The 57671-nt window shown below is 55.4% G+C and carries 51 protein-coding genes (2 of these 51 only partly in view); 26 read left to right on the forward strand and 25 right to left on the reverse strand.

All coding sequences use genetic code 11. From position 1 onward, the window contains the following. The 5 genes in view from FCL47_RS02075 to rd are tightly spaced (at most 50 nt apart) and all read left to right on the forward strand, a layout consistent with a single transcriptional unit that may run on beyond the window. A protein-coding gene (locus FCL47_RS02075; protein ID WP_136811795.1) for an ExeA family protein crosses the window boundary here: on the forward strand, positions 1 to 168 show its final stretch. 897 nt of this gene lie to the left of the window's left edge; 168 of the gene's 1065 nt are visible here — the last part of the coding sequence; its start codon lies off the left edge, out of view; it ends in the stop codon at positions 166 to 168. A gap of 4 nt (positions 169 to 172) precedes the next feature. Continuing rightward, positions 173 to 844, forward strand: coding sequence for a general secretion pathway protein GspB (locus tag FCL47_RS02080; RefSeq protein WP_167496327.1), 672 nt, complete (start codon positions 173 to 175; stop codon positions 842 to 844). 41 nt (positions 845 to 885) lie between these two features. Then, on the forward strand, positions 886 to 1695 hold the full coding sequence (gene larE / locus FCL47_RS02085) for an ATP-dependent sacrificial sulfur transferase LarE (RefSeq protein WP_136811797.1): 810 nt from the start codon (positions 886 to 888) through the stop codon (positions 1693 to 1695). After that, positions 1688 to 2434 (forward strand): nickel pincer cofactor biosynthesis protein LarB, encoded by a 747-nt coding sequence (gene larB, locus FCL47_RS02090; protein ID WP_136811798.1) that lies wholly within the window; start codon positions 1688 to 1690, stop codon positions 2432 to 2434. Before larE ends, larB begins: the two co-directional genes overlap by 8 nt. 50 nt (positions 2435 to 2484) lie before the next feature. Beyond that, on the forward strand, positions 2485 to 2646 hold the full coding sequence (gene rd, locus FCL47_RS02095) for a rubredoxin (protein ID WP_136811799.1): 162 nt from the start codon (positions 2485 to 2487) through the stop codon (positions 2644 to 2646). Positions 2647 to 2661: 15 nt separating this feature from the next. Here the strand turns inward: rd and FCL47_RS02100 are convergent, their stop codons facing one another. Beyond that, positions 2662 to 4590, reverse strand: coding sequence for a pyruvate kinase (locus FCL47_RS02100; RefSeq protein ID WP_136811800.1), 1929 nt, complete (start codon positions 4588 to 4590; stop codon positions 2662 to 2664). Between the two features lie 298 nt (positions 4591 to 4888). Here FCL47_RS02100 and FCL47_RS02105 point away from each other — a divergent pair, with 298 nt between their 5' ends. Then, a complete protein-coding gene (locus FCL47_RS02105; protein WP_205747173.1) occupies positions 4889 to 5563 on the forward strand; it encodes a DUF3047 domain-containing protein in 675 nt (224 codons plus the stop codon). A gap of 74 nt (positions 5564 to 5637) precedes the next feature. On the opposite strand, the gene treY is transcribed toward FCL47_RS02105, so the two are convergent. The 7 genes from treY to FCL47_RS02140 all read right to left on the reverse strand — a co-directional run bounded on the left by treY (position 5638) and on the right by FCL47_RS02140 (position 22196). Then, positions 5638 to 10812 carry a malto-oligosyltrehalose synthase gene (gene treY, locus FCL47_RS02110; protein WP_136811802.1) on the reverse strand — a complete coding sequence of 1725 codons (5175 nt, stop codon included), beginning with the start codon at positions 10810 to 10812 and terminating at the stop codon, positions 5638 to 5640. Continuing rightward, positions 10809 to 12689 (reverse strand): malto-oligosyltrehalose trehalohydrolase, encoded by a 1881-nt coding sequence (gene treZ, locus FCL47_RS02115; protein ID WP_205747174.1) that lies wholly within the window; start codon positions 12687 to 12689, stop codon positions 10809 to 10811. Before treZ ends, treY begins: the two co-directional genes overlap by 4 nt. Before the next feature lie 48 nt (positions 12690 to 12737). Beyond that, complete coding sequence (locus FCL47_RS02120) at positions 12738 to 12968, reverse strand: hypothetical protein (RefSeq protein WP_136811803.1); 231 nt, start codon at positions 12966 to 12968, stop codon at positions 12738 to 12740. A gap of 207 nt (positions 12969 to 13175) precedes the next feature. Continuing rightward, positions 13176 to 15125, reverse strand: coding sequence for a 4-alpha-glucanotransferase (locus tag FCL47_RS02125; RefSeq protein WP_205747175.1), 1950 nt, complete (start codon positions 15123 to 15125; stop codon positions 13176 to 13178). 5 nt (positions 15126 to 15130) lie between these two features. Beyond that, positions 15131 to 17038 (reverse strand): 1,4-alpha-glucan branching protein GlgB, encoded by a 1908-nt coding sequence (gene glgB, locus FCL47_RS02130; protein WP_136811805.1) that lies wholly within the window; start codon positions 17036 to 17038, stop codon positions 15131 to 15133. 35 nt (positions 17039 to 17073) lie between these two features. Next, a complete protein-coding gene (treS, locus tag FCL47_RS02135; RefSeq protein ID WP_167496328.1) occupies positions 17074 to 20439 on the reverse strand; it encodes a maltose alpha-D-glucosyltransferase in 3366 nt (1121 codons plus the stop codon). Positions 20440 to 20750: 311 nt separating this feature from the next. Continuing rightward, the gene (locus tag FCL47_RS02140; RefSeq protein WP_136811806.1) at positions 20751 to 22196 is read right to left on the reverse strand and encodes a sigma-54 dependent transcriptional regulator; all 1446 of its coding nucleotides are present in this window, start codon (positions 22194 to 22196) and stop codon (positions 20751 to 20753) included. Positions 22197 to 22464: 268 nt separating this feature from the next. On the opposite strand from FCL47_RS02140, the gene FCL47_RS02145 reads away from it, so the two are divergent. From FCL47_RS02145 to FCL47_RS02210, 14 genes are all read left to right on the forward strand, one after another. Beyond that, on the forward strand, positions 22465 to 23079 hold the full coding sequence (locus FCL47_RS02145; protein ID WP_136811807.1) for a response regulator: 615 nt from the start codon (positions 22465 to 22467) through the stop codon (positions 23077 to 23079). Positions 23080 to 23252: 173 nt separating this feature from the next. Continuing rightward, entirely contained in the window at positions 23253 to 23492 is a 240-nt protein-coding gene (locus FCL47_RS02150) for a hypothetical protein (protein ID WP_205747176.1), read from the forward strand. Positions 23493 to 23810: 318 nt separating this feature from the next. Further along, complete coding sequence (locus FCL47_RS02155) at positions 23811 to 25001, forward strand: hypothetical protein (protein WP_136811808.1); 1191 nt, start codon at positions 23811 to 23813, stop codon at positions 24999 to 25001. Positions 25002 to 25432: 431 nt separating this feature from the next. Further along, positions 25433 to 25942 (forward strand): Na+/H+ antiporter subunit E, encoded by a 510-nt coding sequence (locus FCL47_RS02160; RefSeq protein ID WP_136811809.1) that lies wholly within the window; start codon positions 25433 to 25435, stop codon positions 25940 to 25942. A gap of 1 nt (position 25943) precedes the next feature. Continuing rightward, entirely contained in the window at positions 25944 to 26924 is a 981-nt protein-coding gene (locus tag FCL47_RS02165) for a universal stress protein (RefSeq protein WP_136811810.1), read from the forward strand. A 6-nt stretch (positions 26925 to 26930) separates the two neighbouring features. After that, on the forward strand, positions 26931 to 27209 hold the full coding sequence (locus FCL47_RS02170) for a monovalent cation/H+ antiporter complex subunit F (protein ID WP_370459539.1): 279 nt from the start codon (positions 26931 to 26933) through the stop codon (positions 27207 to 27209). Then, entirely contained in the window at positions 27196 to 27495 is a 300-nt protein-coding gene (gene mnhG, locus FCL47_RS02175) for a monovalent cation/H(+) antiporter subunit G (RefSeq protein ID WP_136811811.1), read from the forward strand. Before FCL47_RS02170 ends, mnhG begins: the two co-directional genes overlap by 14 nt. Continuing rightward, positions 27483 to 27830: a DUF4040 domain-containing protein gene (locus tag FCL47_RS02180; RefSeq protein ID WP_136811812.1), complete on the forward strand. Its 348-nt coding sequence runs from the start codon at positions 27483 to 27485 to the stop codon at positions 27828 to 27830. Before mnhG ends, FCL47_RS02180 begins: the two co-directional genes overlap by 13 nt. Beyond that, positions 27823 to 28266 carry a phosphate-starvation-inducible PsiE family protein gene (locus FCL47_RS02185; protein ID WP_136811813.1) on the forward strand — a complete coding sequence of 148 codons (444 nt, stop codon included), beginning with the start codon at positions 27823 to 27825 and terminating at the stop codon, positions 28264 to 28266. Before FCL47_RS02180 ends, FCL47_RS02185 begins: the two co-directional genes overlap by 8 nt. 1 nt (position 28267) lies before the next feature. After that, on the forward strand, positions 28268 to 28930 hold the full coding sequence (locus tag FCL47_RS02190) for an MnhB domain-containing protein (protein ID WP_136811814.1): 663 nt from the start codon (positions 28268 to 28270) through the stop codon (positions 28928 to 28930). Further along, on the forward strand, positions 28927 to 29241 hold the full coding sequence (locus FCL47_RS02195; protein ID WP_136811815.1) for a sodium:proton antiporter: 315 nt from the start codon (positions 28927 to 28929) through the stop codon (positions 29239 to 29241). Before FCL47_RS02190 ends, FCL47_RS02195 begins: the two co-directional genes overlap by 4 nt. Next, positions 29241 to 30701: a complex I subunit 5 family protein gene (locus FCL47_RS02200; RefSeq protein WP_136811816.1), complete on the forward strand. Its 1461-nt coding sequence runs from the start codon at positions 29241 to 29243 to the stop codon at positions 30699 to 30701. Before FCL47_RS02195 ends, FCL47_RS02200 begins: the two co-directional genes overlap by 1 nt. Then, entirely contained in the window at positions 30698 to 32197 is a 1500-nt protein-coding gene (locus FCL47_RS02205) for a complex I subunit 5 family protein (RefSeq protein ID WP_136811817.1), read from the forward strand. Before FCL47_RS02200 ends, FCL47_RS02205 begins: the two co-directional genes overlap by 4 nt. Further along, positions 32194 to 33978 (forward strand): complex I subunit 5 family protein, encoded by a 1785-nt coding sequence (locus FCL47_RS02210; protein WP_136811818.1) that lies wholly within the window; start codon positions 32194 to 32196, stop codon positions 33976 to 33978. The genes FCL47_RS02205 and FCL47_RS02210 overlap by 4 nt, the downstream gene beginning before the upstream one ends. A 9-nt stretch (positions 33979 to 33987) precedes the next feature. Here FCL47_RS02210 and FCL47_RS02215 read toward each other — a convergent pair whose 3' ends face one another. The 12 genes from FCL47_RS02215 to FCL47_RS02270 form a co-directional block, all read right to left on the reverse strand. Next, the gene (locus tag FCL47_RS02215; protein ID WP_136812153.1) at positions 33988 to 35397 is read right to left on the reverse strand and encodes an NADH-quinone oxidoreductase subunit N; all 1410 of its coding nucleotides are present in this window, start codon (positions 35395 to 35397) and stop codon (positions 33988 to 33990) included. Then, positions 35397 to 36881, reverse strand: a complete 1485-nt coding sequence (locus tag FCL47_RS02220; protein ID WP_136811819.1) for a NuoM family protein — start codon at positions 36879 to 36881, stop codon at positions 35397 to 35399. The genes FCL47_RS02215 and FCL47_RS02220 overlap by 1 nt, the downstream gene beginning before the upstream one ends. Next, complete coding sequence (gene nuoL, locus FCL47_RS02225) at positions 36878 to 38782, reverse strand: NADH-quinone oxidoreductase subunit L (protein ID WP_136811820.1); 1905 nt, start codon at positions 38780 to 38782, stop codon at positions 36878 to 36880. Before nuoL ends, FCL47_RS02220 begins: the two co-directional genes overlap by 4 nt. Continuing rightward, complete coding sequence (gene nuoK / locus FCL47_RS02230) at positions 38779 to 39090, reverse strand: NADH-quinone oxidoreductase subunit NuoK (RefSeq protein ID WP_136811821.1); 312 nt, start codon at positions 39088 to 39090, stop codon at positions 38779 to 38781. The genes nuoL and nuoK overlap by 4 nt, the downstream gene beginning before the upstream one ends. After that, a complete protein-coding gene (locus FCL47_RS02235) occupies positions 39087 to 39593 on the reverse strand; it encodes an NADH-quinone oxidoreductase subunit J (protein ID WP_136811822.1) in 507 nt (168 codons plus the stop codon). Before FCL47_RS02235 ends, nuoK begins: the two co-directional genes overlap by 4 nt. A gap of 67 nt (positions 39594 to 39660) precedes the next feature. Next, positions 39661 to 40191, reverse strand: coding sequence for an NADH-quinone oxidoreductase subunit NuoI (gene nuoI, locus FCL47_RS02240; RefSeq protein ID WP_136811823.1), 531 nt, complete (start codon positions 40189 to 40191; stop codon positions 39661 to 39663). Between the two features lie 11 nt (positions 40192 to 40202). Continuing rightward, positions 40203 to 41195, reverse strand: a complete 993-nt coding sequence (nuoH, locus tag FCL47_RS02245) for an NADH-quinone oxidoreductase subunit NuoH (protein WP_136811824.1) — start codon at positions 41193 to 41195, stop codon at positions 40203 to 40205. Next, entirely contained in the window at positions 41192 to 43132 is a 1941-nt protein-coding gene (gene nuoG, locus FCL47_RS02250; RefSeq protein WP_136811825.1) for an NADH-quinone oxidoreductase subunit NuoG, read from the reverse strand. The genes nuoH and nuoG overlap by 4 nt, the downstream gene beginning before the upstream one ends. A gap of 14 nt (positions 43133 to 43146) precedes the next feature. Beyond that, positions 43147 to 44418 (reverse strand): NADH-quinone oxidoreductase subunit NuoF, encoded by a 1272-nt coding sequence (gene nuoF, locus FCL47_RS02255; protein WP_136812154.1) that lies wholly within the window; start codon positions 44416 to 44418, stop codon positions 43147 to 43149. Between the two features lie 44 nt (positions 44419 to 44462). After that, on the reverse strand, positions 44463 to 44945 hold the full coding sequence (nuoE, locus tag FCL47_RS02260; RefSeq protein ID WP_136811826.1) for an NADH-quinone oxidoreductase subunit NuoE: 483 nt from the start codon (positions 44943 to 44945) through the stop codon (positions 44463 to 44465). Between the two features lie 29 nt (positions 44946 to 44974). Next, positions 44975 to 47347 carry an NADH-quinone oxidoreductase subunit B/C/D gene (locus tag FCL47_RS02265; protein WP_136811827.1) on the reverse strand — a complete coding sequence of 791 codons (2373 nt, stop codon included), beginning with the start codon at positions 47345 to 47347 and terminating at the stop codon, positions 44975 to 44977. Next, a complete protein-coding gene (locus FCL47_RS02270) occupies positions 47344 to 47739 on the reverse strand; it encodes an NADH-quinone oxidoreductase subunit A (RefSeq protein ID WP_136811828.1) in 396 nt (131 codons plus the stop codon). The genes FCL47_RS02265 and FCL47_RS02270 overlap by 4 nt, the downstream gene beginning before the upstream one ends. A 633-nt stretch (positions 47740 to 48372) precedes the next feature. On the opposite strand from FCL47_RS02270, the gene FCL47_RS02275 reads away from it, so the two are divergent. Beyond that, complete coding sequence (locus FCL47_RS02275) at positions 48373 to 48534, forward strand: DUF3096 domain-containing protein (protein WP_136811829.1); 162 nt, start codon at positions 48373 to 48375, stop codon at positions 48532 to 48534. Here the strand turns inward: FCL47_RS02275 and FCL47_RS02280 are convergent. Continuing rightward, positions 48531 to 48866, reverse strand: coding sequence for a hypothetical protein (locus FCL47_RS02280; protein WP_136811830.1), 336 nt, complete (start codon positions 48864 to 48866; stop codon positions 48531 to 48533). The genes FCL47_RS02275 and FCL47_RS02280 overlap by 4 nt on opposite strands. A gap of 29 nt (positions 48867 to 48895) precedes the next feature. Here FCL47_RS02280 and FCL47_RS02285 point away from each other — a divergent pair, with 29 nt between their 5' ends. The 5 genes from FCL47_RS02285 to cyoD all read left to right on the forward strand — a co-directional run bounded on the left by FCL47_RS02285 (position 48896) and on the right by cyoD (position 54025). Beyond that, positions 48896 to 49825 carry a UbiA family prenyltransferase gene (locus FCL47_RS02285; protein WP_136811831.1) on the forward strand — a complete coding sequence of 310 codons (930 nt, stop codon included), beginning with the start codon at positions 48896 to 48898 and terminating at the stop codon, positions 49823 to 49825. Positions 49826 to 50029: 204 nt separating this feature from the next. Further along, positions 50030 to 51031: a ubiquinol oxidase subunit II gene (gene cyoA / locus FCL47_RS02290; RefSeq protein ID WP_205747179.1), complete on the forward strand. Its 1002-nt coding sequence runs from the start codon at positions 50030 to 50032 to the stop codon at positions 51029 to 51031. Between the two features lies 1 nt (position 51032). Then, on the forward strand, positions 51033 to 53018 hold the full coding sequence (cyoB, locus tag FCL47_RS02295) for a cytochrome o ubiquinol oxidase subunit I (RefSeq protein WP_136811832.1): 1986 nt from the start codon (positions 51033 to 51035) through the stop codon (positions 53016 to 53018). A gap of 50 nt (positions 53019 to 53068) precedes the next feature. Continuing rightward, complete coding sequence (gene cyoC / locus FCL47_RS02300; RefSeq protein ID WP_136811833.1) at positions 53069 to 53683, forward strand: cytochrome o ubiquinol oxidase subunit III; 615 nt, start codon at positions 53069 to 53071, stop codon at positions 53681 to 53683. Between the two features lie 15 nt (positions 53684 to 53698). After that, a complete protein-coding gene (gene cyoD / locus FCL47_RS02305; protein WP_136811834.1) occupies positions 53699 to 54025 on the forward strand; it encodes a cytochrome o ubiquinol oxidase subunit IV in 327 nt (108 codons plus the stop codon). Positions 54026 to 54246: 221 nt separating this feature from the next. Here cyoD and cydB read toward each other — a convergent pair whose 3' ends face one another. The 4 genes from cydB to ubiE all read right to left on the reverse strand — a co-directional run. Continuing rightward, positions 54247 to 55275, reverse strand: a complete 1029-nt coding sequence (gene cydB / locus FCL47_RS02310; RefSeq protein WP_136811835.1) for a cytochrome d ubiquinol oxidase subunit II — start codon at positions 55273 to 55275, stop codon at positions 54247 to 54249. Positions 55276 to 55342: 67 nt separating this feature from the next. Continuing rightward, complete coding sequence (locus tag FCL47_RS02315; RefSeq protein ID WP_136811836.1) at positions 55343 to 56695, reverse strand: cytochrome ubiquinol oxidase subunit I; 1353 nt, start codon at positions 56693 to 56695, stop codon at positions 55343 to 55345. A gap of 76 nt (positions 56696 to 56771) precedes the next feature. Beyond that, a complete protein-coding gene (locus FCL47_RS02320) occupies positions 56772 to 57380 on the reverse strand; it encodes a class I SAM-dependent methyltransferase (protein ID WP_136811837.1) in 609 nt (202 codons plus the stop codon). After that, positions 57377 to 57671, reverse strand: the final stretch of a protein-coding gene (gene ubiE / locus FCL47_RS02325) for a bifunctional demethylmenaquinone methyltransferase/2-methoxy-6-polyprenyl-1,4-benzoquinol methylase UbiE (RefSeq protein WP_136811838.1). The gene runs 407 nt beyond the window's last position; the window shows 295 of its 702 coding nt (coding positions 408-702); its start codon lies beyond the right edge, outside the window; its stop codon occupies positions 57377 to 57379. Before ubiE ends, FCL47_RS02320 begins: the two co-directional genes overlap by 4 nt.

Here is a 57671-nt window from a genome sequence, read left to right on the forward strand (position 1 = left end):
TATTTTGTTGACCACCGGGACAACATGGCCTTACTCAAACACAACGTGCTGCTGTTGAAAGATACCGTTTTGCCCAAGACCGTGCCGGCTTCCCCAGATGAAACATCGGACCAGATCCAGGGACAACCAGCGACAAACAGACCCAACAGTCCAGCCGACAAGGATTGATCTTATGTCGTATATACTCGATGCACTAAAAAAATCGGACAAGGAACGGCAGCAGGGAACCTCCCCGCACCTGTATTCTATTCATAGCTCTGCACCGGTCGGCAGAAAACTCGCCCCGTTGCACCTGCACCTTGGCCTCTGGCTGTTTATAGGCGGGATCCTGCTGTTTATTGTCAGCCTTGGAATACTTTTTTTCCTGAACCGGCAAAGTGCTCCTCCCTCTGTGGCCGCGCTTGATGCAAACCGCACTGCAACCCTGGAACAACCTGCCGGACAGGCGGCCAATCAGGGTGCAAAACAGGCACCTGACCAGCTTGCCGGGAAAAATCCCCAAACGGTTCCCCAGGTGATTATCAAGGAAAAGAATATCGTCCTGCGATCTGTCGCCGTCAAAGATCAAGCCCTGCCGAGCTCAAGGAGAACGGTATCGGAGACAGCGCCCGGCTCTGTTCCATTGTTTCAGGACCTTTCCGCCGATATTCGGGCAGAAGTACCTGAGCTGAAATTTGCCGGACACACCTACTCGGATGATCCGGCCCAGCGAATGATCATCGTCAATGGCCAGATAGTAAGAGAAGGCGACACCATTGCACCTTCCACCCATCTATCGGAAATCACCTGGGAAGGAGTCATCATCGACTTCAATGGTACTCGCTTTCTGATAAGGACCAATTGACAGAATCAGCGCAGTCACCTGCCAACAATAGAAATCCGGATATGAGAAGCTCCCCCTATCAGCAGTTAGTCCTGCACATCAAAGCATTGCGCCGGGTTGCGGTGGCCTTTTCGGGCGGTGTGGACAGCTCTCTGTTAGTGTATGCAGCACATGAAGCTTTAGGCAACAATGTGACGGCAATCACCGTGCACACGCCGTATATTCCGGATTGGGAGATTGACGAGGCGCGATTTTTTACTGCTCAATACCATATTGCCCATGAAGTAATCGAACTGGCAATCCCGGCCGTCATTACCCACAACCCGCCGGACAGGTGTTACCTTTGTAAAAAAGAGCTTTTTACAGCCATACAGCGCCGGGCTGCAGAGCTTGGCGCCACCACTGTCATCGAGGGCTCAAACAAGGATGACCTGTACGATTACCGGCCTGGAATGCGGGCACTCAAAGAACTCGGTATCGCCAGTCCGATGCTCGCAGAAGGCATGGGTAAAGCAACCATCAGGGCGATCTCACGGCAGGTGGGCCTCACAACCTGGGATAAACCGGCTTATGCATGTCTGCTGTCGCGCATCCCCTACCATACCGAAATTACTGCAGCGGAACTGGATCGGATTGCCAAGGCGGAGATGGTCCTGCGCGATTTAAGTATCGCCGGTGCCAGGGTGCGCAGCCACGGCGATATCGCCCGTATTGAAGTGCCTGCGACCCTCTTTCCCGCCCTGCTGCAGACTGAGCTGCGAACAACATTAATTGAAAAGATAAAAAGTTGCGGCTATGTCTACATTACTCTCGATCTGGAAGGGTATAAGACGGGAAGCCTGAATAAACTACTGCCGGGGAACCATGAATAAAACTGCCATCCAACGCATTTTAGAGGCGATCGAAAAAGGAGAAATGAAAGCGGAGGATGCTCTGAGGAGCCTGCAGGATCTGCCGTTCACCGACATCGGTCATACTAAAATTGACAACCACCGATCGCTGCGCAACGGGTATCCCGAAGTGATTTATGGGGAATATAAAAGCCTCCAGCAGGTGGTGGATATCTTCCAGGCCATGCTGAACAAACAAAGCAATATTCTCGCAACTCGGATCAGCGCCGAGATGGCCGCCGGGATCACGGCGATTTGCCCCACGGCAAGACATAACCCCATTGCCCGAACCCTCTTCTATGAGCATGAACCGCTGCCGGAAACCGAATCGACTATAGTCATTGTCACCGCCGGCACAGCTGATCTGCCGGTGGCCGAGGAAGCAAAAGTGACCGCCCTGGCCCTGGGCAATAAGGTCAGCCTTATTTCTGATGTGGGGGTGGCCGGAATTCACCGGCTGTTTGCCTGTATCGACACCATTCGCCAGGCACGGGTGGTGATTGTGATCGCCGGCATGGAGGGAGCCCTGGCTTCAGTCATTGCCGGACTGGTCGAGATTCCGGTGATTGCCGTTCCCACCAGTGTCGGCTATGGGGCCAGCTTTGGTGGCCTGTCGGCGCTGCTGGCCATGCTCACCTCATGCGCCAACGGAGTGACCGTTGTCAATATCGACAATGGCTTTGGGGCTGCCTTTGCCGCCAGTCAGATTAATCATTTGTAACATAATCCAATAGAGGCAATTTCAGTAAAACATCTGCAGGAGGAAGGCTTATGAAAAAATACGTCTGTGCGCTTTGTGGTTATATCTACGATCCTGCCAAGGGTGATCCCGATGCAGGTATTGCTCCGGGAACGCCGTTTGAAGAACTTCCCGATGACTGGACCTGTCCGGTATGCGGCACAACAAAGGAAAACTTTTCAATAAAGAATTGAATGCAGCCGATACGCTCAATTGTTTTTTACCAATGCAGAGGGATGCTGTAAATCTTCCGCAGCAAAAAATTTTTCCGCCAGATGCAGCTTTCTGAGCAGTGACCGTTTCTTCGTCTGGTGATCCTGCATGCGGTGAAGAATATCGGAGAGGGCTTGAGTCGCTTCCACGATATGCTCGCCCTTGTTCAGCATGATACATTCGGCCCGCTCGCCCATGGCAGCATCGGTTACCTCCGCGCGGGTGGGAATCCCCTGTTTGGCCATCCCCTCCAGCACCTGCGTGGCCCAGATAACCGGCACATGGGCCGCTTCGCAAATCCATAAGATCTCTTCCTGTACTTCGGCCAACCGACCGAAACCACATTCGATCGCCAGGTCACCGCGGGCGATCATAACCCCGCAAAGGGGGGTTTCCATTGCCTTCAGGATCATCGCCGGAAGATTATCGAAGCCTCTTGGGGTTTCGATCTTCAGAATAATACCGGGCATGTTTTGCCCCATTTCTCTCAGGTGCACGATGAGGTCGTCCACGTCTTTTGGGCAATTGGCAAATGACAGGCCGACCATGTCGGCGTGTTGCACTACAAATTTCAAGCTCTCCAGATCTTCATCGGAAATGGCGGGCAGACGCAGGTGACTGTCCGGCAGGTTGATACCTTTTTCACCCCGCAGCGCTTTCCCGCCAGTGCGGGTGTGGGTGATCCGCACCTGCAGCTGTTCCGGCTCTTTTCCCACAATAATGCCGCAGATACTGCCATCGTCAAAACAAATAGATTCACCCACCTGAACATCATCGAGGACTTGAGGGAGAGAGCAGCCGATGGCGGCAGGATGGAAGTTTCCTGCTTCATCAACACAGGCATCATATCCGGGTGCGCCACTTTTTCGTAAAAGCAGCACATCATTTTTTTGCAGAGTGATCGCGCCAGGCTTCCTGGGAAGCTCACCTACCAGCAGGGGAGTGTTTTTGTTCTTTTTCCCGCCTGCACTGCGAAGCTGCAATTTCATCCCCGGGGCAAAATAGATTGTTTTCACGGCGGTTGCCATACACCCCTCGGAACTGACATGAACTATTGTCAATGCCCGCTTTGAGCCCCTGGCGTCTCTGCCGGTGATACGATCACTCTCCTGGCAATCTTCGAGCCACCTCACCGGTGCGGGCAGGCACAGGTCGGCTCCCGGAACCGTGCCAGGTGACGACCGTTCCGGATAAAACCAGATGTGACTTGGCCGCAGCACCGCACCGAGAGCGGAGCGTTTAGGCCGCACTTTCAGTACAGGAGAACCACCCGGGAGAGGGCCTGTGCGGAGTTTCGGACCGCATAAATCCATGAGGATACGGCATTCGCCGGCGATTTCCTTTTGTGCCCGACGAATATTAGCCACCATGCGCAACCAGATCTGAGGGTCGTCATGGGCGCAGTTGATGCGGGCACAGTTCATGCCGCTCTGCATGAGTTTTCTCACCAGGTCGTAATTGTCGGCAGCCTCGCTGGGCATTGTGACCATTATCCTGACCCGGCGGCCCGGTGTCGGTTCCCCCAAAAGCGCAACCACATTATCTTCCAGCAATTGACGGCCTTCTTGAAAACAAAAATGTGGCTTTTCCCTGGGCTTCCACTCTTTGCCAGCCATATTATGCAGATGCGTCAATACAGTATCAATAGTGGCGTGCACTTTCCGTTCCGCGCGCCCCATGGACGACAGCCCCAGATCGGAAAGCATTACCTGGAGTTCCCTCACATCATGGAGACGAAAAGCAAGATATTGCAGGAGATTAACGGCACTTTTCTGATAGTTGGGATGTATTGTGTCGAGGTCTTTGTAGAATGCTTCTTTTGCTAAAATATCTTTTCGAATAGCGAGCAGCCGGCTGATAATTAAATTAAGGCCAGGCGATGGACAGGGAAGAAGTTCCTGTATATAACTCTCTCGTCTTGTCATTGCTTTCTCACTCCTCCTACATACATCGATATGTTTGCAAGAGGAGTCCCCCTTGTCTTTACCCGGATACCTTCTATAGTTTTTCTGTCAAACGAGGCTTGACCAATAGACCAACCAGAGTTCCTGTGGCCGCTTTTATCAGCCGTCGACGGATCATCACTCTGATTTTACCAGGGAATCGTTAGATTATTATTAAAAATCCGACTATAGAAATAATTGTTCGAAACATTTTTCCAATCACAGCAGGTCATGTACTATGGAACGAATCCACCCCTCTCTACAGACAGGACAGCGAATCATGTGCAAAATCAATTGGCCGCAACAGAGCCGGCATAAAATTTTATCCAATATAATCGCCATTATATTTCTGCTCACGTGGGTACCTGCCATGGCCGACGAACTGGCTGTAGGCCGTTTTTCTACCGAGGGGCTCACCGGGTGGGACACAAAAAGCTTCCACGGCTGGACAAAATATACCCTGACCCGGGAGAAAAAGTACGTGGTCGTGCAGGCGGTCAGCCAGGCGGCGGCATCAGGCCTTGTCAAAAAAATAAATTTTGACCCAAAAAAATATCGTTTTCTGCACTGGTCATGGAAAATTGACCATACGATATCGACGGGCGATGAGACGACTAAAGCCGGCGACGACTATGCCGCCCGCATTTATGTCGTTTTTAGCGGCAGGTTCTTCTGGCAGACCAAGGCGATTAACTATATCTGGGCCAACAAGCTCAACCAGGGGGATTCTATCGCCAACGCCTATACTTCCAGCGCCATGATGGTGGCTGTGCAATCAGGACCGAAAAACGCCGGGGAATGGCTTTCCGAGCAAAGAGATATCCTGGCTGACTACGAGATGCTGTTTGGCTCCAGGCCGGGCGAGGCAAGTGCAATCGCCATCATGACCGATACCGACGACACCGGTGAAAAGGCCACGGCCTGGTACGGCGACATCACCCTGACAACCGAATAGATGTAGCGATGAGGCGGGAAAAGGCCGCCATCAGTCAGCTTGTTAGCCGAAGAACCTATCGCCCTGCCGCGGGGTTACACCTCTCCCTGCAGCAGGGCAACCGGCCAGGATTGCAGCAGGCGACCGACTTGCACGGATCGCGCAGCTTTCTCCGGTTGATCGACATGTGCGGGAGTATCGGCAAAAATATTGTGCAGCTGTATCCCGGTGCAGTTCTCCGGCAGTCTGAGCTGCGTATCACCCCAGACTGAATCGCCCAGCGGGAGCGACCTTCTGCCCTCCAGCAGAGTTGCATACAGCCTTGGGGCTACGGCGATCAGGAACTGCCCGCCTTTCACCCTGGCAAAAGCGCAGACATGCTGACTTCTGTCCCCCGACACCTGGAGCGGCAGATAGGAGCCGCTGGTGAACACATCGTGCAGGGCCTTTCTCAATTGCAAGGTTTTCATGATGATATACATCTTTGCCCGGCCATCGGCCAGATTGGCAAGCATGCTGTGATGCAGATTTTTCAGCCGATTTTCTGCGGCGCCAATGTCATCGAGCAGGGTAAACAACAGTGCCTGTCGCCGGGCAAAATCGACCGGTCGCCGGTTATCGGGGTCCACCAGACAGAAACGCCAGATCTCATTGCCCTGGTAGATATCGGGAATACCGGGACACACCAGTTTCAAAAAGACCTGGGAGAGACTGTTCAGCATGCCGAACCAGCTGACTTCGTCCCAAAACATTTGAAAATCCTGCAAAAAAGTCCTGTTTTGCGGCTGGAGGATTCCTGCGACAAAATGCTTCAGCGCTTTTTCATAGTCAGGACTCGGATTGGTCCAGCTGGTAAGTACCTTTGATTCCCGACTGGATTTCAGAAGATTCTCCTGCATGCGCGCAATAAAGCTGCCGCGGCTCTGGTCGTCCAGGGATTCGGCGGGCCATGCCCCGAGCAGGTTTTGATAGAAGGAATATTCATCGTTTCTGGAGGGGGCCGGGGTCTCGTCAATCCTCGTTTTGTGCACCCGGTTCTGCATGCTCCACAACCTGATCCGCCGCTGCCATGTATCGGCCATTTCGGTGAGCACATTGATTCGGGCCCGCACATCCTCACTGCGTTTAGAGTCATGGGTTGAGGTGTTCAACATGGCGTGCGGCCAATGCTGGAGACGGCTTTGATTGGTCTGGTGGAAGGCGGCGACCGAGATCCCGAAACATTTTGGATTGCCGCCGACCTCGTTGAGGGAAAGCAGGCGATTGTACCTGTAGAAGAAGGTATCCTCTACTCCCTTCGCCATGACCGGCCCGGTATACTGCTGAAATTTCCTGACAAAATCACGGCACTTCTTCCTCTGGCTGTCTTTTTCCTCTGTTGCAAGCAGTAACACCGATTTAATAAAACCGAAGACATTGGCATCGGCCAGATTATGCCTGGCTTCCGCCTGTGCCAGGGACCATTCAATAAACCGGGCATCCTGCGGCGCAATTGCGTCCCGGCAGGTATAGGTTCTGTACACGGGGAAAAAACAGATCACTTCAATCAGGCCATCACGCAGATTATTGAAGGTGAAATCCCGGGTGCGGCGGTTCGCTCTGGCCAGCTGGTATAACAGGCTGGTCAGGACATTTAATTCTCCCGCCATGGAAAAGCGGATAATCAATTTTTTACAGGCATACATCAGCTGGTCATAGTCGGCTCTGTTGCCAACAAACCGATTATACCCCGAGGTGAAGGTCTTCTCGGCTGCGCTCTTGACAAAAAGGCCATTGAGATGATGTGAAAAATCATACCCGGTGGTGCCGCTGACAGGCCAGTTGTGCGGCAGAGATTCAAAATCCGCGAGTATTTTTTCAATCACGATATACAGAGGCTTATCGCTCCGCCCCTCGCCATCGTGCGCCCCGTGGTTCGGCTCCGTATATTCTTCTCCAGCAGCAAAGTCCTGGAGACGGCAAAAATAGGCAAGAGGATCATAAAGCCCGTCCGGGTGATCTATCCGCAGACCGTCGAGCCTGCCGGTGGCAACCAGATCGAGAATCAGGCTGTGGGTCTGGTTGAAGACCTCGGTTTGTTCCATGCGCAGGCCGGCCAGATCGTTGATATCAAAAAAACGGCGGTAGTTGATTTCATCGACGGCGACCCGCCAGAAAGCCAGGCGATATGGCTGCGCCTCCAGCAGCAGGTGGAGCAGATCAAAACTTTCCGGCCTGCCCGGCATCCCGTTGAACAGCATCACATTTTCCTCTACAAACTGTTTTATTTCTGCATGCTTTTCGCAGAGCCGGGCAAGCGTTCTCTTGCTCACTTCTTTATTGCGATGACGAACCTGCATCATTGCCGCTGCGGTTTCGCCATGCCCGGACAAGTTGCCGAATGCCTGAATGAGGTGCTGGAATTCCTGGTAACTATGGTGCTCTTCGCCCAGCCGCTTGCCGAGACGCTCGATGCCATAGCTCAGCAGTGGCGGACACGTCCAGGGGCTGATGGGAAATCGATGGTCGTAGTATTTTATGAAAAATGTCCCTGAGATATGGTCAAAAAAGAGAGTCAGCTGGCCATTTTCCAGGACTTTGCCATAGTAATCGCCAAGAACAGGCAGAAGCAGGCGTCCGGCCAGATCCGCCTGCTGAGGTCGCCAGTTGATATCAAAAAACCGGGCATATTTCGAGGCTTCACCGTTTTCCAGAACATCCATCCACCACTGGTTGTCAGAGCCGATGCCCATATGGTTGGGGACGATGTCCAGAACCAGGGCCATGCCGTGCTCCTCGACGACCGACAGAAACCTTTCAAACTCCTCCCGACTGCCGATTTCCGGATTTATTTTCCCATGATCGATGATATCATAGCCGTGGCTGCTGCCCGGCCGGGCCGTCAGGAATGGCGACAGATAACAATGTGAAATCCCAAGCTTACTCAGGTACGGGATGATTGCCGTGGCATGGTTAAAAGTAAAATCCTTATGCAGCTGCAGTCGATAAAAGGCGAGCGGCAACTGCTGGGCTGATCTTTTCTTCCGATCGGAGCTCCGCGCGGAAGGCCGGACATTGCCATAACCTCGTTCCCGGCAGAGTGCCTTGTACAGTGCAATCATCTCTTCTCTGCCCAGCATCTCCTCAATATCAACAGGGTAAGCCGTTTGCCAGAACTTCTGGCTGCGTATGGAAGGGGGTTCCGCCTGGAGTTCCAACCCGAGGAGATCGGCAACCGGCACCAGAAGAATTTTGGCCGGACTCCGGGCCAGAAAAATCTGTATCGCTGTCAACAGGGAAAGATCTAGTTGCTCCCGAATCCCTTCGTCAAGGTTATACCCTTCCGGCAGGAGCTGTTCGTGATCAAGCGTTATCAGCAACTGGACCCGATCGGCAGCCCTTTCAATAATGACCTTTTCCCTGGCCGCATCGTCTTCAAAGAGGCGCTCGGCCACCTGCAGACTAATGTCCCTGCCGTGCCAGAATCCATGCAGGGTGGCAAGAAACGGCGGCGAGGAACGTACCGCGCTCTCGGGTTGATACTCTGCAGCGCTTAACCACTGCTGCTGGTCGTTTCTCGCGTGGAGGAAGGCATCACTGACAAAAATATTTCTTTGCTGCAGCTGCCGCAGCTGCTCCTTGGGCAGGAATCGGCTGTTATCGGCAATAACCAGACAGCGATTCCTGCGGCTCTCCAGAGTGATGATTGCCAGTATCTCGGCAAAAGGATAAGAGACGAAGCTGTCTTTTTTTTCACCTTTACCGGCAAAATAAAAGCAGGACCGAAAATAGTTCGAAATCGAATTGATAATCAGCGCCCCGGCAGGACGCATGCTCTGCCGCAATCCTTCAATAAGGGGTCGATAGCGAATTTGCCTGAGACTTTGCGGCAGAAACACCGGCAGACCGACCGCAGGATTATGGCCGGGATCGTCGCCGGGGTGCTCCGCCACCATCGAACCGGCCAGCACCGCGTCCTTATAGCGCCAGGATTCAAAACCACCCCCGTGCACGCCAAACGGAAATTCTCCAAGAAGACCAACCTTCAGCCCCAGTTCCATGGAGCGACGCCCGATTGCCGCCAGTTGGATATTGGCCTGCCACTGGAGATACTGCTGAAATTCTATTTCATAGACCTCCTCCCGGGCGAACTGCCGGACCTGTTCCGAAGAAAAATCGGTAAACTCGATCGGCCAGTTCGACCAGCCGGCTTTGTGTCGATCTTCGACACCGAATTTTTTTTCAAGTGCGGCAAATACGGCAAAAGACAGAAGCGACTCCCCTCCTCTTTTCTGGAACAGGCGGAATTCCGTTCCTCTAGCAGTCTCCGGATGCAGATGATTGGTGTAAAAACAATCCCACAGTTTTCTCAGCTGCTCCTCTTTAATGGCCCAGACTTCCGCATAATCTCGTGGGGTACTGTCGCGCAGTCTGGTTAACCGCGCCTGGAGTTCTGATTGTTCAGCATCCTTATTGACGGCCTCGCATTCGCAATAATCGGCAATTGCCATGACATCGAGAAAAAGGGTATTCAAATGCGAACGGCAGGAAGGGCTGTAGGGATTGGGTCCCTCTCGGGGAGCATCAGGATCAACCGATGCCAGGTGATTCGTGACACAGCTCGAAAGGGGGCCGAGGTGCAGCGTTCCAGCCCCTCCCTCGGCGCTGCTGCCAAGTATTCTGGTTATATCGGAAAAATCGCCGATGCCCCAGTTGTCTCTCGAACGAATCGCATGCGGCTGAACACTCAGCCCCCAGACCCGGTTACTTTCCGCTAACCCTGGAGGGACATAGCCCTGACGCGGTGCGACAATCAACAGCTGGCTTGCCCGTTCCCCCTCCTCTGTCTGTTCTGCCTCATGAATCACCAGTTCATGGTACCCGCACTCCAGGGACACCCCAAGGGCAAGCGAGAGCCCTGGATGATCCCGATCCAGAGAGCCGGTGTCCGCCGCCATAACCAGCTCGCGCCGGGTGAAACTGCCCTGGTGCCGAATGCCGCGCTCCTCGGTCAGCGTCCAATGGTAGGTCCGGTCGTCACCGGACCGCAGCCGGACAGCAATCGTTGCCGGCATTGCGGCTTCTTCTATGACCTGAACAGGCTCAAGCATCCGCTGATCGAGCAGTTCTTCCAGCTGCTGCAGCAGAGCGTTTGCATCAGCGGCTCCGCTGATCGGCTGATGCGCAGCCTGCAGTAAAGAGACAAGATATTGCTCTGCCTCCGGTCCGGCTCTTGTCCCAACTGTTATCCCTAAAGCAGCAGCAATTGCCCGCAATGATTTTTCACTCATTTTTCTCCCCCGCTCCGGTCAATGAGCCAGACGATACTTTTGGGTAAAAGAGTACCAGATGACACGGCATCGCTGCCCCGCCTACAATATTGATACAGAACCTGCCCATGTTCATATTTTCCGGGGGCGGCCGCAGAGGATGCCGGCGCAATTCTGACCGCCTGATCCTGCAGGTTCAAAAGCACCACAAGGGTTTCATCATCGGTCAATGTCCACCAGGCCTGCAGTGCTTTCTCACCGAAAACCTGCATCCCGGCCTCATTTCTCTGTCTTTTTTTCAAACAGGGGATAATTGCCTGCCGACGAATATGTAACAGCTGCCGATACAACGGCAGGGTCGCATTGTCGCACGGCTTGTCAACGCTCTGCCAGTTCAGCTTTGCGCGCAAAAAAGTTGTCATGGCGGTGGGATCGGGGATACGCTCCAGATTCTCCGGCGAATTGAAGCGGGCAAACCGGGCAAACTCCTTCAGTCTTCCCGAGACGACATTTTTCGCCAGCTCAGGAGAAAAGTCACAAAAAAAGCAGAAGGGACTCCCGGCGCCAAACTCCTCCCCCATGAAGAGAAGCGGCGGCGATGGGGCGAGCAGAAAAAGGGCGGTGAGCACAGCAAGGTCAGATTGATCAGCCAGGACCGTCAGCCTCTCCCCCAGGGCGCGGTTGCCGATCTGATCATGATTCTGCAAAAACGAGACAAAGGCCAGCGGCGGCAGATGCGCACTCGGCTGCCCGCGCCTGGCATTGTCGCGAAATGGGGAGATTTCCCCCTGATAGGCAAAACCTTCGGTCAGACATCGCCCGAGATGGTGAATCGGTCGGTCAGCGTAATCCTGGTAATAGCCGTCAGTTTCCCCGGTAGCAAGAACATGACAGGCATGGTGAAAGTCATCGTTCCACTGCGCGCTGAAATAACGCGGCTGTCCATCCGGTTTCCGGGTCAGGTAGCCGGCACAATTGTCGTCGTTTTCCAGGATGAGGTGAATATGCCGCCGGCTGCCCGGCCCGGCATGAACCTTTTCGGCAATTTCTTCGAGAATATCGGGACGGCAATGATCGAAGATAGAGTGTACCGCATCGAACCGAAGACCGTCCATGTGGAATTCTTCAAGCCAATACAAGACATTGGCAATATAAAACTGCCGGACGGTTTTGCTCTGCTCGCCGCAATAATTAATGGCCATGCCCCAGGGGGTCTTGAAACGCTCGGTAAAAAAAGCATCGCGGGCATAGACATAGAGATAGTTCCCTTCCGGCCCGAAATGGTTGTATACCACATCGAGAAAGACCATAAGGCCCCGCTGGTGCGCCGCATCGACCAGCTCCTTCAGCTCTTCCGGCCTGCCGTAAACGCTGCAGGGGGCAAAGAGCAAAGCACCGTCGTAGCCCCAGTTAAAGTTGCCCGGAAACTGGGCGAGCGGCATGCACTCTATAGCCGTCACCCCAAGCTGCACAAGATAATCGAGTCGTTCGGTGACCTGTTTAAACGTTCCAGCCGCAGAAAAACAGCCCACATGCAGCTCGTAAATAACCGCTTCCTCCCACGGCCGTCCCCGCCATCCCACATCGTGCCAGAGATAGGCATCGGGGTCGCAGACGACGCTCGGGCCGTGAATATCGTCCGCCTGATAGCGGCTGGCTGGATCGGGAACCAGCAGCTCACCATTAATCATGAACTGATACCAATCGCCGGGACTTGCCGTCAGGTGATGTACGCCAAACCAGCCCTCCGGCTCCCTGGCCATCGGCACGAGATGTTTTTCCGTCGATCCACCCTGGAGGCACAGGTCAACCTGTCTGGCCTGCGGCGCCCACAGACGAAAACGCACCCCTCCGGCGGATTCGATGCTGGTGCCAAAATTCATTCTAAAATCGACCACCTTTCCTCCCGAATTTACTGGCACGTTCTTTTTTTGACCTGAACCGGGTCAGCCTTTTCCCCTCTCAGAAAGCCTGGACGTCAGGGCATCAAATCTGCTCGCCCCCTGGTGGCTGCCTGCAGACTCCGCATTGTTGGAAACACACATCATAATTTTGTTTTCAGGCCGATACGACAGGATGCCTGTTCCCTGGAACAATACAGCGAGGCGGGGGGCAATCCGGCTGCGGCAGAAACGTTCCAGATTTCCCCCGCTCTCCCGGGATGAAGTTTTCCACATCGACGACGGCATACAAATGCAACGCAAATTTAATGCCAGCTCTCGCTCAAAACCAAAACCAGATAGACAAAAGATTTGCCCGTAAAGTTCCGGCATACCTGCATCTCTTGTCTTCCCGCAGAGGATTTTGTCCAGCCGGACAGGAAAAGTACTTTTGCCTCTGGGTCAGGCATGCCGCTGCAGCTTCTCCGAGTTTTAAAAAACCGTTCAGCCGACACCGTAATCAGATGAGCAAGCTGGTTTGCCCCCTTCCAGCAAACGAATCAGCCGGCGGTGTTCCTCTGAGCTGGAATCGCCGGAATACTCTTTGGCCCGTAACGCCATGGCCAGTGCTCTGGGGATATTCAAGGCGTGATTGGCCGCTGCTTTGTCGCTATACCAGCTGCGGTAATCCGGCGGAACCCGCTGCGTCCAGTTGTCACTGCTGACAGTGCCCGGTCGATTATAGGTCTCTTTACTGCCGAGAAGATCGACAAAAAACACCATGATATTCCGGGCCGGGCCAAGAAAGAGCTCGGCGAATTTGGCCTGAACCAGCGCCGCCGTATCGAGTGCGTGATGGTCGATCCAGCCGCCCCGCGCCCCTTCAGGGATTGCCAGGCGGGTGGCCAGGTGCTCCGCCTGCCGGCGGATGCTGCCTTCTTTTGCCCACTTCTCGGCCACCAGCCAGATGGGAGGGGTGTCGTGGTTGCCGAGCATCAGCCAGTCTTCCGGCTGCGCATTCTCACTGCGGCAGACATCGCCATCATTGGCCAGATCAGCCTTCTGGGTCACCCGTTGACGGCCCAGGCCATATACCTGCAGCACTCGCTTGATCGGATACGGCTGGGTGCTGAGAATTTCGCAGACGACCTCCCCGGCACCATGCCACCGCCGGCTGACGGTATCCATTATCACCGCAAAGAGCTGCCCGTAGCGGTTGAGCTGTTCCGGCGCAAGAGATGTCACCCAGTCGTCGGCATATCGCGGCAGCCGTGTATTGAGCTGGTCCGGCCGGACTATGGCAAAGCCGGCCAGCGCCGGATGATCGGGCAGATTCGGCGAGGCGAAAAGACGGGCACCGTTTTGCACCGCATAGAAAGGATCGTCCTGATCTTCTTTATAGACCCATGGACAGATGAGACCGTGGGGGTGATCCAGCCGCAGGCCGTCAAACTCCTCGGCCATTTTTTCCAGCCGCTGCTGGACAAAACGCAGCGCGGCGCCCCGCTCGAACCGGCCGCTGCGGCCGGTCGTGCCATAATGCCGGGGGTCAAGAACCGGATAGTTCCACGGCTGCCCGAGCGGATTGGTGCGGCTGGGCGGCGCCCCCATGACATAGCCCGGCAGCAGGAAAGACTGCGCATACCAGGCGTCGCGGCGGGAAATTCCGATCTGGCAGTCGCCAAACAGCTGCAGACCGAGGTGGTGGCAGTGTTCCCGTAATCGCCGGTGCTGTTCGGCCAGCAGAAACTGGATTAGACAATAGTCCTCTATTTGTTCGCCATATTGGCGATACAGGGCTTGAAGGCGCAGCCTGGTCTGCGTCCGGCACCCTTCTTTTGGCGCAAAAAGATGTTGATCGAGCCGTGCTTCTTCACTTTTCCCCCAGTTTTTCCAGGTGTTGCCGCCGTATTTTTGACGCAGAACCTGGTAGAGAGCGTCCCTGCCGAGCCAGCTGCTGTTTTTTTGCCGGTACGTGCTGAATGTTTGCTGCAGCGCAGTGCACGCCGGCGAAGAGGCAGACTGTATTTCCTGCCGGTAGCGACAACATATCTCCTCGGCGATCAGCCCTTGCGCCCATCTGACAAACCGATCGTCCACCCGCTTGGTATCGCCGGGACGCCTGCTCATGAACCCGGCCAGTTTCTCCGGGCCCAGCAGGACACACGCAGAGTTGGTCAAGGGGAGCGGTGCCAGAGAGAGGGGGTTGCGGGAAAAAAAACTGCCATCGTAAGGCGAGGCGTTGGCCGGCGTTGTTATCCCCTGCGGTCCGAGCTGCACTCCATTGAAGCCAAGGGACCGGGCGAACTGCAAAAATACCGCAGCACCATCGGTATAGGGTGAGCCGCGCCCCAGATCCTCCGTGGCCAGACTGGGAAACGCCGCATCATGGATTCCCAGCAGGAAATTTCGAATACCGAGGAGCTGCAGTGCCCTGTCTATTGCCGTCGACATTGTCATTATCCCTGTTTCAGACGAAAGATCATCATGGCCAGGGGCGGCAGGGTAACATTAAGTGAATACGGCTGCCCATGGACCGACTCGGGCGTCGCCTCCCTGCCGCCGAAATTGCCCTGACCGCTGCCGCCATAGAGCAGTGCATCGCCGTTGAGAACCTCTTCCCAAAAGCCCATCTCAGGGACGCCTAGGCGATAGTTGTGTCTGACCACCGGAGTGAAATTACCGATGCAGACGACCATATCGCCGGAACTCCTGCTGCGGCGAGTAAAGCTCAAGATGGACTGCTGGCTGTCATTGCAGTCAATCCAGGAGAAACCACCCGGTTCGTCATCGAGTTCATAGAGGGCGGGCTCACCGCGCAGCAAGGTGTTCAGATCACGGACCCAGCGCTGCAGCCCCTGGTGCATGGGAAACTGAAGCAGTGCCCAGTCAAGGCCTGCATCGTGATTCCACTCGGTCCACTGCCCGAATTCACAGCCCATGAACAGCAGTTTTTTGCCCGGATGGGTAAACATGTACCCAAAGAGCAGGCGCAGATTGGCAAACTTGCGCCAGTGGTCGCCGGGCATCTTGCCGATCAGCGATCCCTTGCCGTGCACCACCTCGTCGTGGGAGAAGGGCAGAATAAAATTTTCATGATAGGCATAGAGGAGGCTGAACGTCAGCCGGTGGTGGTGATACGAGCGATGAATGGGGTCGTTGCTCATATAGGCTAAGGTATCGTGCATCCAGCCCATATTCCATTTAAAGCCAAAGCCGAGCCCGCCCAGATAGGTCGGTCGGGAAACCATGGGATAGGAGGTCGATTCTTCGGCAAAGGTCATGGCATCGGGATGTTCCTGATAGACCAGCTCGTTGAATCGTTTTAAAAACCCTATCGCCTCAAGATTTTCTCGGCCGCCATAGCAATTCGGTATCCACTCCCCTTCCTTTCGGGAGTAATCGAGGTAGAGCATGGAGGCCACGGCGTCGACGCGCAACCCGTCGATATGGTATATTTCCAGCCAGAAAAGGGCATTGGCGAGGAGGAACTGGGCCACCTCGGTCCGGCCGTAATTAAATATATAGGTGCCCCAGTCCTTATGTTCACCCTGGCGTGGGTCCGCATGTTCGTAAAGATGGGTGCCGTCAAAAAGCCCGAGGCCGTGGCCGTCTCTCGGAAAATGCGCCGGAACCCAGTCAAGAACAACGCCGACATTGCAGCGATGAAGGGTATCCACCAGATATTTAAAATCCTCCGGGGTCCCGAACCGGCTGGTTGGGGCGAAATACCCGATGGTCTGATACCCCCAGGAGCCATCGAACGGGTGTTCGTTGACCGGCAGCAATTCCACATGGGTAAACCCCATCCCGCTGACATATTCGGCAATCTTCTCCGCCACTTCCCGGTAGCTCAGCCAGCCGCCGTCATCGTCCCGCCGCATCCATGACCCCAGATGCAGCTCATAGATCGAGATGGGTGCTTCGTGGTGCTGGCGGTCGGCCCGGGCTTCCATCCAACCACTGTCCTGCCAGACATAGCCGTCAAGATCCCAGACTACCGAGGCTGAAGCGGGCCGTATCTCACAGAAGAAGGCATAGGGGTCGGTTTTTTCGAGATGAAAATTATGCAGCCGTGAGGTGATGGCATATTTATACAGCGCCCCTTTTCCCACTCCTGCAACAAAACCATGCCAGTAACCAAAATCTTTAATTCTTTTGAGGGGATTGGCCATCTCGTTCCAGCCGTTAAAATCGCCGATGACGGAAACTTTTTCGGCATTGGGCGCCCAGACGGTGAAATACGTTCCTTCCCGGCCGCCGGTATTGACGATATGCGCCCCGAGTTTTTCCCAGGAACGGTAGTGCGTACCTTCAGCGAGCAGGTACAGATCGTAATCGGATATGAAATCGTTGGAAGTTGTCATAGTTGCCTTATTAAGCGGTAATCTGTTTTTTGGTCTTACGCCAATCGAGTGGGGGTAGTATCGAGTATATCGACTATACCGGCCAACGGAATGTGTATCCAGTCCGGCCGGTTATTCAGTTCATACTCGAGCTCATAGAAGACTTTTTCCAGCAGAAACATCTCCAGGACATAGCCGATATCAGCGCCCGGCAGGTATTGCGCCCCGCCCGCTGCGGCAAGATACGCCCCGACGAAGACACTGCTCATCCATTCATACCAGGCTCGGGCCCACGGCCGCAGCCGCTCCCGCCGATCCCTTTGTTCTTCGCCCGCCGGCAGCCCCCTCTCAGCGGCATAATGCAGGGACCGGAGCATGCCGGCCACATCTTTCAAAGCCGAGCCTTTGCGGCGTCTTTTGCTGAGCGGCCGCTGGGGTTCCCCTTCAAAATCAAGGAGGATAAAATCATTATTCTCTGTCCGCAGCACCTGGCCCAGATGATAATCGCCATGATGCCGGATCAGCCAACCCAGTTTGTCGCCGAGTGACGCTATCCTGCCCACCCTGTCGAGTACTGCGGGGGCCTCGCTCATTACCCGATCCCTCTTTCTGCCGAGTTCTGCCGGCAGCTGCATGGATTTTCGGCTGAGGCCGGCCAGGGCTTGCTGAATCTGCCGGCTGATCGAATCGGCAAGTTGTTCCGCATACACCCTGGTCGCTTTTTCCGGTTTGAAATCCTTGTTTTTCTTGTCGCCGGCCAGAGCCAGATGGAACTCTGCGGTCTGCCGTCCCAGGGTCTTGACCGACTGCAGATATGCACCAGTCATGGCCGCAAAAACAGCCGGCGGCTCCTGCACAGAGTCCTGGACAAGCTGCCGGCCCATCAAGCCCGGGACAGGCGGGGACTCGCCTCCGGCGTCTGCCTGTTCCGCCTTGCTGTAATAATCCTGCAGGGCCGACAGGGAATACGCCCAGCCGTCGCCCTGATTGGCGATATATTCCTGCAGCATCCCGAGCGTTGCTTCATTGCCGGCGCCATCAACATACTGCAGGGTTCCGATCACCCTGGCGATTGCGGTAAACTGACCCTGCTCGGTGAGAAACAGGCTGACTTCCACATCCGGATTGATCCCTTTTTCCAACTTTCGGTACAGCTTCAGGACAAAGCTCTCGCCGATGATTATCGAACTGTTGCTCTGTTCTGCCCCCAGCTTGCACACTGAGATGCAGCAGGTATCGGACTGCACAAGCTGGTCGTAGAGGTTGGTCGAAACGGCCTGGATAACTCCATTGTGGAAGGTTCTATACTCGCGGCCGTCACCGATGGCGCTTAAAAAAATATCACAGGAAGCGCGATCCATCAAAGCGTCATACAAAATCCCGTCACCCCGTCGATTTTTGACCAGGGCAAGCACACTCTCGGGCAGCTCTGCTCGCATGGCAGCGGCCGGTTCCCCCTGAACAATCTTCAGCGGCAGCACATATTCTTCTTCGCCGGAGTCATACCGCAGCCGGAGCACGGTCATATAAAAAGAGGCCCCCAGTTTACACCAGTCGATGAGGCTGCAGGACGAAATATTTTTCGCTTTGCCGGCGAACCAGCGCTGCCGGGCCAGATAAGCGGGCAGGATATCATTGCCGAGCGTCAAAAGGCAGTGGGGTTCCAGCAGGGTGTCCCACATTTTATCCAGGGTCAGCTGGGGCAGTTTCAAATGTTCCGGCGGCACGGACCGACCTGCCTTGATCGGTTCGGCTGGCGCTTCGAGGCGAAACCAGTAAAAACTATGCGGCCCCAGAGTAACGAAATAGGGCTGCTGATCAATGGCCGGAAATTCGGTTCTGCCGATCATCTCAACCGGGATCATGCCCTTGAATGCACCAAGATCCAACTCCGCCGGCTGGACATATCTGGACAGATTGGCGATCACCAGGATTATTTCCCCTTTATAACGGCGGGTAAAGGCAAGAATTGCCCGGTTATCCGGCCGGAGAAACTCTATACTGCCGCGGCCAAAGGCCTTGTGCTGCCGTCGCAGAGCGATCATCCGCCGCATGAAATGCAGCATGGATGAGGGATCCCGCTCCTGGGCCTCGACATTGACCGACTGATAGCCGTACACCGGATCGGTGATCGGGGGCAGATAGAGACGGGCAGAATCGGCTCTGGAAAAACCGGCGTTGCGATCCAGACTCCACTGCATCGGCGTACGGACGCCGTTCCGGTCGCCAAGAAAGATATTATCGCCCATCCCCAACTCGTCGCCATAATAGATGACCGGCGAGCCGGGCATGGCAAAAAGCAGCGAATTGAGCAACTCCATGCGCCTTCGGCTGTTGTCGACAAGCGGTGCCAGCCGCCGGCGGATTCCGACGTTCAGACGCATTCTGCTGTCTTTGGCGTACTCCCTGTACATGTAATCCCGTTCTGCGTCAGTAACCATTTCCAGGGTCAGTTCATCGTGATTGCGCAGAAAAAGCGCCCACTGACAACCGCCGGGAAGAGGCGGAGTACGATCGAGAATATCGGTGATTGGGTGCCTGTCCTCCTGGCGCAGGGCCATGAACATCCTCGGCATGAGAGGAAAATGAAAGGCCATGTGACACTGATCGCCGTCGCCAAAATAAGGCAGGACATCTTCCGGCCACTGATTGGCCTCGGCCAGAAGCATCCGATCGGTATAATGTTGATCCAGTTCCCGGCGGAACTGTTTGAGAACCGCATGGGTTTCCGGCAGATTCTCGTTGCTGGTGCCCTCCCGCACGCAGAGATAGGGCACCGCGTCCAGTCGCAGCCCATCAACGCCCATATCGAGCCAGAAGCGCATTACTTTCAGGACCGCCTGGACGACTTTCGGATTATTGTGATTGAGATCGGGCTGGTGAGAAAAAAAACGATGCCAGTAATATGCCTTTGCCACCGGGTCCCAGGCCCAGTTGGAGGGTTCGCTGTCGGTGAAAATTATCCGTGTCTCGGGAAATCTGGCGTTGGTGTCGCTCCAGACATAATAGTTCCACCGTGCCGAGTTTTTTTTGGCCCTCCGCGCTGCCTGAAACCATGGATGCTGATCGGAAGTATGGTTGATAACCAGCTCGGTGATAATTTTTATCCCGCGCTGGTGGGCTTCGCGGACAAAGGCCCGGAAATCGCGCACCTTGCCATAGCCTGGATGAATTCCCCGATAATCGGCTATATCATACCCGTCATCTCTAAATGGCGAAGGGTAAAAAGGCAGCAGCCAGAGAGCATTGATCCCGAGTTTTTCGATATAATCAAGTTTTTCAATCAGTCCCTTAAAATCGCCGATCCCATCGTCATTGCTGTCTCTAAAGGCCTTTACATGCAATTCGTAGATAATGGCGTCCTTATACCAGAGCGTATCTGTTTTTCCTGTCACCATTGCGCGTCCTTTTCCACTAACCATAAAAGGCAGAATCCTGAGTGACCAAGCAATCAGTTACATACAATAATACGATTACGACTCAACCTCATCTTTATGGGGCTATGAGGCGAACTTTCAGTGGTAAGAGAAAAAAATTATCCACCAGAAGCCCATGCACCTGAAACACCTCGCTTTCCTCGATATGCAGTGTCTCAAAAGGTACCTCCAGCCAGCCTGACTGAACGTTATGTGGATCGCGATTCATCCGAACATTTTGTCCCGGCAGACAGGATTCGTCCATTGAAACAGGATGGAGAGGGCTGCAACAAAAGAATCGTGCTTCCACGACACCGTCATTTATGGACGAGCTGATATTTCTTGAGCAGATCATATAACCTGGAGCGCGAAAGACCGGAAACTTCGCAACTTCTCTGGATATTTCCTTTCGAAACGGCCAGGAGCTGACGCAGATATTTTTTTTCCTGATCGGCAATAGCCTTGTCCCGGGCTGTTTTCAGCGTCGGCATGTCCTGGGTCGCCCGGCAAACCGGGCCGTCCAGTCCATGAACCGAATCTTCTTCAGTCATTGCCGCTATTTTTTTCCTGGTAATCTCGATCCTGATATTGAGCGGCAGGTGTTTAGCATAAAGAATAGCACTGTCCTGGGCGCTGGCAATGGAACATTCGATGGTTTGAAACAGTTCCCTAACGTTTCCCGGCCAATCGTACTGGCCCAGGAGCATGGCAAAATCAGGCGATAAATTTTTCTTTGGCAGCTGGTGGTGCCGGCAGTAAGTATCTCGATAATAATAGACGAGTTCGGTGATATCCGTGGCTCTGCTTCGTAATGGCGGCAGTTCGAGATGGAAGGTTTTAAGGCGGAAAAAAAGATCTTCCCGAAAAGTCCCAGCCTCTACCATGGCCGGAAGATTCTTGTTGGTCGCTGATATCAACCTGAAATCACTGGTTGTTTCAACATTCCCGCCGACAGGACGATATTTTCTTTCCTGAATAACACGGAGGAATTTTTTTTGGGTCTCCAGCGGCATCTCGGCCACTTCATCGAGAAAAAGCGTACCGCCGTCTGCCTGCTTGACAAGCCCCGGCTGTTTTTTATCGGCTCCGGTGAAAGATCCTTTGTCATAGCCGAAAAGGATACTCTCCACCAGGGTCGAGGGAAGAGCAGCACAATCAACAATGGTCATCTTTTGAGCGGCGCGCGAACTCAGCCGATGGATGAGCGCGGCGAAAAGATCCTTGCCGGTCCCTGTCTCGCCGGATATCAGAACGTTGGCATCGGACGGTGCTATTCTGGCCACAAAATTAATGCATTTCTGGATCGGAGCGCTTCGGCCGATGATACCATGATGTTTAAGCCGATCACGGAATTCATCCTGCTTGCGGTGCGGAACATCATTTTTTGACAGTCTGTATTGCAGGGCTCGATGGAGAAGTTCAGGCAGCGCTTTTTCCGGATCAGGGTCTATGAGATACTCCCACACACCACTTTTAATTGCAATCTCCGCCTGATCCATATCTCCGGCAGTGGTAAAAACAATTATTTCCGCCGCACCCGCATCGAACTGAAAATCCTCGACGACATAGCAGGCATCGCCGTCCTGCAGAGAATCCCGCATCAGTATCACCTGATAGCTGTCGCTTCGACTTTTTTGCAGTCCTTCACCCAGGCTCGATGCGAAATCAAAGTGCACCGTTGGCGTATCCATGCATTTCGACAATACATCGAATATTTTAGGGTCCCTGTCGATTATCAGAATAGTGGCATCAGAATCCGACATTGTTACCTTCCCAGAGGACGTCAGTTGTATATGCCTTTCCTGGTCAGTTACATTCTCGTAATATTCTTATGGAGCACAATCATTTTCCAATTATCGGGTTGCAACTACTAGAAACAGGATAATTCTTTTTTTAAAAAAGGACAGAAAGAAAATAGAGACGATCCGCAGCCAGTTGAAGCCGTCTGGCTCACTTCCCGGTATGGTATTTGCAATTGTGATAGTAAAAAGTTGTCGGGACCAATGGCTCATCAGACAGAATAAAAGATAGATGAACAATATTGCAATACTTTTAGTTGAGGGCAGGCCGGAGGAGAGAATGCTTATCCGGAAATATCTCTCGCCCCCCCCTCCTGTTCATTTTGATCTGAGAGAAGCGGAGACCCTGAAGGAGGGGCTTTCTCTTCTTGCCCGTGACCACTTTGACGTGATCCTGCTTGACCTTGAACTGCCGGATTCGTCCGGGCTTGATACCGCCCGCAGGGTGATCACGAAATTCAGGGAGACGCCGGTTATTGTCCTGTCCAACCCCGAAGATGAGGCTCTTGCGCAACAGGCGGTCAGTTACGGGACCGAGGATTATATCGAAAAGAATTTTCTCTCGTCTGCCTTGCTTTTAAAATCGATACGTTATGCAATGGAGCGAAAAAAAATCATCCAGGAAAAATACGATGTGCTGAGCGATCTCATCCTCGCCCTGGAAAAGATAGACTCCCTGGAAAGTCTCCTGCCCATTTGTATCGGTTGTAAAAAAATCTATCATGAAGACAATCGCTGGGTGGATCTTGAAGAATATGTCCGACAATCTTCCAACATAAAAACAACCAGGGCCACCTGTCCGGATTGCCAGCGGAGTATTGGAAAAAATTTTTATGTTACAAGATAATGCGCTGCTCGCCGGGCAGAGGGAAACGCACGGCAGGCCGGTTCGTAACGGATGGTGACCGATTGAGAGAAGATATCGCCTCCAGTCAGCCGCCTCGTGGCGGTAATTTTTTGATAATCCCGACTCTGCAGCAAGTCTTGTTCCAGCGCCTGCCTCAACCATAAGGGTGAACTTTGAGCAACAGGAAAGAAGCAAACGAGCACCCCATACAACACAGAGTCAAGAGGGGCAAAACAAAACTCTATCACCTCTACGGCTGGATTCTTTTTATCATCTGCGCCTTGCTCTTCATGATCGAGAGCATCATCAACTGGAAGCCGCTGAGCCTTGCCGGAAGTGTTATTTTCCTGGTAGCATGCCTGCTCTTTCTTATTCCGTTGATTGATTCTCTCAAAAAAGATAAAGATGAATAGGTATCTATTGTTCCCGTGTCTGTATGAAGACACCCCCTGCGGCAAAGGAAACATCCCGGCACAAAGAACAAGGTGGTTACCTCTAAAGTTCAGCTTAGAAGGTCCAGAGGGATATGAGGTGCCCTTTGCACGGGTGTTCCGCAGCCTGGATGGCTGCGGTCAAGCCCCCAGGGATGGGTTTATGGCGTCCCGAGTAAAGGGCACCTCATATCCCCCCATATGGCTGAAATTTAGTGGTAATCACAAAGAACAATAGAGCGCCGTTCATCCCGGTACAACCATTCATATCGCCTCGTCATCGCCTGCAAGGCGGTCACCATGCATGGATATCTCAGCCTCGGCCGGCCCGACAGGATAAAACTCTTACCCGTGATGCATATGAATTCATTTGATACGCTTATTTTTCCCGATACGGAGCTTTTTCAAGAGAGATATTTTCCGTTGCTGCTGTTTTGCTCTCCCCTGCACTTTCTGCAGCCGGTGGAACCTGGACCCGACGCAAAGCACAATGAGGAAGCAACTCATTTCTACCAACGAGATTTATGGCGGGCACACACCCCTGCCCCGCTTGGTGTCAACCGAACACAATTTTTGCGTTTGCTCGACGATATCAAAACCCGCAGAGAGTATTACGTCGACCAGCTCAACGGGCTGATCACCGGCGCGGGCGCTGTACCGGACAATGCAAATCGCCCCAGAGAAGACCATGCACTTGTCGCCTCTTTGCTGAAAGAACATGGGATAGCGGGCAAAGACATCGAAGGGCAGCTGGAGCTGTGGCAGTCTCGCCTTATTCTGAGTATTGCCGAAATACTCGAGAGGGAAGAGGACGATCTGCAGGAGGAGACCTCTTATTTCAATGCGGAAGAACTTGAGGCCCTTCGTTCCTTGAAAAAAGAGGACGGCTCGGATGCAGAATATCTGTTGCAGGAGATGGAAAAATTTACGAACCAGCGGCATAAGCCTCATGAGAACAATATGCAGATGCGTTTCAATGCCTGGGCCTATCTCATGCACCTGCAGCCGCTGCCAGCGGTAAGCCTCTGGTTAGCCTCGACACGGACTGCCGCCGAGCAGATTCTGCAGAGATACACGTCGGCCAGCGGAAAACATGCTGTCCCTCTCTTAAAGCTTGCCCTTCCCGCCGCTATTTCGGCAAGCGGTAAATATGTGGTTGAGCGGATCGAAGCCTTTCACCAGGCGACGGCGTTCATTCACCGGGGCCTGGCCGCCGACTTTGCCCGAATTACCGCAACCGTGCCGTACATGCCGGATTCACCTGATTCCCTGCTGCCCTACGGCACCGACTGGGCCGACCAGTGGGAAACCATGCTCTATGACTCGTTTCCTGCCGCACAGGATGGCCGAACCAGCATCACTTTTTACCTGCTGCCGGGCCAGCCTGTTGCCGGCCTTCTCACTTCGCCGTACCCTGGCAAAAAAGAAAACGACGACAACAGGGTTGATAGCGCTGCCCACGGTTTGCTTGGAATACTTGGTTCCGCCTGAATTTACTTGCTCTCACCCAAAAAGAGAAGAGTCTCTGCGTCAAGACTGGCTGAAACAGGCAAGTGCATTGACATTTGTGATTATCGCTCAAGTCCAGCTCAGAAGATCCACTGGGATATGAGGCGACCTTTTCACGGGACGCCATAAACCCATCCCTGGGGGCTTGACCGCAGCCATCCAGGCTGCGGAACACCCGTGAAAAGGTCACCTCATATCCCCATATAGCGTAGGGTTAAGTGGTAATCACATTGACAATTGTGACCAATGCAATAATTATTTGATACAAGTTGCATAGCATAACCTAAAAAAGAACTGAAGAGGCATGCCTTCGGCAATTATAAAAATCTAGAATTGCTTACCACTGTTTTTTTGGCCAAATTCTGTTCCAGGCTCGCCATGAGCGCCTCATTCAATGAGCGGGGAGATGACGAATGATATCGGTCAAAGGAAAAAATAACTGGCCACTCATCATATCGCGGGGAGGGCTGTTCTTCGTCCTCTGGTGGATTCTCACTGATGGGGTGGCATCATCCTGGTGGATCGGCGGACCGGCTATTTTGCTGGCGGTTGCGACCAGCACGATACTCTTGCCACCCGGGTCTTTTGTCTGGTATGAGTTTCTAAAGTTCGTGCCCTTCTTCCTCTTGCGTTCCCTGCTTGGTGGCATAGATGTGGCATGGCGCGTCTTTCATCCGGCCATGCCCATGTCTCCCGTTCTCATTGAATATACGCATCGACTGCCGACGGGAATGCCGCAGGTGTTCATGGCCAATTCTATCAGTCTGCTGCCAGGCACATTGAGCACCGAACTCGATCAAGATGTTCTCAAAATACACGTGCTGGACAGTCAGGGTAATTTTCTGGCAGAACTTGAAGAGGTGGAACAAAGAGTGGCCAGGATGTTCGACGCATCCCTGAAGGTTTCTGAAGGAGGCAGGTAATATGAAACAATTCAAGGATATTCTCTTCGTGGTCGAAACCGGGCAGACATGTGAACCGGCCATGGAACGCGCGGTCATGCTGGCGGAGAACAATCAGGCCAACCTGACGGTTGTTGATGTAGTCGAGAGTTACAGCACCGGCATTGAAATACCGGAGGCAGGCCCCCTCGCTGCCGATCTGCGGGCCGCGATGCTCCGGGCCAAAACGGAGGGCCTGCAAACCTTGATCAATCCTTACCGTGCTCGGATTCAGATCCAAACCAAAGTGCTGCATGGCACACCTTTTCTGGCAATCATCCGCGAGGTGCTGCGCAACGGACACGACCTGGTGATCAAGCCTCCCGAAATCCAGAACTGGCTGGACCGGCTGTTCAGCAGTGCAGATATGCATTTGCTGCGCAAATGCCCCTGTCCGGTATGGATCATCAAACCAACCCCGCCGAAATCCTACCGGATTATCCTGGCTGCTGTCGATGTAAATGATGCATATCCACCGGCAGAGCTGAAATCACGCCATGCCTTGAATCGGCAGATCCTGGAGATGGCCGGTTCCCTGGCACTCTCCGACTTTGCCGAGCTGCATATCGGCCATGCATGGCACGCTGCCGGCGAAAGCACCATGCGGGGCGCTTTTATGCGTACCCCGGAAGAACAGATTAGTGCATACGTTGAAAAGGTACGGTGTCAGCACGCAGCCAGTCTGGATGCCCTGATCAGTGAAGTGACCAGGAAACTTGGTCAGGAAACGATAGATTACCTCAAACCGCAAACGCACCTGGTGAAGGGAACGGCACGCAAAGAAATTCCGGCGCTGGCTCAACGTATTGGGGCTGATCTCGTTGTCATGGGGACAGTGGCCCGGACCGGCGTTCCCGGATTTATCGTGGGCAATACAGCCGAAATGATTCTTACCCAGATCGATTGTTCTGTGCTCGCGATCAAGCCACCCGGCTTCGTCACGCCGGTCACGCTGGAGGATTGAGCAAACGTGCAGCCTCTTTATCTGACATTGGCGGTGTTTTTGCTGCTGAACCTCGGCGCCGGGATGTGGCGTGTGGTTCACGGCCCAACCAACGCTGATCGCATGCTGGCAGCGCAGTTATTCGGTACCACTGCAGTAGCGATACTGCTGCTGCTGGCGCAGGCCTATGGCATTCCAGCGCTGCGCGATGTGGCGCTGGTGTTCGCCCTGCTCGCCGCAGTAACGGCGGTGGCTTTCGTGCGGATTGCCTGGCCGAACAGGGAGACAGACCATGACGCTGATTGATTACCTGTCCGCCGCGCTGCTTATCGCCGGAGCCTTCTTTTTTCTGGCAGGAACTGTCGGTCTATTGCGTTTTCCTGATGTCTATACCCGGCTTCACGCCCTGACCAAGGCAGACAACGTAGGCTTAGGTCTCATGGTAATGGGGCTGGCAGTACAGGCGAAGTCCTGGTCCGCAGTCGGCAAGCTGGTGCTGATCTGGATACTTGTTTTGCTCGCCGGAGCCAGTATTGCCCACCTGGTCTCCCGGGGGGCGCTGCAGAGAGGCATTGATCTGTGGAGGCGTTAATCCCGTTGCAATGGATATTCGATGCCCTGCTCGGATTGGGCTTGTTGTGGCTGGGGTGGCAAGCGCTGGCCAGCACAGATCTGTTCCGGTCTATTGTACTGTTTATCTCCTTTGGCTTGCTGATGGCCCTGGCATGGGCACGTCTGGACGCCCCCGATGTCGCCCTGGCCGAGGCGGCTGTTGGCGCCGGGTTGACTGGAGCCCTGCTGCTGACCGCCCTGGCCAGACTCAAGGATACCAGTATCGCTGCACCTGGCATCGATGCTGGCCATCCCCCCATTGACTACGCTCCAGATGATGACGAATCCACCAGAATAAAGAGGGGAGATGATTGATTTCCTGAAGAAATTCGAACGGATCGTGACTGCAGCTTTAGTTGTGCTGCTGGCTGTGGTGATCGTGCTGGCACTGATTGATCTCGTCTGGCTTTTGATTCGGGATATTTTGAAGCCACCGTTATTCATTCTCGACATCGGGGATCTACTGGAAATATTCGGGTTGTTTCTCCTGGTGCTCATTGGTCTCGAATTACTGGAAACGATAAAGGCTTATTACGTCGAAGGCAGGGTCGAGCTGAGAGTGATCTTTGCCGTGGCCCTCATTGCCCTTGGGCGTAAGATTATAATTTTGGAGCCTGAAAAATATTGTGGCCTGACACTCATCGGCATCGGTGTCATTATTCTTGCCCTTGTCGCAGGGTTCTTCGTTGTTTCCGCAAGGGATCTCGAATTTCGGCGAGCCCGGCGAAAAATCGATACCCCGGGGAGGTGAGATGGAGAGAAATCGCTGGCTGCTGCCGCTGCTGCTGACACCTGCAATGGGTCTCGGTTATTCCGTACTGTCGCTGCCTGAGCACGCCCAGGGCCTCCAACACCTGGTTGCCGACAAGATGGAGGTGAGCGGAGTAAGCAATCCGGTGACGGCAGTGCTGCTCAATTTCCGGGGATACGACACCCTGCTGGAGATGTTTGTGTTATTGCTGGCCCTGCTCGGCGTCTGGTCGCTTGGCGGTCTGTCTTTACGCCGCGAGGCGGCATCGGACCTCGTGCTGGACACCATGGTTCGTTTCCTGGTACCGGTGCTGATTCTGGCCGCTGCGTATCTGCTGTGGGTTGGCGCCCACGCACCCGGCGGTGCTTTCCAGGCGGGTGCCGTGCTTGGTGCAGCAGGAGTACTGTCGCTATTGTCCGGCTGGCGCTGCCACCTCGGCCTCGCACCACTGCCATTGCGGCTTGCTTTGGCGGCAGGCCCTGTCGCCTTCCTGGCCATGTCGGGATGCACCCTGCTGATTGCGGGCCGGCTGCTGCAGTATCCCCCGGCCCAGGCCGGTATCCTTATTCTGATTTTGGAGACAGCGGCCACGGTCTCTATAGGGGTAACCCTGACCGCCCTGTTTCTGGACAAACAGCATCCCGGCAATAAGGATCAAACATGAACACTGCGTTCTTTTACGCCCTGGTGGGGGTGGGGCTTTTCTTTTTGGGTTTGTACGCCCTGATCGTCCATGCGCATCTGCTGCGCAAGATCCTCGCCCTTAACGTGATGGGATGCGGGGTCTTTCTGGTACTGGTGGCGCTGGCACGACGTACCGGAGAGGCTCAGCCTGATGCCGTGCCCCATGCCATGGTCATCACCGGCATCGTGGTTGCCTTCTCAGCCACAGCGCTGGCCCTCACCTTGATGGTGAAGCTGACCGCAGCAACCGGCCGTGCCGAGCTGCAGAGCGATGAACGGGATCCGCACTGATGGTCGGGGTATTCGGGGATATTCCCTGGGCTGTCGTCCTGATCCTGCTGCCGCTGACGGGAGGGATGATCTGTTTCCTCTGGCCGGGGATGGCTAAATTAGCCGGAGCCGTGACAGCTATCGCCGTATCCCTGTCTGTCGCAGGTCTGGGTTGCCAGCTCCTCGCTCATGGCGTCTACCATCATGCCGTTGGCGGCTGGGGTGCGCCGCTCGGTATTGATCTGACGGCAGATGGCCTGAGCCTGTTGATGCTCGCAACAACCGCCCTGGTTGGGCTTGGCATCACCGTTTATTCATTGGCTTATTTCCATGGCGAAGATATGGTCAGGTTCTGGCCGCTGTGGCTGTTTCTTCTCGCCGCCCTGAATGCCCTCTTTCTTGCCGCCGATATTTTCAACCTCTACGTTACCCTGGAGTTGATCGGCTTGGCGGCGGTCGCCCTGGCCGCTATGCCTGGCGGGAGAGACGCCCTGAGCGGGGCCATGCGCTATCTCCTGACGACGCTCCTGGGATCGCTTGCCTACCTTTTCGGCGTTGCGCTGCTCTATCACGGTTTCGGCAGTGCGGACATTGCAATCCTTGCCGTGCGGGTAGAGTCCTCTGCCGTGGTCTGGGCTGCGCTGGGGCTGATGGGGGCCGGACTGCTGCTCAAGACAGCGCTGTTCCCCCTGCATTTCTGGCTTCCCCCTGCCCATGCCAGTGCGCCGGCTCCTGTCAGTGCGCTGCTCTCGGCGCTGGTGGTAAAAGCCTCATTTTATATCCTGCTGCGTTTGTGGCTCACGATCTTCAACTCTCTTGCCGGGGAGGTCGATGAGCTGTTTGGCCTGCTCGGGGCCGCGGCCATAATCTGGGGCTCCATTCAGGCCTTGCGGCAGCCCCGGCTGAAACTGCTGGTGGCGTATTCCACCGTCGCTCAGATCGGCTACCTGTTTATTGCGTTCCCGCTTGCCGCAGGAGCTGCGGCAAGCGTATGGGGTGCGACCGCATACCTGGCAATATCTCACGCCCTGGCCAAGGCAGCCATGTTTCTGGCGGCCGGCAATCTTCTGCACTTTGGCGGTCATGACCGTATCATTGACATGGATCGGGTCGTGCAACGCCTACCACTGACTGCGGGAGCCTTTGCGCTGGCAGGGGTAAGTATCATGGGACTGCCGCCAAGCGGCGGTTTTATCGGCAAATGGCTGCTGCTTGAGGCTGCAGTGATCCAGGGCCGCTGGGATCTGGCGGCGGTTATGATCCTTGGCGGCTTGCTGGCAGCAGCCTATGTGTTCAAGGTACTGGGGTACGCTTTCACTGCGGCCAGCGTGTCGCACGAACCTCAATTTGTCTCGGCAAGGATGGAATGGTCGGCGCTGTTGCTCGCCTCTGGCGCGATCCTGCTGGGTTTTCTGGCGCCTTCGGTGTTGTCGCTAGTGGACATCGGCAGCCCTTTTGGCATAATGGAGGTCAGGCCGTGAACCTGGATCCGTGGGTGCCCATTCTGGTCATTGCCAGCTCCCTGCTGCCGGGTCTGATCATCTTCAGTCTGGCCGAGAATAGCGTACGCCTGCGCACCGGCCTCAACCTGACGGGGGCCCTGTTGAACCTCGTACTGGTAGGCTGGATGCTGTGGGGGGTATACCTCGGACATCGCTATGAAGCACGACTCGCACTATTGCCAGATCTCGAGCTGGTATTGCTTGCCGATACGCTGTCGCTGCTCTTTATCACCCTCTCTGCGGTGCTCTGGCTGGTGACCACCGTCTATGCCATCGGCTATCTGAAAGGCTCGCCCCATCGCAGCCGTTTCTTTGGCTTTTTCAGCCTGTGCGTCACTTCTACCGCCGGCGTGTCCCTCGCCGGCAATCTGATCACCTTCCTGTTGTTCTACGAACTGCTGACCCTGGCCACCTATCCGCTTATCATGCATCACGGCACGGAAGTGGCTCGTCGTGCCGGTCGGTCTTACCTCGTCTACACCATTTTCGGCGGGGCCCTGCTGCTACTTGGAACGGTATGGCTCTATACCCTGACGGGCACACTGGAATTTACACCGAGGGGACTTCTTAACGGCATGGGGGAAGAACATCGTCCAGCCCTGCGAGCAATTTTCGCCTTGCTGATCGCCGGGCTGGGCGTGAAGGCGGCGCTGGTGCCGCTGCACGGCTGGCTGCCGCAGGCCATGGTCGCCCCGGCACCGGTCAGCGCATTATTGCATGCGGTGGCCGTGGTGAAAGCCGGTGCCTTTGGTATCGTACGCATCGTCTATGAGGTGTTCGGGGTTGAATTTGCCGCGGGCCTGGGGGTTACCGCCCCCCTGGCGTGGCTGGCGGCGACCACTATCATCTACGGGTCTCTGCGGGCCTTGTTTCAGGATGACCTTAAGCGTATGCTGGCGTTTTCCACGGTCAGTCAGGTCTCGTACATCACCTTGGGCGTCGCCATCGTTGGACCTGTTGCTACCATCGGTGGGATGGTCCACCTGGTCCACCAGGGCTTCATGAAAATCACCCTGTTTTTGTGCGCCGGCAATCTGGCCGAGACGCTGGGAGTTCACAAAATCAGCGAGATGAATGGGGTAGGCCGGCGTATGCCCTGGACCATGGCGGCGTTCACCGTCGGGGCCTTCGGGATGATCGGTGCGCCGCCGGTTGCCGGATTCATCAGTAAGTGGTATCTGGGCCTGGGCGCACTGGAGGCCGGCCAGGGCTGGGTTATCTTCGTTCTGGCGGGCAGCAGTCTGCTTACCGCGTCCTATTTCCTGCCGGTGCTGCATGCTGTCTGGTTTCGCGAGCCCCCAGTCTGCTGGCCCAAGGAACATCATTTTGGCCTCCGGGAGACTGCCTGGGCGCTGCTGCTTCCTCCACTTGCGACTGCTGTCATGGCCCTGGGTGCTGGATTGCTGGCCGCAATGCCTTTCAGTCCCCTGAATTGGGCAAAGCTCATTGCAGCGCGGGAGTTCTATCTGCCATGAAAGAAGCACTTATCTCTTTGATTTTGCCGCTGACTGTGCTCTGCCCTCTGGTCCTGGCCGTGGCAATGGCGCCCAATGCAGCGCGCTCGACTGTCGCGCGGCTGGCACCCTGGGTGCCGCTCCCTGCGCTTCTGCTGGCCGTGTTAGCACCCTCAAACCTGTCACTGTCTCTGCCCTGGCTGCTTCTCGGCACCAGGCTGGCCCTGGTGAACGACACCGCTCGCCTGTTCCTGCTGTTCACCGCCCTGCTGTGGTTGCTGTCCGGCATATACGCACGGGCTTACTTTTCCGGTCAGCAGGGAATCCATCGTTTCTTTGTCTATTTCCTGTTGTCCATGACAGGAAACATAGGCCTTATCCTGGCCCAGGATCTGACAAGTTTTTATCTTTTTTTCACACTGATGAGTTTTGCCTCCTACGGCCTGGTGGTGCATGAACGTAGTTCCCTGTCACTGCACGCCGGTCGGATCTATATTATACTGGTAGTCATTGGCGAGGTGGCGCTCTTTTCCGCCCTGGTGCTGGCGACCACCGCGACGAAATCGACAGAGTTCCATCTCGTGCGTCAGGGACTGGCGCAGGCCGAATCGCGAGACCTGATAATGCTCCTGGCGCTTATCGGCTTCGGCATCAAGGCCGGGGTGCTCGGACTGCACATGTGGCTGCCGCTTGCCCATCCGGTCGCTCCGACCCCAGCCAGCGCCGTGTTGTCGGGAGCCATGATTAAGGCTGGCCTGTTGGGCTGGCTGCAATTATTACCGCTTGGCGAGGTGATGCTGCTCCAGTGGGGCGAGGCGTACATCACCCTGGGGCTGGCTGCGGCTTTTTATGGGGTATTGGTCGGACTAACACAGCGGGATCCCAAGACGCTGTTGGCCTATTCCAGCATCAGCCAGATGGGGATCCTGACTATGGCCGTGGGGTTAGGGCTTATGTCCCCGGCAGCCTACCCGGTAATCCTGCCGGTCATCACCCTGTACGCCCTGCATCATGGTCTCAGCAAAGGGGCTCTGTTTCTCGGTGTCGGCGTCATCCGCGCCTGCAGCGGTGCAAAACGGCGCCGGGTGTGGCTTGCCATGTGGCTGCCGGCGCTTGCCCTTGCCGGTGCACCGTTGACGAGCGGCATGGCGGCGAAGTTTTTACTGAAAGCGCAGATTGGCAACGCACCGGACACCTGGGTTTTGGTGCTGCAGACGCTTCTGCCCGCAAGCGGCGTGGCCACAGCATTACTGGTCGGACGCTGTCTGATTCTACTGCATCAGCCCAGAACAGGGGACTCGGGAAATCATTCGGCGCGAGGGTTGGTATGGCCATGGGCATTGCTGGTCACGGCAGTTGCGGTGCTGCCTTGGTGGTTCGTGCCGGAGACGCCGGAACGTTGGATCCATGCCGCCTTCACCGCCAGCCTCTGGCCGGTGTTGCTTGGCGCAGTGCTGGCAATTGCCGCAGTCGGTTGGAGAGCGCGGCTGGTCCGATCGAGGGAGAGAGTTGATGGACAGCTCTCCACCCGATATCTCATGCCACAAATCCCGCCGGGTGATATACTGGTGCCCATGAGCCGCTGGATGACGCCCGCCCTCACCCACGTTTGCCGTTTGGCTGAAGAAAGATTACCCACGAGACGTGAAGTGCTGCTGTCCTCACTGAAAAAAACCTGGTCCAACATGCACTGGCAGGGGCTACTGGCAACAATTGAATCCAGTCTCAGTCATTGGCCCACGGCGCTGGTGATTCTGGTGCTGCTGGGGCTGCTTGCCGCCGCGCTGGCAATCATTGCATAGGTCGAACGTTCAGAGAAGCTGGATTTTCAGAAAGTCCAGCAGTTGTGCTGGGAAAATACCCAGTAAAATGATCAGGACACAGGAGAGCGCCAGCAGCACCGTATCATTGATGCTGATGCTCTCCGTTTGCTCGGCAGCCCCTCGCTGCAGGTACAGGGCAGCGACCAGCCGCAGGTAATAATAGATCGACACCGCCGCGGTGAGAATACCGAGTATGGCCAGTGCGTTTTCCCCGGTGCGGATGGCCGCGGCAAAGATAAGGAATTTGCCGGTAAAACCGACTGTCGGCGGAATGCCTGCCAGGGCGAACAGGGAGATGGCCAGTGCACCCGAGGCCACCGGCTGCGTAAAGCCGCGGCCGCGATAATCGTCAAGTTCGGCTCCACAGCCGTTTGCCTCCAGCACCCCGATGGCGCCAAAGGCGGCAAGGCTCATAATACCGTAGCCGATGGCATAAAAAGCAGCCGCCTGCAGGCCGTGCCCCTGAATGCTGACAAGCGCGACCACGCCATAACCCATCTGGGCAATGGAGGAGTACGCAAGCATGCGGCGCACCCGGTTTTGTCGCAATGCAGCCATATTACCCACCAGCATGGACAACAGCGCCAGACCAAACAACGGTACCCGCAGGGTGCCAAGTTCGGCCACGTGCACCAGCAGGACGACCATAAGCAGAACCGCGGCAGCCTTGGAACCGCCGGATAAAAAGGCCACGACCGGCGGCGGTGCGGCCTCATAGACGTCAGGTGTCCAGAGGTGGGCCGGAACCAGCGACAGCTTGAAGGCCATACCGATAAGCAGGCACCCCCAGCCGGCCAGGGCAATTGGATCGCGTACGGTTGCCGCCAGGGTGGTCTGCATGATCTCGCTGATACCTAAAGAGCCGCGCACACAGTACAGCAGTCCTATACCAAAGGCCAGAAAAGCCGCGCTCAGGGCCCCCATCAGCAGGTATTTCAGACCCGCTTCGCTGGAGACATCCTGTTCCCGGTCGATGGCGGCCAGGATATAAAACCCGAAGGTCATCGCCTCAAGCCCCAGAAACAGAAGCAGCAGATTGGTGGCGGAGGCCAGAGCAACCATGCCGAAGGTGGCAAACAGGATGGTCGCCGGATATTCCTCGCCCGCGATATCGCGATACCGGTTATAACTGTGCGAAAACAGCAGCACTGCGGCGGCCATAAAACAGAAATAGGCGGAGAAGAGGCGCGTCAGCCCGCTGGCCGAGAGTCCCAGACCCGGGGCGAGCAGAGCCGGCGGGGTCTGCATCGACCAGAGCCCTGCCCCGACAGCGGCGATAACAGCGATGAGGTATCCTGTTGTCTGCTTTCTGCCGATCGCTCCACAGATCAGGGTGATCAGCGCGCCGATCGCCAGAATAAGCAGCGGCAGGGCTATCTGTATATCAGCCATGCTCATCATGGTGTACCTCCCGTCAGTAAGGCAACCGGCAGATGCAGTACATCCAGCAACGGTCCGGGATGAAGGCCAATGTAGAACACCCCTATGGCCAGAACAGCTAGAATCAGCGCCTCCCGGCCCGTCACATCAAGCATCGGCAGAGGCTGTCGTTCTTTCTGGAACAATACTTCCTGCACCAGGCGCACGGTGTAGACAAGCGACAGGATCAGCCCGAGAAAGGCCAGGATGGTTGCCGACTGCGCGACCTGGTACGAACCGGTCAGGATGAGGAATTCACCGACGAAATTATTCAACCCGGGCAGCCCGGCCGAGGCCATGGCAAAGAGCATAAAAAAACAGGCAAGTATCGGAACTTTGCCCCACAAGCCGCCGTAGGCACTGATTTCTCGGGTATTTGCCCGGGAAGCCAGCATGCCGACCAGAGCAAAAAGGGCCGAGGTCGTCACCCCGTGGCTGACCATCTGCAGGACCGAACCGGAAAGGGCCACCGGCGTCCAGGCGGCGATACCGAGTGCGATAAAGCCCATGTGACCGATACTGGAATAAGCGACCAGGCGCTTCATGTCTTTCTGGGCAAAGGCAATCCAGGAACTGTAAAGGATCCCGGCCACCGCCATGATGGTGAGCAGCGGTGTCAGGGTGCGCGCCGCCTCGGGAAAGAGCGGATAGCCAAAACGAATCAGCCCGTAGGCCCCGGTTTTGAGCAGCAGACCGGCCAGATCGATACTGCCTGCCGTCGACGCATCGGTATGGGCATCGGGGAGCCAGGTATGCAGGGGTACCAGCGGGAATTTGATGGCAAAACTCAAGAGAAATGCCCCGTAGAGCCATAAGCCGACCAGCGGATCAAGACTGGTACCGAGCAGGCCGCTCAGGCCGAAGGTATAAAGACCGCTCTGCCTGCCGTGAATCACGTAAAGACCGATGATCGCCAGCAGCATGAGCAGCGATCCGACCAGGGTGACGACAAAGAATTTAATGGCCGAATAGATGTTGCGGCCATGGCCGTAGATGCCGATCAGGAAGAACATCGGGATCAGCATCACCTCCCAGAAGAGGTAGAACAGGAAAAGGTCAAGAGCGAGGAATACGCCGATAATACTGCTCTCCATAACGAGCAGCAGTATATAGTGCAGTACCGTGCGCTGCCGGATCGTTCGCCAGGATACCAGCATGGCGATAATCGTCAGCAGAGCGGTCATAATCACCAGCAGCAAGCTGATACCGTCCATGCCCAGGGTGAACCGGATGCCGAGACTGTCGATCCAGGAAAAGTCCTCGAACAGGAAAAAACCCGGCAACGCACCCGGCGGTTGCTGCCCTGCTGCTGACCAGGTCCAGCAGGCAATAAACAGCTCGACCACTGCAATACCAACAGCGAGATACTTGGCGACATTTTCCTGTTTTCTCAGGGCAATAAGAGCTAAAGCGCCTGCCAGCGGCAAAACAATGAGCAGGCTCAGCACGGGAAGGCTTGTCATAGGACCTCCCAGGCAAACCAGCCGATCATCAGTGTCGCACCGGCGACAAGACTCAGCATATAGACGGAGATCCGCCCACTGCCCCACCTCCCGAGAAACTGCCCGGTGCGGCCGAACTGGACGGCCGTCCAGTCGAGAGAGTCATCGATAACCCCTTCATCCACCCGCTGCCAGAGGATGGTCGCCAGCCAGGTAAACGGCCGGATAAAGAGCCAGTCATACAACCGGTCAAAATACCAGCCTGCCTGGAGAAAAGCGACCAGCCTGGTTGGCGGATGTTCGGCCCCGGCGATACGTACTTCACGGTGCTGGCTGCCATAGCCGTAATAGAGCCAGGCGATGACCATACCGGCCAGCACCACAAGGGAGGCGACACCTTTGAGAGTCTCTTCCGTCGCCAGCCGCACATGGCCGGCTGATCCGTTAAGAGATGCCAGGAAGTACTCAAGCAGGCCGCCGGCCGCGCCGCCAACGAGGGCCAACAGAGCCAGAGGGATAAGGATAATTTCCATGATGCGGGGCAGCGCGTGCACGGATGGCCCGGAGGCTTTTGCCCCCTCCAGCCTGCTCGCCAGAGTGGGCACACGATCCCCGAAGACGAGAAAGACCATTCTGAGGGTATAGATCACGGTCAGCAGAACAGTGAACGTTCCCACCAGGTAGAGCCCGCCATAAAACATCCCGCCTTTACCCCAGGCTGCAGTCAGGATACTTTCCTTACTGAAAAAACCACCGGTCGGCGGCACTCCGGCAAGACACAGGCTCCCGGCCAGAAACGGCCAGAAAACCCAGGGCAGTTTGCGATACAAACCACCCATGCGGAAGATATCCTGTTCATGATGCAGCGCATTGATAACACAGCCGGCACTGAGAAACAGCAGGGCCTTGAAGAAGGCATGGATAATCAGATGGAAGGTGGCGGCGGTAACGGCTCCGCAGCCCACGGCCAGCATCATATACCCGATCTGGCTGATGGTGGAATAGGCCAGAATCCGCTTTAAGTCCCGCTCGGCCAAGGCGCAGGTCGCCCCATAGAAGGCGGTGAAGGTCCCGGTCACGGCGATTGCCGCGACGACCACGGTTGACCCGCCGATCAATGGAAACATGCGCATCAGCAGGTACACCCCGGCTGTGACCATGGTTGCCGCATGGATCTGGGCGGAGACCGGGGTTGGCCCGGCCATGGCATCCGGCAGCCAGACCATCAGCGGGGCCTGGGCCGATTTTCCCATGGCGCCGAGCAGCAGCAAAAGTCCCAGGGCAGTAATCAGCCCCATGCTGACGCCGGGGTGCGACGGCCCCAGCTGGTTCAACTGGGTGATCGAGAAGGTATGAAAGAGCTTAAACATCCAGACAACGGCGATGGCAAGACCAATATCACCAATGCGGGTGACGATGAACGCCTTGCGCCCGGCGGTGGCGTTTTCCGCCTCTTTGTACCAGAAACCGATCAGGGCATAGGAACAAAAGCCGACCCCTTCCCATCCCAGATAGAGCAGCAGCATATTTTCGGCCAGCACCAGCAGCAGCATGGCGCCGGTAAACAGATTGAGCAGGGCAAAGAAGCGGACATAGCCGGGGTCCCCTGCCATATAACCGATGGAATAGAGATGGATCAGGCCGCAGACAAAGGTGATCATCAGGATCAGCGACAGTGACAGGGAGTCGAGAGAGAGGCTTATCGGCGCCGAGAAAGTGAAGGAAGAGAGCCATGGCCCCATTTCCACCACTGCCGGGCCGTTATAGTTGCCGGCGGCAAACAGGCTCGCAATAAAGCTGAGCCAGATAACCGAACAGGCCGTAACCTCAACCACCCGCCGGGGCAGCAGACGGCCCAGCAGGATGTTGCCGATCCCGCCCACCAGGGGCAGCAGGATTATCAGTGCAAGGGCTGTTTTCATCGGTCCCTCAATTGCCGGAATTCATCGACATTAACCGTATTTTTACGCCGGTGCAGATAGACGACCATGGCCAGGGCCAGAGAGACTTCGGCGGAGGTCATGGCGATAATCATCAGGGCGAAAACCTGGCCGTCGGCCCTCCCCCACTGGTAAGAGCCGGCAACGAAGACCAGCATCGCCGCATTCAGCATAATCTCAATGCCGATCAGCACCATAATGACATTCGTCCGCCAGATCAGCACGCAGATGACTCCGAGGGCGAAGAGAACCGAGGCAAAAACAAGCAGATGACTGAGCGGCACGATCATGGTTTGCGCCTCCTGCCCAGATAGAGCACCCCGACAATGGCAAAGAGCAGCTGCATGGAGATGATCTCGATGGCCACGCCGTACTTCTTGAACAGTGTTATGGCAAAATCTGCCACGTCGAGCAGGCGTTTCTCCGAACCGCCTCCAATCGGGGCTACGGGGGTGGAACGACCGGAAAGGAGCAGCAGCAGTGCCGCGAGTATAATCCCCGCCAGCACCAGGGCCGGCAGGCAATGCACCAGCAGAGGACACCTGGCCTCCTCTGGGTTTCCCTGATCGAGCATCATAATGACGAACATGAACAGCACCATGACCGCACCGGCATAGATGATCACCTCAAAGACCGCGATCAGCGGTGCGGCAAGGAGATAAAAAACCACGGCCAGGGCGAAAAAAGAGGTCACCAGATAGATAATGGCATGCACCGGATGTTTCTCGGTAATGGCCAGAATGGTGGCAATGACAGTGACGATAGCCAGGATGTAGAAAAGGGTTTGTTCCATAGCTGATTTTCTATACTCTCAGTGTCGATATGGTTCCCATGCGGCGCATGGGAAGCAGCTCCAAAACTTATGGTAATAAACTGCGAACATCTACCGGTGGCCTCTCTTCATCCCCTGCCCCGCGAGGCTGGGTCACCCCTATCCCCGCGTGGTGATAAAAATTGTAGTCCGGCGCCTTGCCGCAGCCATCAATAAGCAGATCCTCTTTTTCATAAAGCAGGTTCATGATATCCCGGTTACAGATCTCATAGTCCGGAGTCATCTGGATCGCCATGGTCGGGCAGGCCTCGGCACAGAGGCCGCAAAAAATACACCGGGAGAAATTAATCCTGAACCAGAGGGCATAGCGCCTGCCGTTTTCCTGTTCCGCCGACTGCATGGAGATACAGTCGACCGGACAGGCTGCCGAACAAAGGTAGCAGGCAACACAGCGCTCGCCGCCATCCGGGTCGCGGGTCAGCACAATTCTCGCACGATAGCGCGGCGAAGGAATGCGCTTTTCCTCCGGATACTGCACAGTGACGGAGGGGCCGAAAATATGCTTCCAGGTCGTCCACATGCCGACCAGGATCGCCTTGGTGTCATTGATAACCGACATAACTCAACCTCTTACCCCTTCAGTACAATAAACCAGCCGGTTGCCAGGATGTTGACGAGCGCCAGCGGCGTCAGTACCTTCCAGCCGAAATGCATCAGCTGGTCATAGCGCAGGCGCGGCAGGGTGCCGCGAACCCAGATAAACAGGAAGGCAAAGGCCAGCACTTTTATTAAAAACCAGACCACCGGCGGCAGCAATGGGCCATGCCATCCGCCGAGGAAAAAGGTCGCGGCCAGCCCGCCCAGGACGATGACATTGATATATTCACCGACAAAAAAAAGGCCGAAACGCAGGCCCGAATATTCAGTGTGAAAACCGGCGACCAGTTCTCCTTCCGCCTCGGGGAGATCAAAAGGGATCCGTTTACATTCGGCAAAGATGCTGATCAAAAAAATGATAAAAGCCAGCGGCTGATAGACAATAAACCAGCATGACTGCTGTGCGGCAACAATCTCCGAGAGTTGGAACGAGCGGGCCAGCATAACCACCGGCACCAGCGATAAACCCATGGTGATTTCATAGGAAATCAACTGGGCCAGCCCGCGAATACTGCCCAGCAGCGCATATTTGGAATTGGACGCCCAGCCGCCCAGGGCGACGCCGTAGACAGCGATGGACGAAAAAGCAATGAAGAAGAGCAAACCGACATTGATATCGACCACCTGTTGGCCCACCTCGCGTCCGAACAGGGTAATCGGTGGACCAAAGGGGATGACGGCGAAAATCATGATTGCAGGAATCGCCGCCATGGCCGGCGCCAGATAAAACAGCCATTTATCGGCGCCGGCCGGCTTGACATCTTCCTTGGTGATCAGCTTGATACCATCGGCCAGCGGCTGCAGCATTCCCCAGGGGCCCGCCCGGTTGGGGCCGAGGCGTTCCTGGATATAGGCGAGCAGCTTGCGTTCGGCTAAAACCAGATAGGCGGCGAGGCCGAGAATTACCAGAAAAATGAGGCCGATTTTGCCTGCGACGAGGGCTATGTCGATGAGGTCGATGGTCATTTTATCCCCCTTTCGATATCGGTCAGCAGCAGACCATTGCCTGTCGCATCCAGATCCCGCAACCGTTGCCATTGTCCGGCAAACAATTGGATGTCTTCTTCTGATCCCAGCCGGTGCACGATATCCACCAGAATTTCCCAGGCCGGACGAGACTGGCCGCCCGGGACAAGGGGAGTATGCTCCCTGGGTGGATGCAGAGACGGATTGAGCCCTTTAATCGGCAGTCCCGGCTGCATAACTTTTTTAAAGCGCTGCGCCCGTCCCTCATTGTTGATATAGGTGCCGTCCATCTCCACCCAGGCGGTTGTCGGCAGGACAATATGGGCGGCCTTGACCGTCTCGGTATTGCGCCAGTCAAGGGTTGCCACCACGACAAGCTTCGGCAGAAGCTCTGGCGGAATATCCGCCTCGACGCTCACGACTGCCCGTACTTTTTTATCGGCGACGGCCTCGGCAAGAGATATCGCCCCATACTCTTTGGCCAGCAGTGCAGCACCGAAACTATTGGGTCCGCCCAGCAGGCAGGCAAGTTTTGCGCCAGTTTTTCCGGCCTCGGCCATGACCTCCGACATTTTATCGCCGCCACCAAAAATGATAACCGGATGTGCAGCATCGGCAAAAGGAATATCGATTAAAGAGGCAACACGTTCTACCTCAAAAGGCAGCTTGTCCGTGCTGTTCAGTCCATTGTCATTCTGTGCAACGGTCCCTGCAGCATCCTCGACCAGAGAGATCTTTGCACCGCGACGCCAGGCCTGCCGGACGGCCAGAGCCATCATCGGTCCGTCCTGCAGCAGATCACATTCGACCAGAGCAATCAGATCAGCCGCCTGAATATCGGCCATGGAGGCGGAGGCTTGTTCGTTCAGACAGGCTGTAACCGTTGCCGACTGCTGTGCTTCCCCGGCGTCGACAAAGTAGCAGAGCGATCCGGCACCGGTCTTTTCATGCAGCAGATGCAACAGCGATGCCGCCTCCATTGACAGGCCGGAAGAACCGACAATTGCCAGGCTTTCGGCACCATACTCTGTGCCGATCTCCCGGATGCGCAGCAGAAGAGCGGCAAGAGCCTCCTCCCAGGCAACCTGTCGACCGTCAATCAGTGGCACACGGGGCCGCTCCGGCGCATTGACGGCACTGTTGGTAAACCGGCCCTTATCGCAGAGAAACCAGCCGTTGACCGCATCGTTTTGGCGGGCGATGACCTTCAGCAGCTCGCGGTAGCGGGCGGCGGGCACCGTATTGCAGCCAAGCGAACAGTGGGGGCAGACCGACGGGGCCATATCATAATCCCAATAGCGGGCACGGAACCGGGCGGTCTTATCGGTAAAGACGCCGGTGGGACAGATATCGACCAGATTGCCGGCAAAAGGCGATTCCAGCGGTCCGTCGGCAACCCGCCCGTAGTAAATTCGTCCGGCGCTGCCCATCACCCCGAAATCAGTTCCCCCGGCGAACTCCTGATAGAAACGGACGCAGCGGTAGCACTGAATGCAGCGGTTCATCTCATGCTCGATATGCGGCCCCAGGTACTGATTGACGTGGGTTCGTTTTTTACCGGTATACCGCCGCAGGCCGTGGCCGCCGGCGATGGTGTAATCCTGCAGCTGGCACTCGCCGCCCTCATCGCAGACCGGGCAGTCGTGGGGATGATTGATCATCAGCCATTCGATAACCTGTTTGCGCATCGCCATGGCTTCTGCGTCGGTGGTTGAGACGACCATGCCGTCCTGCGCCTCGAGCATGCAGGACATCTGGATACCTTTGACCGGCCCATCCACCATCTTCACCGCACAGACCCGGCAGGCCCCGGCCTTGCCCAGTGCCGGATGCCAGCAGAAATGCGGGATGGTAATCCCCACACTCTTGGCGGCTTCCAGCACGGTTTTCCCCTGAGTCACTTCAACGGGGATGTTGTCGATGATCAATTTCGGCATCTGTAGATTCTTTTTTACTCCCTGGCCTTAAAGGGGCATCGCTGTTTGTCGATGTGTTCTTCCAGTTCATCCATAAAATTGTTCAGCAGTCCCTGTACCGGTCCCATTGCCCCCGGGGCAAGGGCGCAGAAGGCATAGTTCAACAGCTTTATATGGTCCTGCAGGATGGCAATATGTTCCCTGCTGCCTTTGCCCGCTTCAATTGTCTCCAGCACGTGGACCACATATGGCAGCCCTTCGCGGCACGGCGTACACCAGCCGCATGACTCGCGGGCATAGAAGCGGACCAGATTGAGCGTGGCCGCCACCAGACAGGTGTCCTGATCGAAGATGACGATCCCGCCGGTGCCGAGACGCGAGCCGGCTTTGGCGACGGGATCGAAATCCATCGGTACCTGCCAGTGCTCGGCGGAGAAATAGGGTGTCGATGCCCCGCCGGGAAGACAGGCCTTAAAACGGCTGCCCGGCCGCATGCCGCCACAGGGGCCCTCGATGATTTCGCCCAGCTCCATCCCCAGCGGCAGCTCAAAACACGATCGGTTGACGACATGGCCACTGATGCAGAACAGTTTCATCCCCGCCGCCTCGGGTGTTCTGGCCAGAGCTTTAAACCACGCCGGTCCTTTGCTGATAATACCCGGCACATTGGCCAGACTTTCAGCGTTATTGACGACAGTTGGACCGCCCCAGAGGCCTTTCACCGCGGGAAACGGCGGTTTTGCCCGGGGATTGGCCCGTTTGCCTTCCAGGGCGTTCATCAGGGCGGTCTCCTCCCCGCAGATATAGCGTCCGGCGGAGCTGTGCACATCGATAGTGCAGGAAAAGCCGCTGCCAAGGATGTTCTCGCCCAGCAGTCCCGCGGCCAGGCATTCGGTAATGCCTCGCTGCAGGTTGGCGGTGGCCGTCTCGTAACCGCGCCGGATAAAGATAAAAGCGTGCCGCACGCCGATGGCATAGGATGCCAGTACGATTCCTTCCAGCAGCGAGTAGGGATTGGCCTCAAGCAATACCCGGTCCTTATAGGTGCCAGGTTCCATCTCGTCGCAGTTGCAGATCAGCCAGCGCGGCCCGGGCAGATCGCGCGGGACGAAAGACCACTTCCTGCCGGTGGGAAAACCAGCCCCGCCCCGTCCACGCAGCCCGGAATCGCTGACCGCCTGCTCCACCTGCTTGGGCGACAGCTCTTTCAAGGCCTTCTGGAGCGCTGCAAAACCGCCCTCGTCACGATATTCAGCAAAGGTGACGCAGCGTCCGGGCTTGTTATGTTGGAAGAGTGGTTGCTCCATAATCACATTGCACCTCGTTCCCATGCGGCGCATGGGAACCAGCTTCATTTAGTTTCAATACCTTCTCTTTCCCGTTGCAGAATATCCAGGGCTTTTTCCAGGGTCAGCCCGCCATACAGATTATCGCCGACCAGCATCGTCGGCGACTGACCGCAATTGCCCAGGCAGCAGCAGGGCAGCAGGGTAAACATGCCGTCACTTGTGGTCTCGCCGACCCCTATGCCAAGCCGGCCAGCAAGCTGCTCCAGCAGGGTTTCCCCGCCCATGGCCCAGCAGGAGATCGAGTCGCACACATGGACCACCCGTCTGCCTACCGGCCGTCGATAAATCATCTCGTAAAAGGTGGCCAGCTCTTCAACCTGCAAAGGGCTCAGGCCGAGCAGATTGGCCGCTTCATGCAGTGCTTCATCAGTCAACCAGCCGTAATGGTGCTGCAGCTCTTTCATTACCTCGACCGCTGCCTCACGCGGGGTAACCGCTGCGGCGACGCGCTGTTCAAGCGTTATTTTCAGCTCATTGTCAATCATGCAACTCTCGTAACAACCTCAAAAAGAAATTACCTGTCGATATCGGCCAGCACGAAATCAATTGAGCCGATGATTGCCAGAAAATCCGCCACCAGCCAGCCCCTGCACAGCAGCGGCAGGGCCTGGATATGCGGGAAACTGGGTGTTTTGATGCGCATTCGATACGGGATATTTGATCCGTCGGAGACGACGAAGTATCCGTTTTCCCCTTTGGGGGCTTCCGTGGCGCAGTAATTCTGTCCCTTAGGCGGAGCCATGCCGCGGGTGGAATTGACAAAATGATGAATGAGCGATTCAATATCCTGCAGGGTGTCCGGTTTTTGCGGCAGCACATAGCGGTAGTCATCGGTTATCCAGCGGCCGTCCGGCATATCGCTTAGACACTGGCGGATGATGCGCATTGATTGCCTGATCTCTTCCACCCGGACCACATAGCGAGCCCAGCAGTCGCCCCCTTCGGCGGTGGCGATATCGAAGTCGAACCGGTCGTAGCCGCCATAGACCATCTTTTTACGCAAATCCCAGGCAAAACCACAGGCGCGCAGGTTGGGCCCCGTCACCCCCCACTCCATGGCCTCATCAAGGCTGATTGCCCCGACCCCCTTGACGCGGGCGGTGAAAATGGGGTTGGCCTTGAGCAGATCGTCATATTCCTGCAGACGAGCGGGCATCCAGTCGAGAAAATGCTGCACCGGAGCCTGCCATCCCTCGGGCAGGTCCTCGCTGACCCCGCCAATCCTGAACCAGGCCGGATGCATCCGCCCGCCGGTAATCATTTCGACGATATCAAAAATCTTTTCCCGGTCGGTGAACATATAAAATACCGGGGTCATCGCCCCGAGATCGGCGGCAAAGGAGCCGAACCAGACGAGGTGGCTGGCAATACGAAACAGCTCGGCCAGCATGACCCGGATGACCATCGCCCGTTCCGGTACAGTTATATTGCACAGCCGCTCGACACTGGTCAGATAGGCCATATTATTCTGCACCCCGGACAGGTAGTCGATCCGGTCGGTGTAGGGGATAAACTGGTTCCAATGCTGCCGTTCGCCGATTTTTTCCGCGCCGCGGTGGTGATAGCCGATTTCGGTATCCATATCGACGATCTCTTCACCATTCAGTTTGAGCATAAAGCGGATAATACCATGGGTGCCGGGATGCTGCGGCCCCAGGTTGATAATCATGGTCTCCTCATCGACGCGTTCAAAGAAATCCGTCGCCGGCAGCGCCTGCTGTTTGCGTGCATCCTCCGTGGTATACGGGGGCAGCTCTGTCGCCCGGGACGGATGTTCCTTGCGCAGCGGGTGGCCCTCCCAGTCCGGCGGCAAAAGGATGCGTTTCAGGTTCGGATGGCCGGCAAAGCGGATACCGAACATATCGAACACTTCCCGCTCATACCAGTTGGACGCCGGGAAGACCCCGGTAACGCTCGGCAGCTCCGGATAGTCCCCGGTCAGCTCGGTTTTAATGCGGACATACCCCGGCGTGTCAAAGCAGAGCAGATGGTAATTGAGGGTAAAATCGGGATAGAGGTCTGGTTCGCGACGGCAGGATTCATCCACAGCGGCGATATCTTCAAGCCGGCGAAACGGCTTCGCCGGCCGATTTTTCAAATAAGCCAGCACCTCGGGGATTATGTCGGCAGGGGCTTTATAGGTGAGCATATCGGTTGCAAGCGAATCGACAGTCACCTTCCCGGCAAAAGCGGCTTCGAGTTCCCCGCCGAGGCTGAAATCCGGATAATCGTGCCGAACCGCAGGGGGCCGCCACATATCCACGGAGCGTGACATGGCAAAATGCGGATGCTGCAGGGAGGTTCCCCGTTTGGCAATCCCGGCCATTCCCGGTCCGCGACTGTCCCGGGTTTTTGACAGCCCGTCGATCAGCACCGGTGCCGTCGTCCCCTGGCTGCCGCCTGCCATATGCAGGACCGGCCGGGCGGGACGCTCTTCCCTGCGGATTTTTTCCTGGAGCAGCATCAGCCCCTGCAGGAACGCTTCAGGGCGCGGCGGGCAGCCGGGCACGTAGACATCGACCGGCAGGATCTGGTTGATCCCCTGGACGACGCTGTAGACATCGTACATGCCGCCGGAGTTTGAACAGCTGCCCATGGATATCACCCAGCGTGGCTCGGGCATCTGCTCGTACAGGCGGAGGATGGACGGGGCCATTTTTTTAAAGATGGTGCCGGATGTGACCATCAGATCAGCTTCCCGCGGCGAGCCGCGCAGCACCTCGGCACCAAAACGGGCGATATCGAGACGGGAGGTAAAGGAGGCCATCATTTCGACAAAACAGCAGGAAAGCCCCCAGAACATCGGCCAGAGCGAGTTGGCCCGGCCCCAGTTGATCATGTCGTCGAGGCGGGTGAGCAGGATATTGTCCGGGATGTCATGCTTCATGGGTGACCATTCTTCTTTGTCCTCATCTTTGACGGGCCCCATTCCAGTCCGCCCTTCAGCCATATCCAGACCAGTCCCAGCAACAGTGCAACGATAAAAAAAGTGATATGGATCAGGCCACTGAGCCCCAATTGATCCCAGACGACCGCCCAGGTAAAAATAAAGGCACTTTCCACATCGAAGACGATGAAAAATATAGCCAGCAGATAAAAGGGGATGTACAGACGGAGACGGGCCGAACCAGACGGGATAACCCCGGATTCGTAGGCCAGTTCCTTGTTGCGGTTGGTTGTCTTGGCACCGAACCACCAGGAAGCGAGCAGCATCCCGCCAACCAGAATAACGGTTACGAGGGTATAAACAATGAGGGCAAAAAATTGTGCTGGCTGCATGTCGTGCCTTTCAATAAACGACTGTACATGTCCAGGTATTGAAATAAGCCTAAAACGTTTACAGTTCTACCCCCGCCAAAAAGCGTTACCGGATTCTTTATAGGATTCGCTTGACGGGTTGCTCACTTCAGTACCCCCTTGAGGGGTAATATTTACAATATCTTATACTGATTTTTCAACAAATATGCCACGAAAAGATCAGCATTTTGAAATTCAGAACCATCCTGTTTAATCAGCCAGTATATTCTCCCTGTCGCTTCATCACCGAAAACCCCGAAACCGCAGAGGGCATTAAGATTCCTGGCCGAGGAGAATCGTGCTGGACACGTGGATTTTTATCTGCTCATTCATCAGGCGGCAATATCTCTTGCATTTTTTTTCCTGCTCTTCTTTTTTATGTGATCATTTGCCGGCACAGGCTATATACTATCCGCAAAGAAAGTAACCGTTTGCGCGGCGTACTGCAGGCGACACACGACCGCTCCCCCTCCAGGTAAAAGCAGCTCTAGCCCGCAGCTCGGAGCTGCCCGATACAGGATATTTATCAGGACGTAAATCTTTATACATTATTTTTCTTTTCCTCTCGCACGGTCGCTTTCCAGCCGATTACTACCTATTGCCAAGGAGACATAAATGACTATTCATAATCTGCACATAAGCCTCGCCCCGCTGATATCATTGCTTGCCGGAATTCTCATTCTGGTCGCCCCGCGCCTGCTCAGGTACATCGTTGCCATATACCTGATCGTTATAGGCATACTAGGATTGACAGGCGGACGCGGCATACATTTTTAACCGTCCCCGGGGAAATATTGACCCCTTACCAACAAATGGTAATATCGCCGGGTATAAATCGAATCCGTCACGTGTTTGTCGTCATCTTTTTCATGCAGCCGAAGGTCAAACGGCTGCATGAAAATTTTCTCCGGTGGAAAACCAGCCAGGTTGCCTGCCGGGTCAGGGCAGGAGCGGAGCGTGTCACGTTGTTTAGCGGTAATCAGAAAAATGCCCTGTTGATTGTCTTCCAGATCATTGTTAATACTGTCAATGGTATGAAAAACAAATACCCAGGCTCGCGGCAGATGGCCGTTGGCTATCTGGTACCGATCAACAAAAAACTCTAACAACGAAAACTTCAGGGGAACCAGGGGCGAATATGAATATTGCCGAACAGAGAGGATTTTCCAGGATCATGCTGTTTCTGGCGCTCTCCAGGACTCCACACGGTCTGCTCGATATCTGTTCCCCTTTACTCGCAGCCTTGCTGTGGCTGGGACGACTCCCCGAACCGCTGGTCATCGTCCAGGGTACGGTTGCCGCATTTGCCGGCTATACCGCGGTCTATGCCTTAAATGACATAATCGATTACCAACACGACAAGAAAAAGATCGGCCAGACAGGTTTTCGCCGGGAGACCAGTTATCTTGATGCGGCCTTTGTCCGTCACCCACTGGCCCAGGGCCTGTTAAGCATGCCGGAAGCCATTGCCTGGGCCGGCGGCTGGATGATCTTTTCTCTGCTGAATGCCTACCTGCTCAATCCGGTCTGCGCTCTTATCCTGGTTGTCGGATGTTTTCTGGAAATAATATATTGCCTTTTGCTGCAGATAAGCCACCTGCGGACCCTGGTGAGCGGAATCGTCAAGACTCTCGGGGGACTGGCAGCGATATTCGCCGTCGATCCCTCCCCGGAACCGGGCCTGCTCCTGCTGGTGTTTTCCTGGCTGTTTTTCTGGGAGATAGGCGGGCAGAATGTTCCCGCCGACTGGCATGACATAAAAGAAGATATAGTTCTCAAGGCCCGAACTGTGCCGGTTTCCCTCGGGCCGAGGGTTGCCAGTTATATTGTCCTGTGCACCCTCTGCCTCAGCATCTTGTTAAGCGCAATTCTGTTTCGTGTCGTCCCCCTGCAGCTCCCTTTACCTCTCTATCTGGCCACACTTATTACCGGAATTTATCTGCTTGTCCTACCGGCGGTGCGCCTCTTCCAGACAAGGGACAGGGATGAAGCCGCCGCACTCTTCAACCGGGCCAGCTATTATCCTTTCGTGCTCTTTCTTTTCGCGCTGATAAGCCTCGTACAGTAGGAGGGCGATTTTTCACGGCAAGCTGCAATCCGAGGTTGATGGTGGCCTAAGAATTGAGTAACATATCGTACTTGAGAGGAGTCTTGAATAATTACCGGCTGAAAACGTTTTTGCCGTCACCTTGAATTGGTTGAGCACATCACTCATATGAATGTTTCAACAAACAGTGCCTCCCGGCAAACAATAAAGTCAAAGGAGGACAATTTGGTAAGCAAAAAATATTGCCGACAAGTGGCGAGTGAAGTCTCACCGATAAACGCAAAGAAAGCCGGAATGTATCACTCTTTACTGCAGCAAGGATGGGTAAAGCTGCTCCCTGCACTTGCCGCATTCCTGCTCGGAGGCTGCAGCAATCTGGTTCTGCTCAATCCCAAGGGGCCAATCGGTGAAACGGAGCGGTTTGTCATTCTTCTCGCCTTTGCCCTCATGCTGCTCGTCGTCATTCCAGTGATCGTCATGGCCTTCTGGTTTCCCTGGAAATACCGGGCCGACAAAAGCCGCGCAGACTATGATCCCAAATGGAGCGATTCCGGAAAAATTGAACTGGTCATCTGGCTGGTCCCGGCAGTCATCGTCACCTGCCTCAGTGTGCTTATCTGGTATACCACCCACCATCTGGATCCATACAAACCGATTGTTTCAACCAGTAAACCGGTCAATGTCGAAGCCGTATCTCTCGACTGGCAGTGGCTGTTTATCTATCCGGATGAAAATATCGCCGTTGCCAACCAGCTTGTCTTTCCGGCCCATGTTCCGCTGAACCTGAGGATCACTTCCGATACCGTCATGACCTCTTTTTTCATCCCGCAACTGGGCAGTCAGATTTATGCCATGGCGGGCATGCAGACCCGCCTGCACCTGCTGGCCAATGAGCCGGGAAGCTATGCCGGGCAAAACCAGCAATACAGCGGAGAAGGCTACGCCGGAATGAATTTCAAGGCGGTTGCCACCACGGCCGAGGAATATGCCGCATGGCTGGCAGAGAGCCGAAAAGCACCGCAAAAGCTCGACCTGGCCCGATATGAACAACTTGCCAAACCGACAACGGACACCTCCGTTGCCTATTTCTCATCGGTTGAGCCCGGACTGTTCGACTCTATCATCCATAAATATATGACCATGACCGATATGCCCCCCGCGGATGGTACTGCCGAGGACATGCCGATGAAACCCATGCACGACATGCACCACATGAAAGGTAATTGATATGTTCGGAAAGTTAAGCCTTGAGGCAATCCCCTACCACGACCCTATCGTTATGCTGGCGGTCATCGGCTCTATTGCGCTGGGCCTGGTTATCATGGGCCTGATCAGCTATTTTCACAAATGGCACTATCTCTGGACAGAATGGCTGACCAGCCTCGATCACAAGAAGATCGGTATCATGTATATCATCCTGGCGCTGGTCATGATGCTGCGGGGATTGTCCGACGCAGTCATGCTGCGCTCGCAGCAGGCCATCGCCATGGGTTCAGCGGGATACCTGCCGCCGGATCATTTCAACCAGGTTTTCAGCGCCCACGGCACGATGATGATTATCTTTGTGGCCATGCCCTTTCTGACCGGCCTGGTAAATATAGTTGTCCCCCTGCAGCTCGGTGCCCGGGATGTGGCATATCCCTTTCTCAATTCGATCAGTTTCTGGCTGACCGCATCCGGTGCCATGCTGGTCATGGTATCGCTGGGAGTCGGGGAGTTCTCCAAGGCCGGCTGGTCCGGCTACGCACCGTTGACCGAACTGCAGTACAGTCCGGGCACGGGGGTCGATTACTGGCTTTGGTCATTGCAGATCGCCGGCATCGGCTCGCTGTTGACCAGCGTCAACTTTCTGGTCACCATCCTGAAAATGCGCGCCCCCGGTATGACCCTGATGCGCATGCCGATCTTCGTCTGGACGACGCTGTGCACCAGCGTACTGATGCTTTTTTCCTTTCCGGTCCTGACCGTCGCCCTCGCCATGGTGACTCTTGATCGCTATCTGGGCATGCATTTTTTCAGCAATGATTTCGGCGGCAATATGATGATGTATGCCAACCTGTTCTGGATCTGGGGCCATCCAGAAGTCTATATTGTGGTGCTGCCGGCCTTCGGGATCTATTCCGAGGTCTCCGCCACCTTCTCCAGCAAACGTCTGTTCGGCTATACGTCAATGGTTTATGCCACTGCCGCGATTATGGTTCTGTCGTTTTCCGTCTGGGTGCATCATTTTTTCACCATGGGCGCCAGTCCCAACGTCAACATTTTCTTTGGCATCACCACCATGATTATTGCTGTCCCCACCGGGGTAAAGATTTTCAACTGGCTGTTCACCATGTATCGCGGCCGGGTCCGTTTCACCACGCCGATGCTCTGGACCCTGGGATTTATCACCACCTTTGCCATCGGCGGCATGACGGGAGTTCTTCTGGCGGCACCGCCCGCTGATTTTGTCCTGCATAACAGCCTGTTTCTGGTTGCCCATTTCCATAACGTGCTGATCCCCGGGGCGCTGTTCGGCTACCTTGCCGGGTATGCCTACTGGTTTCCGAAGGCCATCGGCTTTGCGCTTGATGAAAAATGGGGAAGAAGGTCCTTCTGGTCATGGATCATTGGTTTCTATCTGGCCTTTATTCCCCTGTATATCCTCGGATTTATGGGCATGCCACGCCGTATGGCACATTATGACAATCCCGCCTGGCAGCCTCTTTTGATCATTGCTGCAGCAGGAACCATGCTCATTATGTTTGGTGTTCTCTGCCAGATTATCCAACTCGTGGTCAGTATCAGGGCCCGTCACAGCCACCGTGATCTGACCGGCGACCTCTGGGATGGGCGGACCCTGGAATGGGCCACGGCATCGCCGCCGCCCGTCTATAACTTTGCCACGGTACCGGTCGTCCATGATATAGACGCCTTTACCGACATGAAGGAAAAAGGCACCGCCTACACCAGGCCAGATCACTTTGAAGACATCCATATGCCGAAGAACAGCGCCTGTGGTTTGATCAGCGGGATGCTGACCTTAGTCTTTGGATTTGCCATGATCTGGTATATCTGGTGGCTGGCCATTGCCAGCGCCCTTGGCATGCTTATAACGATTATCATCCGTGCCAACGATGATGAGAGCCATTACACCATCCCCGCCGCTGAAGTCGAAGCGATGGAAAACAAACGCCTGCACGATATGCTCGCCGCGGCTGGAACCGCCAGGTAAGCTGACTATCCTGGCTATTATAGAAGGTTGGTACGGGAGATAATGCATTAATGACAACAAAGACCATGATCACTGACGCCACAACCGCCGAAATCTGGGAAGAGCATGATATTGCAGGGAATCAGTCACTTGGTTTCTGGCTGTACCTCATGTCCGACCTGGTGCTTTTCGGCGCCATATTCGCCACCTATGCGGTTCTGGGCCATAACTATGCCGGGGGGCCGACGGGCAGGGAGCTGTTCAATCTCCCCATGGTGTTCGCCGAAACCTTACTGCTGCTGGTCAGCAGTGCGACCTTCGGTCTGGTCATGATCTACATGCACCAGGGAAAACGCGACTGGGTTCTGGGCTGGATGGCCGTCACCTTCCTGCTGGGCCTCGGCTTCGTTGTCATGGAAGTCCATGAATTCCACACCCTGATAAGCGAAGGGAACGGACCGGACCGCAGTGCTTTTCTGTCGGCATTCTTCACCCTGGTCGGCACCCATGGCGCCCATGTCGCCTCCGGCCTGATCTGGATGGCGGTCATGTTTGTCCAGGTGATCGGAAAGGGTTTCACCCTCCCCGTCCAATCCCGCCTGATGCGCCTCAGCATGTTCTGGCACTTTCTCGACATCGTCTGGGTGGCCGTGTTTACTATTGTCTATCTTATGTCTTTTGTATAATAAAAGGTGCCCTTTATGAGCCATTCATCCATCGACCGCACCGGGCCCAGCCGGGGAACGTTTACCTCCTATGGAATCGGCTTCGTCCTCTCCATCCTTCTGACCGCCATCGCCTTCTGGATAACTATGAACGGCACCGCCTCCCGCGCCGTTATCCTGACAACTATTTTCGCCGCCGCTATTGCTCAGATACTGGTCCACCTGCACTATTTCCTGCATCTGGACCGATCGTCAGCGGCAAGCTGGAATGTACTGGCCCTGATCTTTACCTTTCTGATTATGGTCCTCTTTGTCGGCGGGACCCTGTGGATCATGCATAGTCTCGATTACCGGATGATGTAAGCCCGGTTTGCGGCAAAAGATTTTCTCCCCGCACTGTTCAGCCCGTTATCCCGGCGTGCCTGCCGTTTGCCGGGGTCAGGGACTGATTTTACCGAGTCGAGCTCTTTTCATTCTCGACCGTTTTTATTACACTCAGTCGTCCAGATGTCGTTCGGCCCTGGAAGGCATCGACCTTCCCCGCCACATGCCCCAAAGAGGTCACACTTTCCGTGTAGTCGATTTTACCCGCCAGCATAGCCCTCGCCTTCTTTTTTATTCCGGAAAATCCAATAATTGTAGCTGGTATAGATAAGGATTATCGGCAACAGCACAGCCATAACCACCAGCATGAACCGCAGGGTCGTCTCGCTCGCGGCGACATCCTGAACGGTCAGGGGAGCCGAATCCATACTCGGGATCATCTCGGGATACAGGCCAATGGACAGTCCGGTAAAGGAAAGAATGATAATCAGCCAGTTCCAGATCAGCGGAGCAAGTCTTTTTTGCTGGTGAAGGCTGCGAAAATAGCGTACACAGGCGATGATGGTCAAAATAGCGAAAAAATAGACCGGAGACGGAGGCCAGGCCGTCCACTTAGCGGCCATCTCTGCATGGCGGATGCTGGTTCCGACATACACGGCCGCCGAGACGATAATAGTCAACCCCCCGGCCAGTCTGGCGGCGCTGTAGCTCCATTGCTGAAGTCGGCCTGTTGTCCGGGCGATCAGGTACCCGGAACCCAACATCAAATACCCGCAGACCACCCCCAGGGCGGCAACGGCCGAATACCAGTTCATCCAGTCAGTGGGCTTTCCGGCAAAGGAATCGGCTTGGACAGCTATCCCGCCCATAAGTCCACCAAGCGCAAACCCCTGGCCCAGCGTAGCGATAAAGCTGCCCAGACCAAACGACAGGAGCCAGAACATTTTCCCCCAGCCCCTGGCATGTGCATGAAATTCAAAGGCCACCCCACGAAAGATAAAACCAAACAGCATCAAAATAAAAGGTATATAGAGCGCCGAGAGGACGATCGAATAAAAGAGCGGGAAAGCACCAAACAGCATGCCGCCGAGGATAACCAGCCATGTCTGGTTGCCATGCCAGATCGTATGGATGGACTGCATCATCGCATTTTTTTCCTCCTGATCCCGCATGAAGAGCGTCAGTATCCCGATTCCGAGATCCGCGCCATCGGTCAGCGTATAGTAGAGCAGGAAAAACCCGATTATCAACAGCCAGATATTAGCCAGATTTGCGTTTATGAGATCCATGGAAGTATCCCCCCTTGTTGAGATCCTGCATAACCGGAACAGAGCCCAATCGCCCGACGCCCAAAATTTATGGATTAAGGCTGAAGTCGGGACCTTTCTTAAGCAATCGCCAGACGAAAAAGATAAAGACCACAAACAGCAGCAGATAGATTGCCACAAAGCCAAGCAGTGACGCAGCCACCGTCTCGGTGGGTAGAGGACTCACTCCGTCGCTGGTCCGGAGTACTCCCTGGATAACCCAGGGCTGCCTGCCCACTTCCCGAACCACCCACCCCGCCTCCATGGCCAGATAACTGAGAGGAACTGCTGCCATCCAGCCAAAGAGCATCCACTTATGCCGCCCAACCCGCTCGGCCGTCAACTCACCCTTTTTCCAGAGCCACAAGGACCAGAGCATCAACAGCACCATCAGGCCGCCTAAGACCAGCATGACCCGAAAGCCGTAAAAAGTCAGCAGCAATGGCGGCTGGTCCTCGACCGGGACCTCCCGCAGCCCTTTGACCTGGCCGGTCAGCGACTCCGTCGTTATAAGACTGAGGGCATAGGGCAGGCTGACGGTCCAGACGTTGTCCTGTATTTTTTTATCGGGCCAGGCGAGGATATTCCAGGCGGCACCCTGACCTTCGGGATTGGTCTGCCAGTGTGCTTCCATGGCGGCAAGCTTGACCGGTTGATGATGCGTCACCGATTTACCGGCGCCATGACCAATCACAACCTGCAGCGGGGTGATGAGAACGGCGGCCGCGAGCATCATTTTGAAAGAGGTGAGGAAAAAATCCGGATATCTGCCCCGCCATAGATACCAGGCACTGATGCCGCCGATGACAAAGAGCGAGATCTCCAGGCAGGCAAGCCACATATGGGTGATACCCCAGAACGTGTCAGGATTCCAGATTGCGGCATAGATGTCGGTCAGGAGAAATTTGTTATTAACAAATTCCCCGCCGACCGGAGTCTGCATCCAGGAATTGGCCGCCATTATCCAGAAGGCGGACAGGGAGCCGCCAAGAGCGACCATGCAGGTCGAAAAAAAATGCATCCCGGGGGAGACCCGTTTCCAGCCAAAGGCCATTATGCCGAGAAACGAAGCCTCCAGCATAAAGGCCATGGACGCCTCAAAGCCCAGCAGATGGCCGAAGATATCGCCTCCCGCCCGGGAGAAGGCACTCCAGTTGGTGCCGAATTGAAATTCCATAGGGATACCGCTGACAACCCCCACGGCAAAGTTCAGCAGAAACAGGCGCATCCAGAATCGGGCATGATTATAGTACCGCAGCTCTCGCGTCATCAGCCAGCGCGCCTCCAGGACGACCAGAAAAAGGCTCAATCCGATGGTGAGCACAGGCCAGATGATATGGAAGATAGCGGTAAACGCAAAGTGCAGACGGGAGAGAAAGATGTGATCAGAAAAGAGCTCCATGCCCGGTGCCTCCTTCAACTCAGTAGTTTTTCCTGTCGGGTATTGCCGTTACACACTGTCTTTTTACCGGCTTCCCTTATTGGACGCGGCCCTTAACGGCTGCGCCAAGAATTGCAAATCGAGATTCCTTGTAGCCTTCCTGCAGCTGCAGACCGGCAGCAGCCAGGGCGGCCCGGAAATCCGGGCCATGAAATCGATTTTCCCGCGGATGATCGAGCATCCGGATAAACAGCGGATTGGCATACAGCGGAGGGTAAATCTCTTCAAAAAAGAAAATACCGCCATCTTTCAACACCCTGGCTATCTCCGCAACGCCCTTCTGCCAGTTTTCCAGATGATGAATAATGCCGTAATTAAAAACCGCGTCAAAACATTGATTGGGATAGGGCAGTTCCTGGGCATCGGCCGTCAGCAGCTGCAGAGGAATATTTTTCCAGGCCGCCCGTTTTTGTCTCTTTTTGGCGGCCTCGAGCATGGCCACATCAATATCCAGGGCATGAATTGCCGCGGGGGCAAAGGACTCGTTGATAATCCGCGCCCCAACCCCGCAGCCGCACCCGATTTCCAGACATGTGCCGCCGGGGGCGAGCTTGTCCATGTTCTTGAAAAACCGTCCTTCCAACTGCTGCACATACCGCCGCACGGGGCTATTCACCCAGAGCCTCTCCGGCCAGTTAACAATCATTGCGCCTCCTTGCGGCCTTGAAATATCTTGGCAATGCCAAAGGTTAATTTTTTAATTTTCGTATCCGTGAAACCTGCCGCAGCTATTTCGGCAATAAAATGCGGGTCATCAGGGAACGAATCGACCGATTCGGCCAAATAACTGTAGGCATAATTCGTACGGGAAATCAAATTGCCGACGGGCGGCAGGATATAGTCAAAATAAAAACGATACAACCGATAGAGCAACGGCTGATCCGGATAGGAAAATTCCATGACAAAGAGCCTGCCGCCGGGTTTTAAAACCCGGTAG

Source organism: Desulfopila sp. IMCC35006 (assembly GCF_005116645.1).
Lineage (GTDB): Bacteria > Desulfobacterota > Desulfobulbia > Desulfobulbales > Desulfocapsaceae > Desulforhopalus_A.

Bases quoted from the DNA above. Each gene is read 5' to 3' on its own strand.
- FCL47_RS02080 (WP_167496327.1), top strand. From the start codon at position 173: ATGTCGTATATACTCGATGCACTAAAAAAATCGGACAAGGAACGGCAG.
- larE (WP_136811797.1), top strand. From the start codon at position 886: ATGAGAAGCTCCCCCTATCAGCAGTTAGTCCTGCACATCAAAGCATTG.
- larB (WP_136811798.1), top strand. From the start codon at position 1,688: ATGAATAAAACTGCCATCCAACGCATTTTAGAGGCGATCGAAAAAGGA.
- rd (WP_136811799.1), top strand. From the start codon at position 2,485: ATGAAAAAATACGTCTGTGCGCTTTGTGGTTATATCTACGATCCTGCC.
- FCL47_RS02100 (WP_136811800.1), bottom strand. From the start codon at position 4,590: ATGACAAGACGAGAGAGTTATATACAGGAACTTCTTCCCTGTCCATCG.
- FCL47_RS02105 (WP_205747173.1), top strand. From the start codon at position 4,889: ATGTGCAAAATCAATTGGCCGCAACAGAGCCGGCATAAAATTTTATCC.
- treY (WP_136811802.1), bottom strand. From the start codon at position 10,812: ATGAGTGAAAAATCATTGCGGGCAATTGCTGCTGCTTTAGGGATAACA.
- FCL47_RS02120 (WP_136811803.1), bottom strand. From the start codon at position 12,968: ATGTGGAAAACTTCATCCCGGGAGAGCGGGGGAAATCTGGAACGTTTC.
- FCL47_RS02125 (WP_205747175.1), bottom strand. From the start codon at position 15,125: ATGTCGACGGCAATAGACAGGGCACTGCAGCTCCTCGGTATTCGAAAT.
- glgB (WP_136811805.1), bottom strand. From the start codon at position 17,038: ATGACAACTTCCAACGATTTCATATCCGATTACGATCTGTACCTGCTC.
- treS (WP_167496328.1), bottom strand. From the start codon at position 20,439: ATGGTTAGTGGAAAAGGACGCGCAATGGTGACAGGAAAAACAGATACG.
- FCL47_RS02140 (WP_136811806.1), bottom strand. From the start codon at position 22,196: ATGTCGGATTCTGATGCCACTATTCTGATAATCGACAGGGACCCTAAA.
- FCL47_RS02145 (WP_136811807.1), top strand. From the start codon at position 22,465: ATGAACAATATTGCAATACTTTTAGTTGAGGGCAGGCCGGAGGAGAGA.
- FCL47_RS02155 (WP_136811808.1), top strand. From the start codon at position 23,811: ATGCATGGATATCTCAGCCTCGGCCGGCCCGACAGGATAAAACTCTTA.
- FCL47_RS02160 (WP_136811809.1), top strand. From the start codon at position 25,433: ATGATATCGGTCAAAGGAAAAAATAACTGGCCACTCATCATATCGCGG.
- FCL47_RS02165 (WP_136811810.1), top strand. From the start codon at position 25,944: ATGAAACAATTCAAGGATATTCTCTTCGTGGTCGAAACCGGGCAGACA.
- mnhG (WP_136811811.1), top strand. From the start codon at position 27,196: ATGACGCTGATTGATTACCTGTCCGCCGCGCTGCTTATCGCCGGAGCC.
- FCL47_RS02185 (WP_136811813.1), top strand. From the start codon at position 27,823: ATGATTGATTTCCTGAAGAAATTCGAACGGATCGTGACTGCAGCTTTA.
- FCL47_RS02190 (WP_136811814.1), top strand. From the start codon at position 28,268: ATGGAGAGAAATCGCTGGCTGCTGCCGCTGCTGCTGACACCTGCAATG.
- FCL47_RS02195 (WP_136811815.1), top strand. From the start codon at position 28,927: ATGAACACTGCGTTCTTTTACGCCCTGGTGGGGGTGGGGCTTTTCTTT.
- FCL47_RS02200 (WP_136811816.1), top strand. From the start codon at position 29,241: ATGGTCGGGGTATTCGGGGATATTCCCTGGGCTGTCGTCCTGATCCTG.
- FCL47_RS02210 (WP_136811818.1), top strand. From the start codon at position 32,194: ATGAAAGAAGCACTTATCTCTTTGATTTTGCCGCTGACTGTGCTCTGC.
- FCL47_RS02215 (WP_136812153.1), bottom strand. From the start codon at position 35,397: ATGAGCATGGCTGATATACAGATAGCCCTGCCGCTGCTTATTCTGGCG.
- FCL47_RS02220 (WP_136811819.1), bottom strand. From the start codon at position 36,881: ATGACAAGCCTTCCCGTGCTGAGCCTGCTCATTGTTTTGCCGCTGGCA.
- nuoL (WP_136811820.1), bottom strand. From the start codon at position 38,782: ATGAAAACAGCCCTTGCACTGATAATCCTGCTGCCCCTGGTGGGCGGG.
- nuoK (WP_136811821.1), bottom strand. From the start codon at position 39,090: ATGATCGTGCCGCTCAGTCATCTGCTTGTTTTTGCCTCGGTTCTCTTC.
- FCL47_RS02235 (WP_136811822.1), bottom strand. From the start codon at position 39,593: ATGGAACAAACCCTTTTCTACATCCTGGCTATCGTCACTGTCATTGCC.
- nuoI (WP_136811823.1), bottom strand. From the start codon at position 40,191: ATGTCGGTTATCAATGACACCAAGGCGATCCTGGTCGGCATGTGGACG.
- nuoH (WP_136811824.1), bottom strand. From the start codon at position 41,195: ATGACCATCGACCTCATCGACATAGCCCTCGTCGCAGGCAAAATCGGC.
- nuoG (WP_136811825.1), bottom strand. From the start codon at position 43,132: ATGCCGAAATTGATCATCGACAACATCCCCGTTGAAGTGACTCAGGGG.
- nuoF (WP_136812154.1), bottom strand. From the start codon at position 44,418: ATGGAGCAACCACTCTTCCAACATAACAAGCCCGGACGCTGCGTCACC.
- nuoE (WP_136811826.1), bottom strand. From the start codon at position 44,945: ATGATTGACAATGAGCTGAAAATAACGCTTGAACAGCGCGTCGCCGCA.
- FCL47_RS02265 (WP_136811827.1), bottom strand. From the start codon at position 47,347: ATGAAGCATGACATCCCGGACAATATCCTGCTCACCCGCCTCGACGAC.
- FCL47_RS02270 (WP_136811828.1), bottom strand. From the start codon at position 47,739: ATGCAGCCAGCACAATTTTTTGCCCTCATTGTTTATACCCTCGTAACC.
- FCL47_RS02275 (WP_136811829.1), top strand. From the start codon at position 48,373: ATGACTATTCATAATCTGCACATAAGCCTCGCCCCGCTGATATCATTG.
- FCL47_RS02285 (WP_136811831.1), top strand. From the start codon at position 48,896: ATGAATATTGCCGAACAGAGAGGATTTTCCAGGATCATGCTGTTTCTG.
- cyoB (WP_136811832.1), top strand. From the start codon at position 51,033: ATGTTCGGAAAGTTAAGCCTTGAGGCAATCCCCTACCACGACCCTATC.
- cyoC (WP_136811833.1), top strand. From the start codon at position 53,069: ATGACAACAAAGACCATGATCACTGACGCCACAACCGCCGAAATCTGG.
- cyoD (WP_136811834.1), top strand. From the start codon at position 53,699: ATGAGCCATTCATCCATCGACCGCACCGGGCCCAGCCGGGGAACGTTT.
- cydB (WP_136811835.1), bottom strand. From the start codon at position 55,275: ATGGATCTCATAAACGCAAATCTGGCTAATATCTGGCTGTTGATAATC.
- FCL47_RS02315 (WP_136811836.1), bottom strand. From the start codon at position 56,695: ATGGAGCTCTTTTCTGATCACATCTTTCTCTCCCGTCTGCACTTTGCG.
- FCL47_RS02320 (WP_136811837.1), bottom strand. From the start codon at position 57,380: ATGATTGTTAACTGGCCGGAGAGGCTCTGGGTGAATAGCCCCGTGCGG.